The following is a 56958-nucleotide window of genomic DNA, read 5'->3' on the forward strand; positions in this document are numbered from 1 at the left end:
CCACCGCCCCGAACCCGCCCGACCGCGGACGGCCGCCGCCCCTTCACCGCCGAACGCGGACCCCCGCCGTCCCTTGGGTACCGAACGCGGACCCCCACCGCCCCACCGGCATCGATCACCCACGCCGACCGCTACAGCAGCACTGAGCGACTGGACATCCCAGCCCGCAACAACACCCGCACCCGAACACATCGGGAACCACTCCAAGACCGCAGAGCCCCACCGAGATCAAAATAGGCTGAGCGGCATGGGGGCGGTCTCGGCTGGTCCTGGGGGCCGTTAAGACGTGCTCAATACGGCAGCGAGGACCAGCCGGAAGCAACATGTGCGTCCCCGGAGCTTCGCGTGATGTTGTGGCGTGCCGTGTTCCAGCACCGCCCGACCGGACCGAATCGGACCGCTCAACGGGAGGAGCGGCCACCTGCCGGGACCGGGCACCCACCCTCGGGCTGCGACCAGCGCCAATGACAGTGACCGCAGAGCGCCAGGCCTGGGCGCCAGCCCCAACCAGCGACCACCGCGGCCAAGAGGCGAACCCGAGAAGTCACCGCGACCGACCGGGCGGTAGCACCTCGCTGACCACGAAACAGACCACCCACCGGCCCGCCGGCCACCGCTCACCGCCCACCGGTCCCACGGCCCACCGTCCTACCGCCCCCTGGCCCCCCTGGCCCCACCGGCCCACCGGCCCACCGGCCCACCGGCCCAGCAGCCCAGCAGCCCAGCAGCCCACCCTCCCAGGGGGAGCCCCCTCGGACAGTGTGGCGGGATTGGGTGGGCTTGGGTGGGCGGCCTGTGGACAACCCCGGACTGTGGAAGAGTCTCAGGCCGGCGGCAGCAGCAGCGCGACGCTCTCGATGTGCTGGGTCATCGGGAAGCAGTCGAAGGCGCGCAGTTCGGCCAGTTCCCAGCCGAGTGAGCGGAACGTCTTCACGTCCCGGGCCAGGGCGGCCGGGTCGCAGGCCACGTAGACGACCGCGCGGGGGCTCGCCGCCACGATGCCGCGGACCACGGCGGCGCCGGCTCCGGCACGGGGCGGGTCGAGCACGATCAGGTCGACCGGGCCGGTGAGCCGGCGCCGGGCCAGGGCGGTCTCCACCTTGGCCGAGATCACCTCGACCTGCGGCAGGTCGCTCAGGTTCGCCCGGGCCGCGGTGACGCCGAGCGGCGACGATTCGACCACGACGGTACGGGCGCCGGTCCGTTCCGCGACCGCGGCGGCGAACAGGCCCGCGCCGCCGTACAGGTCCCAGGCGGTCTCGCCCTCGGCGGGGCGCAGCATCGACAGCACCGTGGCGGTCAGTGTCGCGGCGGCCTCCGGGTGCACCTGCCAGAACCCTTCCGGCGCGATCTCCCAGGACCGGTCCCCGACGGTCTCGGTGACCCGCTCCGGCCCGCTGATCCGGACCAGCCCGGCGCCGCCCGGCGCCTCGGTCGGATCATCACCCGAGGAGCCCGAGGAGCCCGAAGAACTCGAAGAACTCGAAGAACCGGAAGAACCCGAGGAACCCGAGGAACCGGAGGAACCTGAAGAAACGGAAGAGCTCGAAGAACCGGAAGAGCCCGACGACCCGGCCGGGCGTTCCAGGACGACCACCTGGTCCGGGACCGAGGTGGACGCGATCACGTGCAGGGCGTTGGTCGCCGGCCACGACCGCTCGAGCAGGTCGAGCTGCTGGATCGCCGGGTGCGCGATCAGGCAGCGGTCGACCGGCACCACCTGGTGCGAGCGGTGCTGGAGCAGGCCGGGACGGTCGGCGGCGTCCACCGCGTACCGGACCCGGGTCCGCCAGCCCAGCGGGGAACCGAGCGGCTCCACCCGTACAAAAATCTTGTCCTGGTCCTCGGGCGTCAGCCCGGCCATCCGGCCGAGTTGTTCCCGGACCACCTGCGTCTTCCACCGGAGTTGGGCGTCGGCCGAGACGTGCTGCAGGTCGCAGCCGCCGCAACCACCCGGGTGGGCGAATCGGCAGGGCGCCTCGACCCGGTCCGGCGAGGCCTCGTGGATCTCCACGGCGTCCGCGCGCAGGTAGCCGCGGTGCCGTTCGGTGATCTCCGCGGTGACCCGTTCGCCGGGCAGCGCGTGCCGGACGAAGATCACCCGGCCGCCCGGGCCGCCGAACCGGGCCACGCAGTGCCCGCCGTGCGCGGGCGCGCCGACGGTCAGTTCGATCCGGTCGCCCTCGACCAGGTCTTCATCCGGAGTGGTCACTTCTGGTCAGCACCGATCTGGTCGTGGTCGTCGGGAGGTGTCGGTTCGGGGTGGAAGCGCGGGCCGCGGGCCGGTGCCCGGCTGAGTCCGCGGTCCAGCCGCTCCAGGTCCCGGTCCTGGCTGGAACGCAGCTGCCAGGGCACGCTGGTGACCATCACACCCGGTTCGAAGAGCAGCCGGCCCTTGATCCGCAGCGCGCTCTGGTTGTGCAGCAGATTCTCCCACCAGCGGCCGACCACGTACTCCGGTACGAAGACGGTGACCACGTCGCGCGGCGAGGCGCGGCGCACCCCCTTCACGAAGTCGATGATCGGCTTGGTGATCTCCCGGTACGGCGAGTCCACCACGGTCAGCGAGACCGACAGCTCGCGGCGCTCCCACTCGGCCTGGATGTTGCGGGTGTCCTTGTCGTCGACGTTCACGGTGACCGCGGTGATGGTGTCCGGCCGGGTCGCCTGTGCGTAGGCGACGGCGCGCAGGGTCGGCTGGTGCACCTTGCTGACCAGGATCACCGCGTGGTTCCGGGACGGCAGCACCGGCCGTTCCTCGGTGGGCTGCAGCTCCTCGGCCACCCGCGTGTAGTGCTTGTGGATGGCCAGCATGAGCGCGTAGAAGACGATCATCGCGGCGATGGCGATCCACGCGCCGAGGAGGAACTTCGTTATCAGTACGACGATCAGCACCGCGCCGGTCAGACCCATGCCGAACGTGTTGATCGCCCGGGAGCGGATCATCCGGCGCCGGCGTTCGGGGTCCCGTTGGATCTTCAACAGCCGGTTCCAGTGCCGGATCATGCCGCCCTGGGACAGCGTGAACGACACGAACACGCCCACGATGTAGAGCTGGATCAGCCGGGTGGTCTCCGCCTGGAACGCGATGATCAGCACGATCGCGGCGCCGGCCAGGAAGACGATGCCGTTGCTGAACGCCAGCCGGTCCCCGCGGGTGTGGAACTGCCGGGGCAGGTACCGGTCCTGCGCCAGGATCGAGCCGAGCACCGGGAAACCGTTGAACGCGGTGTTCGCGGCCAGGAACAGGATCAGCGCGGTGATCCCGCCGGTCAGCAGGAACATGAACGACCCGTCGCCGAACACGGTCTGCGCGAGCTGCGCGGTCACCGTCTTCTGCTCGTAGAACCCGGCGTTCGCGACGATCTGGGTGCCGGGGTCCTCGACGTACTGCAGGTGGGTCATCCGGGCCAGCAGCACGATCCCGGCGAGCATCACGATCGCCAGGCCGCCCAGCAGCATCAGCGTGGTCGCGGCGTTCTTGCTCTTCGGCGGCTTGAACGCGGGCACCCCGTTGGAGATCGCCTCCACACCGGTGAGCGCCGCGCAGCCCGACGAGAACGTCCGCAGCAGCAGGAAGACGAAGGCGAAGCTGGTGAGGTGGTGCTCCTCGGCGGTGATGGTCAGTCCGGCGCTGGGCGCGCGCAGGTCCTCGCCGAGGACGAAGATCCGGAACAGCCCGGTCGCGATCATCCCGAGGATGACCAGGATGAAAAGGTACGTCGGTACGGCGAACGCCACCCCCGCCTCGCGCAGCCCGCGCAGGTTGAGCGCGGTGAGCACGGCGACCGCGGCGATCGCGACGCCGACCTTGTTGTCACCCACCCAGGGAACGACCGAACCGAGGTTGTTCACCCCGGAGGAGACCGACACCGCGACGGTCAGGATGTAGTCCACCAGCAGCGCGCTGGCCACGCTGAGCCCGGCACGCGGACCGAGGTTGACCGTGGCCACCTCGTAGTCGCCGCCGCCGGACGGGTAGGCGTGCACGTTCTGCCGATAGCTGGCGACCACGGTCACCATCACCACCGCGACCGCGAGCGTCACCCAAGGAGAGATCGCGAAGGCGGCTGCCCCCGCGATGGAGAGGGTCAACAGGATCTCGTCGGGCGCGTACGCCACGCTGGAGAGTGCGTCGCTGGCGAACACCGGCAGAGCGATCCGCTTGGGCAACAGCGTGTGCTGAAGCTTGTCCGAGCGGAAAGGCCGGCCGAGGAGCAGCCGCTTGGCTAGGGAAGTGGTACTGGCCACGAGTGCCAAGGGTACGGCTGGACCCGATCCGGCGTAGCCCGCCCCGGACACCATGCGCCAGTGGGGCATGGGAGGCTCATTCCGGGACGGTCGGCGAAGCGGAAGGGCACAGCCGTGCACGTGGTGATCATGGGGTGTGGCCGGCTCGGCTCCACCCTGGCGCACAGCCTCGACACGCGCGGCCATCAGGTCGCCGTGATCGACCAGAACGCCGAGGCGTTCCGGCGGCTGAGCACGGACTTCGGCGGCGTCACGGTGACCGGCATCGGTTTCGACCGCGACGTGCTGCGGGCCGCCGGCATCGAACGCGCCGACGCCTTCGCGGCCGTCTCCAGCGGCGACAACTCCAACATCATCTCGGCCCGGCTGGCCCGCGAGACGTTCGGCGTCTCCCGCGTCGTGGCCAGAATCTACGACGCAAAAAGAGCCCAGGTGTACGAACGCCTCGGCATCCCCACCGTGGCGACGATCCGCTGGGCGGCCGACCGGATGTTCCGGCACCTGGTGCCCGAGGACCGCAACGAGGTGTTCCGCGATCCGACGAGCGTGGTCAGCATCGTCGAGGCGCCGGTGCACCGGGACTGGGTCGGCCGGACGGTGAAGAACCTCGAGGACGCGACCGGGGCCCGGGTGGCGTACCTGGTGCGCTTCGGGGTGGGCTCGCTCGCCCAGCCCTCCGGTGTGCTGCAGGACGGCGACCAGGTCTTCATGCTGGTCACCGACGAGACCGTGAACCGGGTTCTGGACATCGCCGGGCGCGCCGGCTATGAGGGGCACTGACATGCGCATCGCGATCGCGGGAGCCGGCAACGTGGGCCGGTCCATCGCTCAGGAACTGATCGGCAACGGTCACGAGGTGATGCTGATCGAGAAGCAGCCGCGTCAGCTCTGCCCGGAGCGGGTGCCGCAGGCGCAGTGGGTGCTCGCCGACGCCTGCGAGGTCAGCAGCCTGGAGGAGGCCGACGTCGCGTCCTGCGACGTGGTGGTCGCGGCGACCGGCGACGACAAGGCCAACCTGGTGATGTCGCTGCTGGCCAAGACCGAGTTCGCGGTCGGCCGGGTGGTGGCCCGGGTGAACCGGGCCGAGAACGAGTGGCTTTTCACCGAGCAGTGGGGCGTCGACGTCGCGGTCAGCAAGCCGCGCCTGATGGCCGCGCTGGTCGAGGAGGCGGTGACGGTCGGCGACCTGGTCCGGCTGATGACCTTCCGGCAGGGTGAGGCCAACCTCGTGGAGATCACCCTGCCGAAGAGCGCGCCCTACGAGGGCAAGCCGATCCGGGCGGTGCCGATGCCGCGGGACGCCGCGCTCGTCGCCATCCTGCGCGGCAAGCGGGTCGTGGTGCCGACGCCGGACGACACGCTGGAAGCCGGCGACGAGCTGATCTTCGTGTGCACCGCCGAGGTGGAGGACCAGATCCGCGCCGTGGTGCTGGGACACACCGCCGCCTAGGCGACCGGCTCCTCGGCCTTCTGCTGCTCCGTGGTGATCCGGTGGATCACCCAGGCGGTGAGCGCGAACGTACCGGCGTAGATCGGCCAGCTGATCAGGATCCGGGCGATGCCCAGCGCGTTCGCGTCGTCGATCGACCAGAGGTAGAACTGGATGCCGGCCCGGACCACCAGCGACGCCACCCAGAGCACGGTGAGCCATTGGAAGGCGCGGAACAGCCGGGAGTTGCCGAACCAGTCCTGCCGGCCCTTGTTGGCCATGATGCCCCAGGCGTACCCGATCAGCGGCTTGCGGACGAACACCGAGATCAGCAGCACCCCGGCCTGCCCGAAGGTGAGCAGGATGCCGGGCAGGAAGAAGTTCTTCGCGTCGCCGCTCTTCCAGGCGAAGTACGCACCGATGGCGATGCCGAACAACCCGTTCACCGCGTGCCGGACCGGCTGGCGGCGCGCCAGCCGGACCCCGCCGATGATCAGCGCCGAGCCGACCGAGCCGATGATCGCCCAGAGCAGCGCGGTGCGCTTCTCCAGGCCCAGCACCGAGTCGCCGAACACCACGTTGAGCACCACGAACGCGAGCACCGGGACGCTCGACTCGATCAGCCCGCGCACGCCGCCGAGCTGCTCGGCGATCTGCTCGCTCAGCGGCGGGAGCGCCTCGTCGTCATCAACCTTGTCGCCCGGCACCGGGTGCAGGTCGAGCTCCTCGACGATGTCCTCGGCGACCCGCTCCCCCACGGTCTCGTGTGCGGCGTGACGCGGCTCGCTGCCGGATGTCACCGGGGCGCCTCCAACTCGTAGTACGGGTTGTAGATGACCTTGCGGTCGTCCCGGATCGCGATCCGGCCGCGCGCGGTGAGCTGCCGGCCGGGCTCGATGCCGGCGATCGACCGGCGGCCCAGGAAGACCAGCGTCACCACGTCGCTGCCGTCCCAGAGGTCGGCCTCCAGGGTGGGCAGGTTGGTGCGAGGAGTGTACGCCACGGTGCGCAGTCGCCCGGACACCGAAACGACCTGACCGCGCTGGCACTCGCCAGCCGGCTTGGCCCCGCACTTCGCCACGTCTCGTTGCAATTCCTGCGCGTCCAGCTCGGAATCGGTCGCGGTCAACCGGTCCAGGAACCGGCGCAGGCCGGTGCGCTCTTCGGTGGTCATGGCACCGATGCCACCTCTCTAGACGACACCCTTGATCCCACCGTACGCCGATCGGCGATCAAACCTGCTGCGCGGGGTTCTGCTCGGCGTTCTGCTCGGCCATCTCGGCGGGCAGGCGCAGCGGCAGCGGCTCACGAACCGGACGCGGCTCCTCGTCGCGGACCACGACCATGCCCTCGAGCGCATCGCCGAGCACACCCTCCTTGGACCGGTCGGCGGCCGCGGCGCCCTGGAACAGCGCCCGGACCATCCAGCGCGGGCCGTCCACCCCGACGAACCGCACGTCGGCCGGGCCGTCCGGGGTGTTGACCCGGGCGATCAGCTCGATGCCGTACCGGCCGTCCACCTCACGGGCGTCGACGCCGTCGGCGGTCATCGCGGTGGCGATCTCCTCGCGCACCTCGCCCCAGATGCCCTCGGTCTTCGGCGCCGCGAACACCCCGATCTGCAGGGCACTCTCGCCGTCCACCAGGACGATCTGCTCGACCGCTCCATCCGGATTGGCCTGCACCCGCACCTCGACGCCCTCGATCGCCGGGATCTGCAGGCTGCCCAGGTCGAGGCGCTGCACGTCGTCGGGGGCGTGCTTGGCGTCCCACGGGCCGAACTCGGGCGCGGGAGCCCCCCCATCGGCCGCCAGACTCTTGGCGAGTGCCTTCGAGGGCGGCGCGTCGGCCGCGCGTACGTGCTTGGCGCCCTCGCGCTTACGGGAGAACATCACTGCCAGCCTTTCGATGCTCAGAGGGCCTGGTGGCCACCGGTCGAACCGTGCCCGCCCGCGCCCCGCGACGTGTCGTCGAGCGTGTCCACCTCGTGGAACACCGCCCGCTCCACCCGCTGGACGAGGAGTTGCGCGATCCGGTCGCCACGGGAGATCTTCACGGACTGTGCCCGATCATGATTGATCAGGTTGACGAGGATCTCGCCACGGTAACCGGCGTCGACCGTACCGGGCGCGTTGAGCACCGTCACCCCGAGGCGCGCGGCCAGTCCGGAACGCGGGTGGACCAGACCGACGAAGCCGTCCGGAATGGCGACCGCGAGACCGGTGCGGACCTTCACCCGGTCGCCCGGGGCGATCTCCACGTCCTCGGCCGCCACCAGGTCCGCGCCGGCGTCACCCGGGTGGGCGTAGGCCGGCAGGGGCAGGTCCTTCTCGATCCGTCGGACCTGGATGACTACGTCGGTCACGGTGCGCGTTCCTTCACGTCGGTACGGCTTCGGGCGGTGCCTACCCTGCCATCCTGCCGCGCCCCGCCACGGAGGCGCGCCGTACCCTTCGAGGGTGACACCCCAGACCCCGGCCCGCATCGCGGAGAGCCATCAGGAGCGCCTCGGTCTGCCGTGGTGGGCGTGGCCCGCCGGCCTGCTGGTCGGCGCCATCATCGCCACCGAGCTGTCCCTCGGCGTCCCCGGCATGTCCGGCTGGCTGCCGTACGCGGTGCTGCTCCCGCTCTCGGTGCTGCTGCTGGTGCCGCTGGGCCGGCTGCGCGTCGAGGTGCGCGACGGCGAGTTCCGGGTCGACGACGCGCGGCTGCCGCTCGGCGTGATCACCGACGTGGTGGCGCTGGACGCGGCCGGCAAGCGGGAGGCGCTGGGCGTCGGCGCACATCCGTACGCGTTCGTGGTCCAGCGCCCGTGGATCGGCACCGCCGTGCAGGTGCTGCTGGACGACCCGGCCGACCCGACGCCGTTCTGGGTGATCAGCACCCGGCGGCCGGTCGAGCTGGCCACCACGCTCGTCGCGCTCAGCCGCCGAGAGCGCGCCGGCCAGGACTCTTGAGGGCGCGCTTGCGCAGGTCGTCGCGGACCTTCTCGCCGACCGCGCGGGTGGCCCGCCGGTTCAGGTAACCGGCGACCGCGGCGCCGGTCAGCATCGGGCCCATCGAGGTGAGGTTGCGCCCGAAGCGGCGCAGCAGGGACTTCTGCAACTCGCCGCGCGCGGCGGTGCCCAGCACCCCGGCCACCCCGGTGCCGGGGATCAGCGGGTTGATGCCACGCTGGCCGGCCCACGCCTGGACCAGGGCGAGCGCGCGTTCGCTGCCGTTGCCGGTGACCGGGTCGCCGTACACCTCGTGCAGCTCGCCGATCAGCTTCATCTCGACCGCGACCACCGCGATGGTCTCCGCGGCGAGCAGCACCGGCGCGGTGAGCAGGGCGGGCGCCGCGACCCATTCGACGGCGGCGACCCCGCCGCCGGCCGCGCCCACGCCGGCCGTCGCCCGGGCGGCGTTGCGGATCAGGCGGTCCGCGAGGGCGTCATCGTCCATGTCCGGGAAATGCCGGAGCAGCGTCTCCCGGCTGCGCACCGGGATGTGCGGCGCCACGTCGGCGACCACGTCGGCCATCCAGCGCAGCGCGGCCCTGGGCTTGAACATCTGGCCCACGCCGCGACGGCGCACGTCACCCACCAGGCGGCCGAGCAGACGCCGACGGCCGGCCGGTTCCAGGTCGTCGGCGGTCAGGGCCGCGACAGTGCGGCCCATCTCCTCGTCGGCACGAGCCTCGGCCGGGGTCTCCAGCGGGTCGGCGCCGATCGCGGACGCGTCGGCGCCGGGGCCGGTGGCCTCGGATTCGGTGGCGCGCTCCGGTTGAGTCATCGTCGTCCTTCCCGTCGTCGTCGCCGGTACAGTGCCCGGTTCCGCCTCGGGGTCAAACCCGTTGTCAATCCTCGTGTGAGGCCCGGCGACCCTCGCCGGGTGTCAGCGCTCTGCGCGCGAGCACGCCGGTCAGGCGCACTCGCGGCAGATCAGTTCCCCGTTCCGCTCGGTCGCCAGCTGGCTGCGGTGGTGCACGAGGAAACAGCGGGAGCAGCGGAACTCGTCGGTCTGCATCGGCAGGACCTTGACGGTCAGCTCCTCGTCGGCGAGGTCGGCGCCGGGCAGCTCGAAGCTCTCCGCCACCTCGACCTCGTCGACGTCCACCGAACCGGACTGCGAGTCAGCACGACGGGACTTCAGCTCCTCGAGGCTGTCCTCGCCGAGGTCGACCTCATCGCGACGCGGGGCGTCGTAGTCGGTGGCCATCGGTTTTCACTCTCCTGTATCGATGTGTCACTTGGCGTTAGTAACGCCGATGACTTGGTTTCGGTTCCCGGTTCCGCCAGACGATTTCTGACACTCGTTCGGGCACCGAGGACGGGGCCCGGCGAGCGCGGAACCTTACCGCTGCTGCGGCAAAGTTGTACGCCCTCTGGCGGCACATTGTTCCCGATGTGACTGAGGCGACATCAAAGTAGGGGTATCAGCCTGAAGGATCACCGTCGGCACGCCGGAAGCATTCCCTGTTTCCGCGCGTCTGGCGGTCAGACGCTAACCTCTCGACAGGCCCGAGGACCTCACCGGGGCCTGTCGTCCGATCCTGGAGCCAACCCCATGAGCTTTGCGCGCGTCCGAGCGCTCGTCGTCGTCGGCGTGCTCGCCGTGGCGGCGATCGTCTTCGTCATCGTGGCGCTCGTCCGCGACAAGCAGGCCGACGTCGGGAACGGCGCGAACTGCCCGGACGGCGCACCGCTCGCGGACATGCAGCTCCCGGACGACCCCGCAGAGGTCACCCTCAAGGTCCTCAACGGCACCAACCGGGCCGGCCTGGCGGACGGTGTCTCCAACGAATTCAAGAACCGTCGCTTCACCATTCAGACCCCCGGTAAGAGCAAGACCAAGTTCAAAGGCGTCGCGGAGATCCGCTTCGGCCCGGACGCCGTCGGCAAGGCGCAGCTGGTGCAGGCGTACTTCCTGGCCCAGGCCGAGATGGAGTACAACGCCAAGCGTAAGGGTGCGGTCGTCGAAATCGTGATCGGCAGCCAATTCCAGCAGCTCGCGACGACCACCGAGGTGAACCAGTCGCTCGTCGAGATCGGCGAACCGGACCTGCCGGCCGGTGCCTGCGTCAAACCGATCACCAAGAAGCCCGAGGACGACTGAGCCGCCCGGCCCTACGGCCCGCCGGACGCGTCCAGCTCGGTCAGCAGCTCGTGCAGCGCCTCGAAGAGCGCCGGCGGGGCCAGTAGCACCATCTCCGGCCCGGCCGGCGCGCCGTTCAGGCCGGTGACGACCATCCCGGCCTCGGACGCGATCAGACCACCGGCTGCGTAATCCCACGGGTTGAGACCCTTCTCGAAGAACGCGTCCAGTCTGCCCTCCGCGGCCAGGCAGAGGTCCAAAGACGCCGCGCCCATCCGCCGGATGTCCCGCACACGGGTGATCATCTGGGCGAAGACCTGACCCTGGTGCGCCCGTCGGCGGGGGTCGTAGCCGAAGCCGGTGCCGATCAGCGCCTGACCCAGCACCGCCTCGGTGGAGCAGGACAGCCGGCGTCCGGCACGCCAGGCGCCGCCGCCGCGGGTCGCGGTCCACTCGTCACCGGTCGCGGCGTTGCGGACCACGCCGGCCACCACCTCGCCGTCCACTTCGGCGGCCAGCGAGACCGCGTACTGCGGCAGGCCGTAGAGGTAGTTGACGGTGCCGTCGATCGGGTCGACGATCCAGCGCACCGCGCCCGGCACCGCGGCCGCGTTGTCGCCGTACTCCTCGCCCAGCACCCCGTCGTCCGGCCGGACTGCCCGCAGCGCGTCGACGACCTGACGCTCCACCGCTTTGTCGGCTGCCGTCACCACGTCGGTGTCGGTACTCTTGGTCTGCACGTCCCCGATCGCCTCGTCGCGCATCCGGCGCGCGGTGGCCGCCGCCTCCCGCGCCACTCGAACGGCGATCTCCAGCAACTCGCCGGGCACCGGGCCCGGAGGAATCTCGCTCACGTATCGGTCCTTTCCGCCGATACGATTCTCGCCCGGAGCGTCTCTGACGAGGTCGTCGGCCCCCGGCGGCGTGCTGCGGGGGGAGGATCTCGGTGGACGGCGCTACAATTCACCCCTGCCCACGCTTCACGGACGCTCGCTGCGGGATGCTCCGTGACCCGGGGGCGCCCAAATCGACTCCGGCGAGACTCGCCCCCGCGTGCTGCGCTGGAACATGGCCGTGCCCAACCTCATCGCCTCCGGAAGGTCATTCGTGACAGAAGCAGCCCACCAGAACGGTGCCGACGTTCGCTCTCTCACCGAGGCGTTGATCACCCATGCTCAGGGTGCGGGCGGGCAGCTCACTTCGGCCCAGGTAGCGCATACGCTCGAGTCCGCCTCGGTGAACCCGGCACAGGCCAAGAAGATCCTGCGCGGCCTGGTGGACGCCGGCATCACCGTCGTCGTCGACGGCTCGGCCAGCACCCGCCGCAAGGTGTCCGCGGCCCGCTCCACCACCCCGGCCTCGCGGGCGACCACCGCCAAGACGGCGCCGGTCAAGAAGACGACGCCGGCGCCGAAGCAGCCCGGCCCGGCCGGCGACGGTTCCGCGCTCGCCAAGAAGGCCGCCGCGCCGGTGCGCAAGGCCGCGGTGCCCGCCAAGAAGGCGGTCGCCGGCAAGGCCGGTCCGGCCAAGGCCGCCAAGCCCGGTGAGGGTCCCGAGGGCGAAGAGATCGACCCCGAGGAACTCGCCGCCGGGATCGAGGACGTCGTCGTCGAGGAGGCACCGGCTCTGGTCGTGGCCGCCGCGACCGACGCCGCGAGCTCCGCCACCGAGGGCGACTTCGAGTGGGACGACGAGGAGTCCGAGGCCCTCAAGCAGGCCCGCCGCGACGCCGAGCTGACCGCATCGGCCGACTCGGTCCGCGCCTACCTCAAGCAGATCGGCAAGGTTCCGCTGCTCAACGCGGAGCAGGAGGTCGAGCTCGCCAAGCGGATCGAGGCCGGCCTCTACTCCGCCGAGCGGCTGCGCGCCGCCGAGGAGGGCGAGGAGGCGCTCGAGCGCAACTTCGAGCGCGACCTCAAGTGGATCAACAGGGACGGCGAGCGGGCGAAGAACCACCTGCTCGAGGCGAACCTGCGGCTGGTGGTCTCGCTGGCGAAGCGGTACACCGGTCGCGGCATGGCCTTCCTCGACCTGATCCAGGAGGGCAACCTCGGCCTGATCCGCGCGGTCGAGAAGTTCGACTACACCAAGGGCTACAAGTTCTCCACGTACGCCACCTGGTGGATCCGCCAGGCCATCACCCGCGCCATGGCCGACCAGGCCCGCACCATCCGCATCCCGGTGCACATGGTCGAGGTCATCAACAAGCTCGGCCGCATCCAGCGCGAGCTGCTCCAGGACCTGGGCCGTGAGCCCACCCCGGAGGAGCTGGCCAAGGAAATGGACATCACGCCGGAGAAGGTGCTGGAGATCCAGCAGTACGCGCGTGAGCCCATCTCGCTGGACCAGACGATCGGCGACGAGGGCGACAGCCAGCTCGGTGACTTCATCGAGGACTCCGAGGCGGTCGTCGCGGTCGACGCGGTCTCCTTCTCGCTGCTGCAGGACCAGCTCCAGCAGGTGCTGCAGACGCTCTCCGAGCGGGAGGCGGGCGTGGTCCGGCTGCGGTTCGGCCTGACCGACGGGCAGCCGCGCACCCTGGACGAGATCGGCCAGGTGTACGGCGTGACCCGCGAGCGGATCCGCCAGATCGAGTCCAAGACGATGTCGAAGCTGCGCCACCCGTCACGGTCGCAGGTTCTGCGCGACTACCTGGACTAAGTCGTTCAGTCAACATTACGTGTCCGTTTGGTCACCACCCGTACATCAACGGGTGGTGATCAGACCGTTGTGCAGAAGTGATCGTTGACGTGGCACCCTGGGATCACGGCACACTAGTCGGAACCGGTGTGACCTCGGTCCCCCCGGGGCACGTTGGGAAGGCTGCAACGGTGCAGGGTGTTGCACGATGTGTGAGCAGTAGCCGAGGAACATGTTCATCGGTGACGAACAGAGGAGGAAGGCGATGACCCCGACCCTCACGCCGCCGGCGGGAAGCCTGGCCGGCCTAGCAGCCGATGAACGGTGCGACCGCTGCAATGCAGCCGGGAAGCTCCGTTTGACTCTGGCAGGCGGTGGCGAGCTGGTGTTCTGTGGCCACCATGCCAACCGTTACGCCGAGGACCTGGTGAAGATCGCGGTGCAGTTCTCCGCCGATCCGGAATTCACCTGGCGCGGCGCCAACCTGATGTCGAACTCCAGCAACTAACAGCTAGCAGCGGTCCCCCACAACTGAAGACGACTGAAAGGGGCGCCTCCCACGAGGCGCCCCTTTTGGGTGACCAGGGGGTGCTGCAGCGTGAATTCAGGCGGCCAGCGCCGTGACACCCGGGTCGTCCCACTCCACGCCGTCGCCGCCACGCCGCTTGACCCGGTACATCGCCGCGTCGGCCCGCAGCACCGCGTCGGACAGGTCCGCGGCCACACCGACCGCGACACCGATGCTGACCGTGGCGATGCAGTCCGGGATGGCGCGGACCGCGAGCACCATCCGGGACGCCACCACGGCCGCGGCGTCCTCGTCCGCGCCGGGCAACAGAGCGGCGAACTCGTCACCGCCCAGCCGGGCCACCAGGTCCTGGGCGCCGCCCTGCGCGGCCAGCGCCGCCGCGATCGCACGCAGCGCCACGTCACCCGCGGCGTGCCCCTGACTGTCGTTGATCATCTTGAACTTGTCGGTGTCGATCACCAGGACGGCGTACCGCTGCCGGTCCGCGCCGGAGGTGTTCCCGGCCAGCTCCACGGCCCGGTCGAGGGCGCGCCGGTTGGCGATGCCGGTCAGCGGGTCCAGCTCGGCGGCCCGCGCCACCTGGTCGTGCTGCACGCGCAGCAGCTCCAGGTCGTAGAGGGCGCGGGCGGCGTGCAGGGTGTTCAGCCGCTGGCGCCACAGAGCGGTGGCCAGGCCGTCCCCGTAGGCGAGGGTGGTCCGGGCGTCGCTGGAGCCCAGGTGGGCCAGCAGGACGGCCTGCGTGCGGTGTGTACCGGCGACCACGAGCCAGTCGGTGTCCGGACGCAGGTCGGCGACCGCCCGCGTCATCACCTCGATGGCCTCGTCCGGCCGGCCGGAGCGCAGCAGCGCCACCCCGTGGAAGATCCGGCTGGTGGCCAGCGCGTCCGGGGCGGCGCCCCGTTCCGCGAGCCGGGCCGCGTAGAACGCGATGTCCACGGCGGCGCCGGCCGGGTCGTGCCGGTCCGCGCGGGCACAGGCCGCGTAGAGCAGCGCGTTGTCCCGCCAGCTGCCCGCGTCGTCGCCGGAGACCTCCCGGGCCGCCTGGGTGGCGTAGCGCTCGGCCTCGGCGGTGTGGCTCTCCGCCTCGGCGACCCGGTTGATCTGGTAGAGCTCGAGGGCCCAGCGCAGGTGCGTCTCGGTGAGGTTCAGCAGCCACATGGCGCGGTTGCCGTTCTGCTCGCCGTCCGCGAAGCTCATCTCGTACGCGCTGCGGAACTGCGGCACGACCAGCTCGTAGAGGCGGAGCTCGTACCAGCCGATGGCGATGGCGACCCGGGAGTTGACCGCGGCGACCGGGTCCGGCTCGCCGGCCGCCAGGATCCCGGCGGCGACCAGGTCGCGCAGTACGCCGGCGACGTCGTGCTCGGCGGTGTCCGTCTCGCCCAGCCGCAGGCGCTGCCAGGCCCGGCTGGCCAGGGCGCAGGCCTGCCAGCCGGCGCTGCCCTCGCGGCGCGCGGCCCGCAGCATCGGCTCGGCGGCGGCGATGGCGGCGAGCGGCTCACCCTGGGCGATGTGTGCCACCACCCGGACGAAGTGCATGCAGGCCGGGCCGTCGGCGAGGTCGCCGGTGACGGACCGGAGCACCGCCTCGGCCTCGGCCAGGGCGGCGATCGCGTCGCCGGTCTGTGCCCGCTCCAGCAGGCGTACCGCGTGCTGTGTGGTCTCCCGCACGAGCATCACCTCCGGGCGACTGATCGGCTGCTGGCGGTGCCATGCGAGGAAAAGGGACCGGGCTGGTCCTCGGGGGTGCCTCCGCGGCGCGGAGGCACCCCCGGGAGCCAGCCGATGACCGGGAGGCGCGCTTGCGGTCCGGGGTGGCCGCGGCCTCGCGTGGTGAGCGGCGCGGGACCGCGACGCGCGGAACGGCCCGGGTGGTCGCGGCCTCGCGGGCCCCACGGGCGGGACGTGGCTCGTAGCCTGCGGACGGGACTCGTTATTCGTACAAAATGGGGTTAAAGGGTTTGGATGGTGGCGATTCGCTCTTCGAGCTGTTCGATGGTGGCCTGGGCGCTCGGCGGACCGCCGCACAGCCGGCGCAGCTCCGCGTGGATCTTGCCGTGCGGCAGGTTGGTGCGGTGGTGGTGCGCCGCGACCAGGGTGTTCAGCTGACGGCGCAAAGTCGCGCGGCGTTCGCCGGCGCTCATCTGCACCACCGCCTCGCGGACCACGGCGACCGGGGTGGCCTTGGCCTGCTCCTGCTCCTGGCGCTTCTGGGTGGCCAGCTGCTCGGACTGCCGCTTGTTGAGCAGCATCGACACCTCGTCCGGGGTGAGCAGCCCGGGCAGGCCCAGGTAGTCGGCCTCCTCCTGGGTGCCGGTCTGCGCGCCGGTGCCGAACGAGGCGCCGTCGTAGATGACCTGGTCGAGCTCGGCGGTGGCGGACAGCGCCTCGAACTGTTTCTCCAGGTCACCGAGGGCGTCCTCGGACTTCTGCGCGCGCTCCAGCAGCGTGTCCTCGAGGCCGTCCTTCTCCTTGGGCGCGCCCAGGACGTGGTTGCGCTGCTCCTCCATCTCGGAGGCCAGCCCGAGCAGGTGCGGCACGCTGGGCAGGAACACCGTGGCGGTCTCGCCGTCGCGGCGGGACCGGACGAACCGGCCGATCGCCTGGGCGAAATAGAGCGGCGTCGAGGCGCTGGTGGCGTAGACCCCGACGCCCAGGCGCGGGATGTCGACGCCCTCGGACACCATCCGGACCGCGACCATCCACTGCTGGTCGGAGTTCGCGAACGTGGCGATCCGGCCGGACGCGCCGTCGTCGTCGGAGAGGACCACGGTCGGTGACTCGCCGGTCAGGTCGTGCAGGAGCTTCGCGTACGCCCGGGCCGCGGTCTGGTCACTCGCGATGACCAGGCCACCGGCGTCCGGCATGCCGTTCTTGCGGACGTGCATCAGCCGGGCGTGCGCGGCCCGCATCACCTGCGGCATCCACTCACCGCGATGGTCCAGGGCGGTACGCCAGGCCTGCGCGATCAAGTCCTTGGTCATCGGCTCGCCCAGCCGGGCGGCCAGCTCGTCACCGGCGTTGGTGCGCCACCGGGTCTCGCCGGAGTACGCCATGAACATCACCGGCCGGACCACCCGGTCGCGCAGCGCCTCGGCGTAGCCGTAGACCGAGTCGGCCTTGGAGCGCTGCAGGCCGTCCTGGCCCCGCTCGTACTGCACGAACGGGATCGGGTTCTCGTCGGAGCGGAACGGCGTCCCGGTGAGCAGCAGTCGGCGGACCGCCGGCTCGAACGCGTCCTTGACCCCGTCGCCCCAGGTCCGCGCGTCACCGGCGTGGTGGATCTCGTCCAGGATGACCATGGTGCGGCGGGTGATGGTGCGCCGTTTGTGCACCGCGGGCGCCATGCCGACCTGCGCGTACGTGACCACCGCGCCGTGGAAGTCCCGCGACGAGTGGACCTCCGAGTTCTTGAACCGCGGGTCGAGCTGGATGCCGATCCGGGCCGCGGCCTGCGACCACTGGGTCTTCAGGTGCTCGGTCGGGCAGACCACGGTGACCGCGTCGATCGTGCCGTCGACGAGCATCTCCGCGGCCAGGCGCAGGGCGAACGTGGTCTTGCCGGCGCCGGGGGTGGCCACGGCCATGAAGTCGTCGGAACGGCGGCGCAGGTACTCCACCATCGCCTTGCGCTGCCATGCCCGCAGGGGCGGGAAGATCTCCAGGTTCGGCAGAGTCGGGCTCAAGCTCCGATGATCCCTTCATCCATGGAAAAACCCCCGCGGCGAGGTCGCGGAGGCGAGTTCCCAGCATAGCCGTGGAGCCGGGCGAATCGTGGCTACGGCACCGCCACGGGGGCCGACCACCGCCGATAAAGAGCGAGCAGGCGCACCCCGGTCATCAGGCCCGCGGCGGTGACCAGCGGAACCAGGCCGGTGACGCCGAGACGATCCAGCACGGTGACGAGAATCGCCCCGCCCAGGGCGACGATCGCGTAGAAGTCACGTTGCAGCACCACCGGGATCTCCCCGGTGAGCAGGTCGCGGGTCAGGCCGCCGCCGATCGCGGTGAGCATGCCGAGCAGGCACGCGCCGACCGCCGGGACACCGGCGTGCAGGGCCTTCAGGGTTCCGGTCGCGGTGAACAGGCCCAGTCCGGCGGCGTCCAGGAGCAGCACCGCACGCCGCACCCGGTTCAGTCGCGGGTGCAGCCAGAAGACCGCGACCGAGGCGAGCACCGCGGTCGTCGCATACCGCCAGTCGGCGAACGCGAGCGGCGGGACGGCACCGATCGTCAGGTCACGCAGGATGCCACCACCCAGGGCCGCCGCGAAGCCGACGAACGCCACCCCGAACAGGTCGAGGCGCTTCGCTACGCCGGCCGAGGCGCCGGAGGCGGCGAACACCGCCACCCCGATCAGATCCGCGACGAGCAGGAGGTATCCGCTCGCCACGCCCGGATCAGGCCTTCATGGCTTCGTAGATCTCCTTGCACTGCGGACAGACCGGGGAGCCCTTCTTCGGCACCTTGGTGACCGGGAAGGTCTCGCCGCAGAGCGCGACCACGTGGGTGCCCATCACGGCACTCTCCGCGATTTTCTCCTTGCGCACGTAATGGAACATCTCCGGACCGGTGTCGGCTTCCTTGGTTTCCGGACGCTCGAGGATCTGGGTGCTCACGGGTATCTGCCCTTCAGGAGATCGCTAAAGACATGGAGGAAAGCTCCAGCCGACAAGTCTGACACCTCACGCCTGGTCGGTCCAACGACAACGCAGCAGCCCAGCGTCGTACCGTAGCCACCGTGACTGACTTCGCACTTAGCTACGGCGACCACGTGACCCGTGCGCGCCGGGACGGCCGGCCCGTCGTGGCCCTGGAAAGCACGATCATCTCGCACGGCCTGCCGCACCCGGACAATCTGCGGGTCGCCCGGGAGATCGAGCAGACCGTCCGGGACAACGGCGCCGTACCGGCCACCATCGGCATGATCGGCGGAAAGATCGTCGTCGGGCTGGACGACGCGCAGATCGAGCACCTGGCGCTCGCCGGCGACGTCGCCAAGCTCTCGGTCCGGGACCTGGCGATCGCCGCGGCCCGGCGCGCCGACGGCGCCACCACGGTCGCCGCCACCAGCGCGATCGCCGCGGCGGCCGGGATCGGCGTGTTCGCCACCGGCGGCCTGGGCGGGGTGCACCGGGAGGCGAACCTCACCTTCGACGAGTCCGCCGACCTGACCGCGCTGGCCCGGACCCCGATCGTGGTGGTCTGCGCCGGCGTCAAGTCGATCCTCGACGTGGGCGCCACCCTGGAGCGCCTGGAGACCCTCGGCGTCTCGGTGGCCGGGTACGCCACCCGCCGCTTCCCCGGGTTCTTCATCACCGACGGCGGTTTCGACGTGGACTGGCAGCTCGACTCGCCGGAGCAGGTCGCCGACTTCATCCGGGCCCGCCGGGACCAGGAGGTCAGCGACGGCGCCCTGGTGCTGGCCAACCCGCTGCCGGCCGACGAGCAGCTGGACCCGGCGCTGCACGACCGGACGCTGGCCTCCGGGCTGGCCAAGCTCGCCGAGGAGGGCGTCACCGGCAAGGCGGTCACCCCGTTCCTGCTGGCGCACTTCCACTCCAGCACCGAGGGGCAGAGCCTCGCGGTGAACGTCCGGATCATCCTGCGCAACGCCGCCCTGGCGGCCCGGATCGCGGCGGCCGAGAACGCCGGGACGGCCGTGCCGGTGGGCTTCGCCGTGCCGGCCTGATCGATGGGCGCCGTGATCGTCGTCGGTGACCTGGTCACCGACGTGCTGGTCGAGCACGACGGGCCGATCCGGCCGGGCACCGACACCGCCGCCGCCATCCGGGTGAGCGGCGGGGGCCAGGCGGCCAACACGGCCGCCTGGCTGGCGCACGCCGGGCAGGCGACCGTCCTGGTGGCCGCGGTCGGCGACGACCAGGCCGGGCGGGACCGGGTGGCCGAGCTGGTAGCGGCCGGGGTGGGTGACGCGATCCAGGTGCGCCCGGGCGCGGTCACCGGCAGCGTGGTGGTGCTCACCGGCGCCGCCGAACGCACCATGATCACCGATCGGGGCGCCTGCCTGCTGCTCGACCCGGAGCACGTGACCGCGGTGATCGCGGCCGCGGCGCCCGGCAGCCACCTGCACCTCTCCGGGTACCCGCTGCTGCACGCCGGGTCGCGGCCGGCGGGCCTGGCGGCCCTGGCAGCCGCCCGGCGGCACGGACTCACGGTGAGCGTCGACGCGGCGTCCGCTGCCCCGTTGCGCGACGCCGGGGCCGGGGAGTTCCTGGCTTGGGTACGGGAGAGCGACGTGCTGCTCTGCAACGCCGACGAGGCCGACGTGCTGGCCGGGCCGGGCACCGCCGCCGAGCAGGCCGGGCGGCTGACCGCGCAGGTCCGGTACGCGGTGGTGAAGCAGGGCGCCGGTGGCGCGGTGTGGGCCGGGCGGGACGGTTCGGCCGGTGCGGCGCCGGCGCTGGACGTACCGGTGAAGGATCCGACCGGCGCCGGTGACGCCTTCGCCGCGGGCCTGCTCACCGCATGGTTGTCCGGCGCGGACCCGGTGGCCGCGCTGCGGTCCGGTGCGGTGCTCGGCGCCGCGGCCGTCCAGTGGATCGGTGCCCGCCCGCGCCCTTCGTGAGACGGGGCGGTGCGGCTCAGGCCGGCCGGTGCCGCTCGGCGCCGGTCGGCTCGACCACCTCGGCGTCGATGACGATCGGCGCGACGGGCTCGGGCGTGGCGGACAGTCCGGCGAGCGTCTCCTGCCGCTGGTGCTCCCGGGCGGCCGCGTCGGCGGCCCGCTCGGCCTTGGTCTTCGGCGCCCGGTCGTTGGCGATCAGCACCGCGGCCCACGGCAGGAAGACCATGCCGGCCGCGCAGAGCGTCAGCCAGAGCGGCAGCCATGGCGGTCTCAGGCTGGCCAGCACGCCACCGAGGATCAGGCAGCCGACCCGGGCGCTCATCATCGTCACGTAGCGGAACTCCCGGCTACGGAGTTGATCGCTGGGGCTGCGCGCGGCGTCGGTGATGACCACCGAGGGCGGCTTCTTCACAGGGCACTCCCGTTCGACTCCGCCATCCTCGCACCGGCCGGGCCGAAGTGCCCACCCGGACTAGGACTTGGTGGCTTTCGCCTCGGCTTTCGCGGCCTTCTTGTACTCACGCACCTTGGTCAGCGAGGCGTCGTCGACGATGTCGGCAACCGATCGGTACGCGCCCTCGCCGCCGTACCCGCCGGCGGCCTCGCGCCAGCCGGTCGGCTGGACACCGCACTGCTTGCCGAGCAGCGCCACGAAGATCTGCGCCTTCTGCTGGCCGAAACCGGGCAGCGCGACGATCCGCTGGTACAGCTCGGCGCCGGTCGGCACGTCCCGCCAGAGCGCGGCGACGTCACCGTCGTACCGGTCGGCGATCACCCGGCAGACCTCCTGGACCCGGGTGGCCATCGCCTTCGGGAACCGGTGCAGGGCCGGCGGGGTGGCGAAGAACTCGAGCAGCGCGGCCGGGTCGAAGTCGGCCAGCTCGGTCGCGGTCGGCTCGTGACCCAGCCGCTGCACCAGCACGAGCGGCGAGGTGAACGCCTTCTCCATGGTGATCTGCTGGTCCAGGACCAGCCCGAGCAGGACCGCCAGCGAGCTCCGGTCCAGCAGCGCGTTGGCCTCGGCGGGAATGGGCAGGGAGAACGTCATGCGGCCATCTTCCACCACGAGGGGAGCCACGAAGAGGGAGTACGTCAAGTACCTGACGTACTTGACGTACTTGTCGCGGCGCGGCACGCTTGCGATGGAGGGGGTGGAGTGATGTCGGCGGTTCACTACGAAAGCTACACAGAAGCCCGGACTCACCTGAAGGCTCTGCTGGATGCGGCCGAGCGTGGCCGCGTGGCGACGGTGCGGCGGGACTCCCGGACGACGGCCTTCGTCGATCAGGAGCGCCTGCGGTACTTCCTCGCGGCCGTGACACCCGCGAAGGCCGAGATCGTGGCCGAGGGTGGCGGGTGGTCGGTCTTCATTCCCGGTCTGCCCGTGGCCGCCGACGGCGCGACTGTCGACGAGGCTCTCGACGAAACGGTCGCCGCCCTCCGCGAGTACGCCGAGGATTGGCAGGACCACCTGCTCGACGCGCCCAACCATGCCGCGAATTGGGGGCTGGTCCAGCTGATCTGCCTCAGTGACGACGCTCAACTGCGGGACTGGCTGGTCGGAGCCGGGCGATGACCTGGCCTCAGCCGACCCGCGAGTTGCACGAGAAGTTCTGCACCGTCGAGGGCTGGGAGAACGTCCGCGATGCCCGCGGACGAACCGGAACCCACCACATCACTTACGAACTACGCCTCCGGGACGGCCGCATCCTGCGCACCAGGATCTCCCACCCCGCCGATCGGACCGCCTACGGGCCGCGGATCTGGGCCCATATCCTGCGCGACCAGCTCGACGTCAAGGCCGCCGAGTTCTGGGACTGCGTTCAGGACGGCGTCAAACCGGATCGCGGCATCCCGGAAACCCCGGAGGAGTCACTCCCCCTCGAACTCGTCCACCTGCTCCTCCACCGCGTCGGCCTCACCGAGGCAGAGCTGGCCGCGATGACGAAGGACGAGGCCGTCAACCGCCTGAACCGTTTCTGGGCCGGCGGCTCTTGAGACCGGCACGCCGGCACGTCATCGGAGATCAGGGGGCCGGGTCGGCGTGTTCTTCGATGCGGCGGACTGTTTCATGGGCCATCCCGGTCAGGTATTCGAGGTCGAGGTCGGTGAACTGGCGGCGGCGCAGGTCCAGGGCGCAGAGGGCGCCGACCACGTGGCCGCCGGAGGAGACCAGCGGGGCCCCGATGTATGACCGCATGCCCTCCAGCGTGACCAGCGGGTTGTCCCGATGCTCCGGATGGATGGTGAAGTCGGCGACGGCGCGGGGGGCCTGCTCGGTCAGGAACGGGGTGCAGAACGCCCACTCGATCGGGGTGCCGTCCGCCTCGGCGATCCAGTCCGGGACCGGGCCGCAGCCGGCCAGGAACACCTGGGCGTCGTCGAGCAGGGCGTCCACCATCGCGAACGGGGTGCCGAGCCGGTTCGAGACCCGCTCGACCACCTCGGTCAGGTACGCCCGCTGCTCGCCCCGGTCCAGGCCGAGCCGGGCCACCTCGCGGAGCCGGTCACGCTCGTAGAGCTGCGGGTAGGCCGGCATTCTCATGACGGGCCGGTCCGGGCCAGGGCCTCGTACGTGATCAGCCGGACCTTCAGCGAGCGCGCGGCCACCCGGCTCAGCTCGCCCACCTCCATCACGTGCTCGGCCACCCGTCGCAGGTCGGCCGAGCTGGTGACCGGCCGCTGCAGGCCGAGCGACCGCACCGCAAGGGTCCACAGCCCGTCGGCCATCTCCGGGCCGACCAGGTCCGCGAAGGACTTCACGGCGTCCTGCTCGGTCGGCAGCTCGTGGCCGTAATCCTCCATGCCAGGCATCGCGGCGCCTCTTCCTGTCCGGACTACCGCTCCGGACAACTCGATAGAACATTTTCGTTCCGGGTCTGCTGGGTCGTCGACCGCCGTCACGGCGGTTCGGTACGCCCCCAGCTCTGTTCGGCACGGTCGAGCACCGTCGTCAGGTTCAGCACCAGGAGCACCGGCCCGTCGCCGGGCAGCGCGGTGCCGGCGAACTCGGCGGCCGGGGTGAGCAGGCCCTCCATCGGCCGCAGCGGCACGTCGCAGGTCCCGTGCAGCCGCTGGACGAGCAGCCCGGCCCGGCGCCCGCCCACCCGGGTCACCAGCACCGTGCGGCACCCGTCCGGCGGGGGCGGGGCGTCGGAGAGCCGCAGGGCCCGGGCCAGGTCGAGCACCGGCAGCACGGTGTCGCCGCTGACCACCACGTCCCGGCCCAGCACCCGGCCCAGCCCGGTGGGCGGCACCCGGATCGTCTCGGTCACCTGGCCGGCCGGGATGCCGAACCGCTGCCCGGCCACGCCGACCATCACCAGCGGGGTGGACTCCACGGGTTCGCCGGGTTCGTCGGCGACGGTGTGGAGGACGCGAGGCGGGGCGGTACGACGTACCGGAGAGATGTCGGCCCGGACCGGCAGGCGGCCGTGCGCGGCGACGTGCGTCAACCAGCCGCGGATCTGATCGAATCCGGTCTGGAGATCGTCGGCCGGGACGGGCCGGTCGGACCGGACCTCGGCCAGGCGGTCCTCGATCGCGTGGGCGAGCCGGGTCAGCTCGGGCAGGTCGAAGAGACCGGACGAGGCCCGGAGGGTGTGCGCGGCCCGGAACATCGTGTCGGCCGCCGTCCGATCATCCGGGTTCCGCCGCAGCCGGAGCAGGCTCTCGCCGACCGGGGCGAGCAGGTCGTCCGCCTCGGCGAGAAACTGGGCCAGCAAGGGTTTCATGCCGTCCTGCCGGTCGTCAGGCTTCGGACCGGGCCGTGGCCGCGGGCCGGTACCGGCCGTCGATCAGCCGGTCCACGTCCAGCACCGCGGTCATCGCCCCGCCGCCCGACCGGATCACGCCGGCCAGCACGTCCGGGTGCACCGCGGCCCGGACCTCCTCGGCCGGATCCACCGCCGACGGGTCCACGCTGATCACGCCGGAGACCCGATCGACCACGAAGCCGAGCGGCACGTCGCCGTCCATCACGATCACCCGGCTGGTCGCGTCCTGCTCGGGCTGCTCCATCGCGCAGCACACCCGCAGGCTGACCACCGGCAGTGCCCGGCCGTGCAGGTCGGCGAGCCCGACCAGGGCCGGCGGCCCGAGCGGGACCCGGACCACCTCCGGCATCCGGATGATCTCCTTGACCCGGTCCGTCGGGAACGCGCACCGCTCCCCCGCCAGCTCGAACGTGACGTAGTCGCTCATCCGGTCAGTCCGCCTTCGGCAGCTCGTCGGTGCGTGCGGCGATCTCCCCGGCCGTCGCGGCCAGATCACCGGCGCCCCGGGCCTGGTCACGGGCGGCGAGCACGGCCTGCGCGGCCAGATGCTCGGCCTGGTTCGCGGCGGACGCCACGTTCTCCAGCCCGCCGCGGACCCCGCTGAGCGCCTTGGCCAGCGCCTCGGCCGACTCGCGGACCTCCTCGCCGCCACCGCGCACCTGCCGCACCGCGTGATCGATCTCGTCCAGCCGGGTGAGGCCGGCGGTGGCCGCCGTCTGCTCGGCCCGCAGCTGCCGGCCGGTCTCGGCGAGGTCGTCACGCACCTCGGCGATCCGGTCCTGCACCGCGACGACCAGGTCGCCGATCCGGCCGGCCCGGTCCGTCGCGTCCCGGGCCAGGTCACGGACACCGGCGCAGACCTTCGCGAACCCCGTGCCGCGCTCGCCGGCCCGGACCGCCTCGGCCGCGCCGTGCACCGCGAGCATGGTGGCCTGCACCGCGACGGTCCCGACGACGCCGGCGATCCGGTCGATCCGGCGGGCGAGCCGCTCCAGCTCGGTGACCGTCCGGAGGTGCCGCAGGGTGTCCCGGCCGGCCTGGGCGTACGCCTCGATCGTCGCACCGGCCGTCGCCCGGCCGGCCTCGAGGACGGCGAGCAGCGCGTCGGCCCGCTCCACCCCGGCGGCGTCCCGGGTGATCGCGAGTTGGACGGCCTGCTCGACCCGGTTGATCGCCTCGGCGGCCCGCCAGCCCTTCTCGGCGGCGGTCCGGGCGCTCGCATCGATCTCGGCGAGGGCCGCGCCGATCCCGGTGGCGGCCCGGGTGAGCTCCTCCGCCGCGCCGGCCAGCTCCTCGACCGGGCCGGTCGTCGCCCCGGTGCCGCCCGAGCCGTCGCGGACGTCCTCGACGATCCCGGCCAGTGCCTCGGCGGCCCGTTCGCTGCGTTCCAGCGCCTCGCTCTGCCGCCGTGCCGCCTGCAGGGACAGGTCGGCGACCACGACCTGTTGCTCGGCCGCCGTGGCGATCTCCGTGGCGCGCTGCCCGGCGGCGCCGGCCGTGGCCCGGGCCCGCTCGGCGAGTTCGGTCATCTCGGCGGCGCCGCTCAGGATCGCGCCCAGGTCGGCCCGGACCGTCGCCGGCGTCGTGGTGACCGCCCGGCCCGTCGTCGAGGCCGGCCCGGCGGCGATCTCGGCGACCCGGTCGCGCACCTCGCCGACCAGGTCACGGATCTGCCGGGTGGCAAGCTCGGCGGTGCCGGCGAGGACACGCACCTCGTCCGCCACGATCGTGAAGCCCCGGCCGTCCGGGCCGGCCCGGGACGCCTCGAGTGCCGCGTTGAGCGCCAGCAGGTCCGCCTGGTCGGCGACGTCGGCGACGCACGCCACGGTCGCGCCCAGCTCGCCGGCCTGTCTCGCCAGTTCGGCACGAGCCAGCGCCGGCCCGCCGGTCGGGGCGGTGGTGGGGCCGGGAGGGGTGTGGTGGAGCAGGTTCTGCAGCGCCTGACCGAACTCGATCACGTGGCGTGCGGCTCGCAGCTGCCGCTCGGCCCGTTCCTCGACCTCGTCCATCGCGATCAGGCCGCGCTGCGCCGCGCCGGCCGTCACCTCGGCGGCAGCGGCGATCTGCCGCATCGACTCGGTGAGCTGCTGGTAGTCCTGGGCTGCCTGGACGTTCTGCGCCGCGATCCCGGCGACCGCACCGGCGATCCGGTCCGCCGTCCGGCGCCGCCCGCCTTTCGACCGGCCGCCTCGCGGCGCCGCGTCCGCCGGCTGCCCGGACCGGGTGACCGCGGGCGTGACCGGTGAGCGAGGCGGTGCTGTGGCGGTGCCGGTGTGCGGCATGGGGCGATCTCCCGTCTGGGTCCGGTCCGCCAGGCGCCCGAGCGCCCGTCGTCAGCAGCGCGCCCGGCTACCGCCTGGAACGGTTTCTCCACCCAGCTGAGATCCTGGCACCGCACTCTGCCCGCGGAGGGAGTATGCGACTAGTTCGATGCCTGCCCCCGGGCGCCGTCGTTTACCGTTCACGATCAGCCGCGGCGGGCGGCGACACGTGGATCGGCGAGGGCGGGAAGACATGCGGGCTTTGGTGCAGACGGTGAGCCGGGCGAGCGTCACGGTCGACGAGACGATCATCGGCGCGATCACCGACGGCCTGCTGGTGCTGGTCGGGGTCACCCACGAGGACACCCCGGCGCTGGCCGCCGAGCTCGCCCGCAAGACCTACGAGCTGCGCATCCTGGACGGCGACCGGTCCGCCTCGGACGAGGGCGCGCCGCTGCTGGTGGTCAGTCAGTTCACCCTGTACGGCGACGCGCGCAAGGGCCGGCGCCCGACCTGGAACGCGGCCGCGCCCGCCGAGGTGGCCGAGCCGCTGATCACCGCGTACGTGGAAGCACTGCGCGCCCGGGGAGCGACCGTCGAAACCGGTCGCTTCCGGGCGCACATGCTGGTGGAGAGCGTCAACGTCGGACCGCGGACGATCCTGCTGGAACTCTGATCAGGACGGCGGGATCTTGCCGCTGCAGGTGTCCCGCACCTTGTAGAAGTTCGACAGGTACTGGGCGTGGATGGCCGCGCTGCGTACCCGCACGATCGTCTCGTCCGCGCCGCGCAGCGACGAGAACGTGTAGTTGGCGCTGCCGGTGAAGACCCGCGGGATCTGGTCGTCGTCGTACGCACCGTCGATCAGCATGTACTTGCTGTGCGGCTTCAGGGTCCGGCCGCTGAACGCCACGCCACAGCTGTGCAGCCCGACGTTGGTGCCGCCGGCCTTCAGCGCGTTGACCACGTTCTCGCTGGTGTACGCGTACGGGTCAGCCGTCGGACCGGCGGCGTAGACGACGTCCACCCAGCAGCCGGCCTTGGCCAGCGCGGCGAGCTTCTTGGCCAGCTCGGTCCGGGAGAAGCCCCAGATCACGACGCGGACGTCGGTCTGGTGGGTCAGCCCGTCCGTCGCACCCTTGTACGAGCACGTCACCGAGTTCAACACGGAGATCATCGTGTCGGTGGTCGCCTGACCCGGGTTGTCGTCGGTCTCGTGACGCGGGAAGAAGTGCGTCTTGTACGTGTCGTTCGTGGAACCGGTCTGGTAATAGTCGTCGTCACCGGTCAGCGACGGCCCGAACTTCTTCTGGTCGTTGAAGTACGTGACGTAGTTCGCGTACGACGCCGCCTCGCTCCAGGTGATCGAGTTGTTGAACGCGGTGTTCGCGTCCCACGTCGTCAGGTTGCCGGACGACTGGAACGTCACGTTGCTCACCGAGGTGCCGTTGTTCAGCACGATCCGCGACGCCAGCAGGAACTTGTTGTGGTTGTACGCCTTGACGGAGTAGACCGTCCGCTTGGCGATGCAACCGGTCTGGTCCCGGCAGAAGAGGATGAACGACGAGGCGGCGGTGTTCGTGCCCAGCTCGCCCTCGAGCGCGAGCCCGGGGTAGATCCGGTTGCCGTCGGCGTCGTCGTACGACCCGTAGTTCAGGATGATCTGCACGTTGACGCCGCGCTGGTGCGCCGCCGTCAACCGTTCGACCAGGTTCGGCGTCTCCGCCGTGTCGGCCTGCCCGGCAGCGCCGGGAGTGCTGAAGTCGAGCCACGACAGGCGCAGCGTCTCACCGGCCGGCACCCGGTCGATGACCCGGGCGATCTGCTGATAGATCGCGTACTGCTGGGTCACCGAGCCGGCCGGGTTGTTGAACACGGCCGAGTTGATCACCGGGTCCGGCTCGGCTGCGCTCGCCGGGGACGGCGCGATGGCGACCACCCCGGCGATCAACGGCAGGACAAGAGCGGCGAAGAACTTCCGCATCAATACATTCCCCCTAGTAAATAAAGATGCGGGAGAATGTTACTTGATCAAAAGAAGAGCCCCCGGCGGGATGCCGCCTGGCGCAGCCAGTTGTCCAGCTGGCCGGTCCAGTCCACCTGGTCGGCGGTCGCGTACTCCACGTCGAAGCTGCCGAACGCGTCGTGGCCCTCGGTGAACAGGCCGCCGCGCTTGTCCAGCTCCAGCACCACCTGCAGCTTGTGCGGGGTGGGCAGGAAGGTCAGCTCGAGCTGGTTGATGCCGCTGGCGTACTGGGCCGGCGGGTAGAACTCGATCTCCTGGTAGAACGGCAGCTCCTGCTCGACGCCGTACACCCGGCCGCGCTCCACGTCGGCCTTGTGGAAGCGGAAACCGAGCCGCAACAGCGCCTCCAGGATCCGCTCCTGCGCCGGAAGCGGGTGCACCTGCACGGCGTCCAGGTCGGACTTGTCCACCGCGCGGGCCACCTCCAGCTCGGTGGCCAGGCCCATCGTCATGCCGTGCAGGTGCTGGCCGTAGACCTCGGTGATCGGGGTCTGCCACGGCACCTCGAACCGGAACGGCACGTCGTGCCGGGCACCGGGCTCCAGCCGGAACGAGCCGGTCAGCCGCTGCCGATGGAACTCCTGGTTGCTCTGGTACTCGTTGTCGCCGCTCTCCACCTCGACCCGGGTCATCAGGCCGATCGCGACGTACTCCACGTCGACCGCGTGGTCGCCGCCGAGCACGTGCACCTGACCCTCCAGGAATCCGCCCGGTCGGCAGTTCGGGTTGGTCAACACGGTGTCGACGGACGGCCCGCCCACTCCGAACGCCTGCAACATTCGCTTGAAAACCACGGTCATCTCCTCCTCGGCCCCAGCACATTATCTCGGCGCGACAACCGCGAAGCGTCCCTTTCACCCGGGCTTGTCGGCTTGCCGACGTCAGGGTTCTCCCTTATTCATGCCACCTGGACGCTGGCCTCACCTCCGCTTAACGCGGATGCGACGAAGCTTCTCGTCACCGGCACGGAAGTGCGGTAAGGCACGACAAACGGGGGAGGACCCAAGTGGCCCTGGAGACGAAAGCGACGGCTGAGAACATCATGACCGACGAAGTCGAGCCGATGGCCGACCTCGACGCGACGGACGAACGTGGCGTCTCCGCTGACCTGGTCCGGGCGTACCTGAACGGGATCGGTCGCACCCGCCTGCTGACCGCCGTCGAAGAGGTGACCCTCTCCAAGCGGATCGAGGCCGGCCTCTACGCCGAGGAGAAGCTCCCGGCCGCCGGCGACGAGCTGGCGCCGCTGCTGCGGGTCATCTCCGCCGAGGGCAAGGCCGCCAAGAACCACCTGCTCGAGGCGAACCTGCGGCTCGTGGTCAGCATCGCGAAGCGGTACACCGGTCGCGGCATGGCCTTCCTCGACCTGATCCAGGAGGGCAACCTCGGCCTGATCCGCGCGGTCGAGAAGTTCGACTACACCAAGGGCTACAAGTTCTCCACGTACGCCACCTGGTGGATCCGCCAGGCCATCACCCGCGCCATGGCCGACCAGGCCCGCACCATCCGCATCCCGGTGCACATGGTCGAGCAGGTCAACCGGATGGTCCGGGCCCGCCGGGACCTGGCCACCCAGCTCGGCCGGGAGCCCAGCATCGCGGAGATCGCGGTGGCGATGGCGGTGCCGGAGTTCCAGGTCATCGAGCTCATCTCGTACGACCGGGAGCCGGTCAGCCTGGACCAGGCGGTCGGCGAGGACGGCGAGAGCGCCCTCGGTGACTTCGTCGCCGCGGTCGACCCGAACCAGCCCGGCGAGGGCGTCGGCCAGGGCGAGCTGCGCAGCGAGGTGGAGATCGTGCTCGGCACGCTCACCGAGCGGGAGTCCGCGGTGATCCGGCTGCGCTTCGGCCTGGACGACGGCCGTCAGCGCACCCTCGACGAGGTGGGCCGCGAGTTCGGCCTGAGCCGCGAGCGGATCCGCCAGATCGAGAAGGTGACGATGCTCAAGCTGCGTGACCCGGAGCGGGCTTCCCGCCTCGAGGCGTACGCGGTCTGATCTTCTTGACGCAACGCCCCGGCTCTTCACGAGCCGGGGCGTTTCTCATGAGCGGAGGCGGCGCGGGCCGGTGTCCGGGCGTACGCCGTGATCGCCGAACTCGACAGCGGCGTGCAGCACCGAGAAGCCGTCCGGGCGCATCAGCACCGGGTTGAGCAGCAGCGACCGGACCCGTGGGTGCTCGTCGGCGAGCCGGCCCACCCGCAGCAGCAGGTCGATCAGCGCGTCCCGGTCGACCGGGGTGGAGCCGCGGTACCCGTGCAGCAGCGGGGCCGCGCGGGGCTCGTCGACGAGCGCCTCGGCGGCCCGGTCGGTCAGCGGGGCGGCTCGCCAGGCCAGGTCGCCCAGCAGCTCGCTGGCCACGCCACCCAGGCCGAACCCGACCACCGGGCCGAACGCCGGATCCTCGACCACCTCGATCACGCACGCCACGCCCGGCGCGACCATGGTCTGCACGAGCACGTCCGGGCCGAAGGTGGCGGCCAGGTCGCGGTAGGCCGTGCGTACCGAATCCTCGTCGGCCTGGGCCAGCCGCACCGCGCCGAGGTCGATCCGGTGCCGCAACCCACCGCCTGCCGCCTTGAGCGCGACCGGATAGCCCAGCTCGGCCGCCGCGGCGACCGCTTCGTCCGCGGAGCGGGCGAGGGTCGAGGGAACCACCGGGATCCCGTAGGCCGCCAGCAGCTCCACCGGGGTCGACGCGGATTCCGCGGCGGCCGCGTCCACCCCGGCCAGCGCCGGCATGACCCCCGGCGGACGACGCAGCCAGTCCGCGTAGTTGACCACCCGGGCCAGCGCGCGGACCGCCTCCTCGACCGACGGATAGGCCGGCACCCGCGGCGGCACCCGGCCGAACACCAGGGTGGCCACCGTCGGCTTCTCGCCGGCCAGGGCGACGCTGGCCAGCGCCACCGCGAAGTCCGCGTCCTCCTCGGTGAGTTGCTGGCCGGGCACGGCCGGGGCGAACACCACCACCAGCGCGTCCACCCGGTCGTCGACGGCGGCGTCGGCGAGCGCGTCGGCCAGGTCGTGCGCGGTGGCGAGCGGGCTCAGGTCGTGCGGATAGCCCTCGGCGATCACCAGCCCGGCCGCCCGGCAGGCGACCTCGGCCAGCGCCGCCAACGCGGACGAATTGCCGACCACTGCCACCCGGCGACCGGCCGGCAGCGGCTGGTGGGCGAGCAGCATCCCGACGTCGAACAGCTCCTGCACGGTGTCCACCCGGATCACCCCGGAGCGGGCGAACAGCGCGGTCACCGCGTGCGCGTCCGGGCCCGGCATGTCACCGGCGAGACCCGGCGGGCGGGTCGCCGAGGCCACCGCGACGACCGGTTTCACCCGGCTCATCCGGCGGGCCAGCCGGGCGAACTTGCGCGGATTGCCGAACGTCTCCAGATAGAGCAGCACCACGTCGGTGCCCGGGTCGTCGCGCCAGTACTGCAGCAGGTCGTTGCCGGAGACGTCGGCCCGGTTGCCGGCCGACACGAAACTGGACAGGCCCAGGCCACGGCGGTCCGCCTCGGCCAGCAGCGCCACACCGAGCGCGCCGCTCTGCGCGAAGAAACCGACCCGCCCGGCGGCCGGCAGCCGGGGCGCCATGGTGGCGTTCAGCCGGACCTCCGGGTCGGTGTTGGCGATCCCGAAACTGCTCGGGCCGACCACCCGCAACCCGGCCGCGTGTGCGGTTTCGATCAGTGCCCGCTGCTGTCGGGCACCCTCCGGGCCGGCGTCCGCGAACCCCGCCGAACCGATCACCACGCCGCCGGCGCCCGCGGCCGCCGCGTCGGCCAAGGCCTCCGCGACCCGCCCGGCCGGGACCGCGATCACGGCCAGGTCGATGGGTGTTCCGGCATCAGACGCTTTCCGGTACGCGGTGAGCCCGGCGACCCGTTCCGCCGTGGGATGCACCGGGACGATCCCGCCGGTGAAGCCGCCGTCCCGCAGATTGCCGAGTATCGCCGCGCCGATCCCGTGCCCGCTCGCACTGGCACCGTAGATCGCGATGCCGCGCGGGGCGATCAGCCGCGCGATCGACCGGGACTCGGTCAGGTGCTCGCGGGACTCCTGCACCTCACGGGACTTCTCGGTGGGCGCGATCGGGAAGCTGAGATGGACCACGCCGTCGGCGTACCGGCGCTGCACCTGATAACCGGAGTCGCCGAAGACCCGCAGCATGCCGCCGTTCTCCGGGAGCACCTCGGCGACGAAGCGGGTCAGGCCGTGGTCGCGGGCCGCGTCGGCGAGGTGCTCGAGCAGCACCGAGCCGATCCCCCGGCCCTGCTGGGCGTCCTCCACCACGAACGCGACCTCGGCCTCCGGGGAGTCCGGGCCGAGCCGTTCGTACCGGCCGACCGAGGTGATCCGGCCGTCGGCGGCGACCGTCACGAACGCCTCCCGGTCGCGGTGGTCGACGTTGACGAACCGCTGCAGGTCGCGTTCCGGAATTCGCGGGTAGGGCGAGAAGTACCGCAGGTACCGGGTGCGGTCGCTCATCCGGGAGTGGAACTCGACGATGGCCGGAGCGTCCTCGGGGCGGATCCGCCGCAAGTGCACGGCGGTGCCGTCGGCCAGTAGGACGTCTGCGCTGCGCTCCATGGCTCAGTCTTCAATCACGAGGGTCGTGGGGATCCAGCCCGTGCAGCGGGAACACCGCCAGGCGGGCCGCGAGGATGGCCCGGTCGACCGGGTCGGTGTCGGTGCCCGGTGACCAGGTCTCCTGCGGCGGCGGGGTGCCGTCACCCATCATCTCCGGCACGGGTGTGCCGGGGCGACGGTCGGCGGCGAGCTTCTGCCAGGACTTCGGGACCCGGGTGACCGGGTCCAACGGCTCACCGGAGGCCACCGCGAGCAGGTGCGTCCACGCCCGGGGCACCACCTCGACCAGCGCGTACCCGCCACCGCCCATCGCCACCCAGCGGCCCTCGCAGAGCTCGTCGGCGAGCGCGCGCATCGCGATGTACGCCGCCCGCTGGCCGTCCACCGACAGCTGGAGATCGGCGAGCGGGTCGAGCCGGTGCGCGTCCGCGCCGCACTGGCTCACGATGATCTCCGGCGCGAACGCCCGGACCACCGACGGCACCACCGCGTGGAACGCCCGCAGCCAGCCGGCGTCGCCGGTGCCCGGTGGCAGCGGCACGTTCACCGCGGTGCCCTCCGCGCCCGGGCCGCCGGTCTCGTCGCAGAACCCGGTGCCCGGGAACAGCGCCAGCGGCGTCTCGTGCAGGCTGACCGTGAGCACCCGCGGATCGTTGTAGAACACCGCCTGCACCCCGTCGCCGTGGTGCACGTCGACGTCCAGGTAGGCCACCCGCTGCGCGCCGTGGTCCAGCAGCCAGGCGATCGCCACCGCGGGGTCGTTGTAGACGCAGAACCCGGCCGCCCGGGCCGGCATCGCGTGGTGCAGGCCGCCGGCCACGTTCACCGCGCGGCGGGCGGCGCCGTGCCAGACCGCCTCGACGGCCGCGATGCTGGCGCCGCAGATCCGCGCCGAGGACTCGTGCATGCCGTCGAAGACCGGGTTGTCCGGGGTGTTCAGGCCCCAGCCCAGGAAGAACGGATCGATCGGGGCCTGGCGTACGGCATCGAGATAGTCCGCCCGGTGCACCCGGGTCAGCTCGGCCTCGGTGGCCGGCCGTGGCGTGATCAACTGCACACCCGGCCGGTTCAGGACACCCAGCTCACGGGCGAGCGCCATGGTCAGCTCTACGCGTACCGGGTTCAGCGGGTGGTCGCCCATGTCGTAGTCGAGCAGGGCCTTGTCCCAGACCACCGCCGTCGTGTCGTCCGCCATGCCGCCATGCTCCCACGGGTTTTCCGGTCCGGCTCGCGTCCCTCTCTCGGGGCACGCCGGCCCCCGGCTCGGGTAGGGTCTCCTGGCACTTGCTCGGGGCGGATGTCAACCCCCCGCCACGCGGTAACATCGCTGCTGGGAGGACCGCATCGTGAACGACCTTGTCGATACCACCGAGATGTATCTCCGGACCATTCTCGAACTCGAAGAAGAAGGCGTGCCTCCGCTGCGCGCGCGCATCGCCGAGCGCCTGCACCAGAGCGGCCCCACGGTCAGTCAGACGGTCGCCCGCATGGAGCGGGACGGTCTGCTCACCGTCGAGGGAGACCGTCACCTGGTGCTGACCGAGGAGGGCCGGGCCACCGCCGTCTCCGTCATGCGCAAGCACCGGCTTGCGGAACTACTACTGGTCAACGTGATCGGCATGCCGTGGGAAGAAGCCCACGAAGAGGCGTGCCGGTGGGAACACGTGATGAGCGACTCGGTCGAGCGCCGGGTCTACGAGCTGCTGAACAAGCCGACCCGCTCGCCGTACGGGAACCCGATCCCCGGGCTGGAACAGCTGGGCCTGTCCGACGACACCGTCGACCCGTTCGCCCACGGCGAGCGCAACCTGGCGTTCCCCGGCCTGACCGGCAGCGTCGTGGTGTCCCGGATCTGCGAGAGCGTCCAGACGAACGCGGACGTGTTGCGGCAGCTGCACGCCGCCGGCATCGACCCGGGTACGACGGTGACGGTCGCGCAGGAGCGGGACGGGGTGACCATCGACAAGTCGGGTGACAAGATCCGGCTGCCGCGTGAGGTCGCGTCGCGGGTGTTCGTCGCGGCTCGCTGATCTTCCACCGGCGGGCTCGGTCAGCCGTCGGTGGTGTCCATCGCCTTGGCAAGGTCGAGCAGCTTGGCGTTCATCTGGGTCACTGTCGCTTTCGACGCGCCCTTGGCGAAGGTGAACTTCAAGGTCTGCAGCTGCTCGGCCTCGCTCAGCCAGCCGATCTCCACGGTCGGGCCGTGCCCGCCGGTCGCCGCGCCGTTCAGCCGGTACGCGGCCTTGCCGAGGCCCTTGAGCTTGACCGCCTTCTTCGGCATCCGCTCGGCCAGGAAGATCTTGGCGTCCGCCTTGGTCTGCTCGACCACCGACACCGACAGGTCGGGCCAGGAACCGCTGACGGTCTGCACCACGCAGGTGGACGTGTCGTCGACCTGGTCGGAGGCGGCGACCCCGAACTGGACGCCGATCTTCTCCTCGATGAAGCCCCAGTCCCACAGGATGCACGCGCCGCCCGCGGAGGCGGCCGGCACCTGGGCGACGGTGACCGGGGGTAGCTTCGTCGGCACGTCTTCCTTCTCGTTGCAGCCGGACACGGCGAGCAACGCGACGACGCCGAGAACGGCGAAACCCGTACGCACTAGTGATTCCCTCCCGGTTCGGGGCACACCTTATTGCCCCGCGGGCGTGAGCGGAAGTGGCAGTCCATCGATGTACGGACAGTGACGCCGAGGTCGCACGGCGGGCTACTTGACATGGCTTGTCAAGTAGCGCACGATCAGGGCATGAGCAGTGGGTCCGGTGCGCTGGCGGAGCAGATCGCCCACCTGCTCGACGTGCGCCTGACCGACCCGCTGGAGATCCTGCTCGAGGGGGACGCGAGCGTGGACACGGTCCGCAGGCGGCTGCACCGGCGCGCGCTCGACTGGGCGGCCGTCATCGAGCACGGTCCCGAGCCGGACGCGGTGCGCACCATCGCCCGGCTGATCGCCACGCTCTATCCGGACGATCACGCGTTCGCGCCGCCGGTCGCGTGGTGGAGCACACCGCTCGGGCAGGCGGTGGCCCGCCGGGTGGGGCACCCGTTCGCGGCGTCGGTCACGTACGCGATGGCCGGCGCGATGCTCGGCATCAGCCGGCAGGGCGTGCACGACCTGATCCGCCGGGGCAAGCTCCCCCGGCATCCGGACGGCGGCGTGCCGGTCGACGCGGTCCGGGAACGCCTGCTGCGGGCCGAGTCCACGACCGGCGATCCCGGGCTTCAGTTCACGGAAGAGGAGGGGCAATGATCCACGACAGTCTTGTCGACGCGGGGAACGTGCAGATCGCCGTTCGCGACTTCGGGGGCGACGCGCCACCGCTGCTGCTCCTGCACGGCGCGGGCGGCAACCTCGCCCAGATGACCGTGCTGGCCCGCGCGCTGCGGCCGCACCACCGGGTGGTCACCGTCGACCTGCGCGGGCACGGCCGGTCCGCGGACGGGCCGTGGAGCTGGGACGCCGCGCTCGGCGACCTGGCCGCGGTCTGCGTGAAACTCGAACTCGACCGGCCCGCCGTGGTCGGGCACTCGCTGGGCGGCATGGTGGCCACGCTCTGGGGCGAGCGCCACCCGGAGTCCCCCGGCGTGGTGAGCCTGGACGGCAACCCGCCACCCACCCGGCCCGACCAGCTCCTCGGCCTGGACCGGGAGAAGGCCGAGGCCGAGCTGGAGCGCCTGGCCGCGGTCTTCGACATGGTGGAGGCCGCCGCCGGGCAGACCGTCGAGGCGGGCGAGCTGGCCGACCTGGTGGAGCGCCAGCAGATGGCGGCCCGGGACATGGGCGCCAACGAGAAGGTGTGGATCGAGGGCTTCCGCCGAAACCTGGTGCACGGCAAGGACGGCCGGACCACGTTCCGGCCCACCTTCGAGGTCGTGACCCAGCTCCGCACGCTGATGAACGAGCTCGACCTGACCCCGGTCCACGCCGCGACCACCTGCCCGTCGCTGCTCGTGCTGGCCACCCGCGACCTGCCGGAGCAGGAGCCGTTCGCCGACCTGTACGCGGCGCACCGCCGGTTCCTGCTGGCCCAGGCCCGGGCTGTGCCGAACCTGCGCCACCTGCAGCTCGCCGACGCCTCCCACGCCATGGTGGTCGAACAGCCCACCCTGCTCGCCTCCGTGATCACCGACTTCCTCACCGAACACCGCTGACCCCGCCCGGCGGCAGCCCGCGTGTGAAGTTTGGGCGCGCTCCGCACCCAAAAACCCCACACAACGCTCGTCACCAGCTTGCGTGTGAAATTTGGGCGCGCAGCGCACCCAAAAACCCCACACAACGCCCGTCGCCAGCTTGCGTGTGAAATTTGGGCGCGCACCGCACCCAAAAACCCCACACCGCTCGGGGTTGGGGTGACCTTGAGGAGCGCGGACGTCGCCCGGAGGGGGTCGCGCTTTGGACGCGTAGCGGCCAGCGGCGCCCGGAGGGTCCCGGCGGGAGCGGCGATCTGTACCCCAGCGGACGCACGACATCGATCTTTTGAATTTGATCTTGATTTTGCCGGCCGTTCGACAGACCGGTCCGCGGGTGGCGGCTGCGGTCAGGGGGCCGGCTTGGCGGCGTGGGAGGTGGCCAGGCCGATGAGGAGGGCGGCCAGGACGCAGAGCAGGCCGTTGCGGGGGCCGAAGTGTTCGGACAGGAAGCCGATCAGCGGGGGCCGGCCAGGAAGGCGCCGTAGCCGATGGAGCCGGCCACCGAGACGCGCATGGCGGCGCGGATCGGGTCGTCGGCGGCGGCGCTCATGCCGATCGGGAAGCCCAGCGAGGCGCCCAGGCCCCAGAGCAGGGCGCCGGCCAGGGCGAACGGGATCGAACCGCCGAAGACGACCAGCAAGAGGCCGGCCAGCGCGGCCAAGGCGGTCACGCGGAGCACCGGGACACGGCCCCAGCGGTCGGTGGCCTGGCCGCCGACCATGCGGCCCGCGGTCATCGCGGTCACGAAGACGCCGAAGCCGATCGCGCCCATGGTGTCGCCGGTGTGATAGCCGTCGACCAGGCTGATCGCCAGCCAGTCGTTGGCGGTGCCCTCGGTGAAGCCGAACCCCAGCATGATCAGGCCGATCAGGACGGTGCGCGGCTCGCGCCAGACCTGACCGGCGGTGATCACGGGACGGGCGCCGGGCTCCGGCTCGACGTGCGGTAGGAAGCGGCGGACCACCACGATCTGGACCGCGACGATGACCGCGGCCGTGAGGTACAGCTGGGCCCAGACCGGCAGGCCGACCGCCGCGGTGAGCGCGCCGACGCCGGCGCCGCCGACCGTGCCCAGGCTGAAACCGGCGTGGAACCGGGGCATGATCGTGCGCTGCAGGCGGCGTTCGACGTCGGCCGCCTCGACGTTCATCGCGACGTCCCAGGTGCTGACCCCGAAACCGCAGAAGAGCAGGGCGGACCCGGCCAGCGCCACCGAGCCGAGCAGCGTGCCGGTGGCCAGCGCGACCAGGCCGAACACCATCGACATGCTGCCCAGCAGCACCGCACGGGCCGGGCCGGCGCGCTGCACCAGCGGGCCGGCCAGCGGGATCGACGCGACCGAGGCGCCGGACATGCAGAGCAGCAACAGGCCGAACCCGGCGGTGGAGAGCTCCAGCCCGTCCCGGATCGCGGGGGCCCGGGCCAGCCAGCCGGCGATGGCGAGACCGTTCAGGGCGAACGTGACCCCTACCGCGATCTTGGCGGTCTGCACCCGGGCCGGGAGGACGTCGATGCTGCTCACCGGCTGAACTTACACGTTAAAGCGGAGGTGCTCCGGTGAGCCCGGCAGCGGGGGCGGAAAGACCGCGTCCCACAATGGGCGCGAAGCGACATCTTCTCGCCCCGGTTCGCCGCGGCGCATCGATGGATCCGCGCCGCCGTGACCGGTGGCGCATCGAGGGATATGGAAGGAGGGCGACATGGGCCGGCCCGAGGAACTGCAGGCGGAGGCGCGATCCGTGCTCGCGCTGCTGGAGCCGCTGGGACCGATCACGCCCACCGGCAGCTATGTGTCCGGACTGCTGGTCTGGCGCGACCTCGACGTGATGATGCTCGGCGGCCCGGAGTTCAGCCCGGCCGACGTCGTCGCGCTGCTCGGCAAGGCTGTCGGGATCCCCGGGCTGACCGGTTTCGCCTACCGGGACGAGCGTGGTGACCAAAGCCCGGATGCACGACACCACGTCACGCTCACCGTCGGCGACTGGCGTGTGGACCTGTCGATCTGGCTGCACGACGACCACGCCGCGGCGAGTGAGTGGCACGCCGGGCTGGCCGAGCGGCTGACCGACGAGGAGCGGCAGGCGATCCTGGCGATCAAGTCGGTGTGGCACAGCCGGCCGGAGTACCCGGGCGGGTTCGAGGTCTGCACGGCGGTGCTGGAGCACGGGGTGCGGACCGCGGTGGACTTCGGCAGCTGGCTCCGGGACACCCCGCAGAAACGCTGAGACGCAGACGGGCCGTGCGCTGACGCGCACGGCCCGTTCCACGCTTACCGCCTAGCTGTTCCTGGGAACTTGGGATGTGTCTCCCGTCGTCGGGTGTCTCCCTAGAAACCAAATTCTCGGCATCTCATCCCAGACTGCAAGACAGGGAGCGCCTCTTCGAGTTCGTCAGTCACCGGGGTACGCGCGACGCCGCCGGATCCTTGAAGACCGTCACGGTACCTGTAGCAATCGCGAGTTCGTTGGCCTTGGCATCCCCGTCGCGCAGTGCCACCACAAGAGTCGGTGTCTCGTTGTCACCAGCGACCGCGAGCACCACGGCGTTCAAGCGATCGATGGTGGCACCACCCTTGTCCACCAACGCAAGTCGCCTTCCGTCGCGAACCAGCAGCATCTGGATAGGATCACCGGCTCGCAAGCCCCCGTTCAACACGGTTGCCCGAGAGACCGCGAAGCCGTGCACGGTCAGCGTTCCAGGAAGCACGCTCGCGATGTTAGGTGCGATCTGTCCCTGGCGTAACGGCTGATCTTTGGTGACGGCTGTGAGAGTTAGCCGACCTTCAACCGGCAGAGTGGCGTAATCGTTCTGACCCTCAGCGGCCCGCGTGCCGAGTATCACGTCGTCGGCGGTGATTACCTGGTAGGCCGCGATGTCCCGAACGGCGATCAATACCGGAACCTGCTGCGGCTCGCGGGTGCTCGCGAAAACCACGCCAGCTAGAGCGAGCAGCGCCACAGCGATTAGGAATCGCGACAGCGGACCTGCCTTCAGCCGTCGAGGGTCGGGGGGAACCTCAGCCGGGCTGGCGTTCGGCACGCGAGTCCTCGTGCCTGGAAGTAGGGGCCTCGGAGACCCCGTCAGCCCGGGCCTTGGCGACTGAGATACCGGCGCATTGGCTGGAACAGCGTCCGTCTCTGCAGGTACGGAGACGTTGGTCGGCACGTCGGGCGGCCCGGGCTGTTGGGAACCGGCGGACGGCTGGTCGGGCTCGGTCGGGCTCATCAGAGCACTGTATTGTCGGTCATGAATCCTCTGGTGCCGCCACGCCATTGCCATACTTCCAGGTCGGCAAGACACGTCGGCCGATCAGTGCCCCCAAAGCCTGCCACTGCCGGCGTTCCTCGGTGATGTCGTGTACGGGCGGCAGGTTGAGTCTCCGCAATAATTCAAGGCGATAGACGTCGAAGATCGACCGCAGTTGCTCACCGTACTCCGCCGCCGCGACGATCGCGGAAAGGTACGCGGCATAAGCACCAGCCGAGCCGACGGCGAAACACACGACGGCGACCAGTGGTGCGCCTTTGACAAGCACTACAGCTACTGGCGCGGTGGCGGTGAATGCGGTGAACCATAGGGACAATACCAACAGGAATTCCATGGAGGACCGGGCACCCTCAACGTCATCGATCGCATCGCGCGGCAGCACCTGATATAGGCGCGGCCAGATGAGAATCATCTCGGCACCATAGCGCTGCTCGGGATAGCGCTCGGCTGCCCGCAGAACGTTGCCTAGACGTGTCGGCAGCACCTCGCGCGGCGGTGGGTAGCGACTGTATTGCAAGTACCAGTGCTGACGGCCCCGTTTACCCAGCTGGTAGCTGAGGGCTTCGTGCCACTGCTTGCCAACCCGATCGATCCAGGGCCACCGCCAAAGCGGGTAACCCTCGAAGAGTCGCACAATGTTGCGCCACTGACTAGCCAAGATAACCGCTCCGAACCAGCAGAGCGTGAAGTAGCCGACGACGATGAACGCCTTCATTCCGATTGAGAATTGAGACCATTCGGCTACCAGCTGATCAATCTTTCTCGACTGGACGAGCGCGGGCAACCCAACGATGGGGAGCAGCAACACAACCGGCAGGAATGCGTTAGTCAGAAATCGCCGCTCGAGAATTGAGGCGGCACGGTCGACCATACTGTCGATCACAGGAAGCTCGATCGCTCGGGATCAATGAAGACCTGATGGGGCTCAGATTCGGAGCTGTCCGAACAGACGTAATACTCGGTGTACGGCCCTTTCCAACAGTCGTGGTCGCAGAACAGCCACGCGCGGAGCATGACGGGACTGGCATGACGGAAATTTCGTTCGCAAGACTGCGGAACCTCCGGCAGCACGGCCAGCCAGCCACAACCCGCCTCGGGGCACGCGACGATAACCTGCCTGCCATCCGGCGGCTCGGCGGGTTCTCCTGCGTCTCCTGGTAGCAGGACGCTGCCTGGGGCCATCAGGACCCCTCTACGACTCACGGGGCCGCGGTCCGACCCTCGCCATGAGGGTGAGACAGTTATAGGTGCAGCGTCAAGCCGTGGAGCCCATCGACCGAAGTCGATCACATTGTCGGCCGTGCGTGTCGGCGCCCAGGTTGGACTCTCTCTTATCGGTTCACTCGGCCCGAAATCAGTCAACCATCATGCTCGATTCCATCCCGAATCGGCCGTAGGTGGCGAACTTTCTCCTGCTTCTCGCGGGCGATCGCGTCGAACTCCGGGCGGAGCCGTTCGTGCAGGTCACGGGCGTAGGCGAGTGCGGTGTTGCGTTCACGGCGGGCGTTCTTAAGGTCGGCGCGGAGCTCGCGGATGGTCTCATCACGCTCGCGAACCTGGTCGAACAGCTCCGCCGCCCTCGGCGTCTCGCCGAGGGCGGCAAGCTGTGCCCTGACGAGGACCGGGATGTTCTCGCGGATGCTCGTCATCGCTTCTTTGTGGTGGTTATAGGTGGATCCGCGGGATACGCCGGCGACCTGGCAAAGGCTGACGATAGAGACGGGCTTGTCGGCGGCCGCGAGGATCGCTGCTGCTAGTAGGAGCCGCGTCGGAACTGGAATGTTGCCGAGATGCTCGCTCAAGGCGGCGGAGTCGGCGTCGTGGCGTACTGTCGCCGCGTAGGCAGCCGCCGCCAGGTGCAGAGTCTCCAGGCTGTCGACGTCACTCATTCCGCCAGCCCCAACGCCTCGGCCACGTACTCGTCGAGTTCCGTGGCGATGAGTCGGGCGAGTTCGTCGTCGCTGACCTCGGCGAACTCGGCGACAATCTCGGGCATCGCTTCACCGATCTTGCGAGCGCTGCGATGCAACGCGGGATGCATCCGGAGTTCGAGGCGGCGGCGCAGCTCGACGCGGGCGCGTTGGCCGGGCGTCATGGCGGAGTTGCGGCACTCGAAGGGTCTACAGAGCCGGAAGTCGGCGGCCCCCTCGCCACCACAAAGTGCCCCTTCAGCAGCGTGAACGCAGATCGTGTACGGCCCGACCGCAATGTTGGGATTGCGCTTGCCGACCGCCTTGAGCCGGGCGGAGCTGAGCGGAGCGGGGTTGGACAGCGCAGGACCTTGCCTTTCCACTGCCAGCTGCAAGCGGGTGACGCCCTTGCCGCGGAGGGCATCGGGATTTTGGGCAGCGCGGCGCATGATTCGCCCGATGTGTTCGTGCTGCAGCTCCAGCGCGTCCATGGGTTCCGCGAGATGGATGATCTTGTAAACGTCGGCGTGGTATCCCATGGCGACCGATTGGTGGTTCCACTGTCCGAACTGAGCGGCGAGAGCGTTGCCGAGGTCACGGGAGGCGTAGGCCTGGATCGCGGTGATCCGGATTTGCGAGATGTTCACCTTGGTGACGTCGGCAAGGTCGCCGGGTGTGACGCCGCGGTCGTGGAGACGCTTGGCTCCCTTGATCAGCCAGTCCATGAAGCTGAGGTCCAGGTGAACCGTATCCCGCGCGGGATGGACGTTCGACGTGATGAGTTGGGCGTCGAACAGCAGTGGCTCGCCGGTGATGGTGCTGGCCGTCGGCGTGATCTTGTGGATGCGGTGAAGTTCCTCGATCACCTCAATGATGCGCGCGATCCGATGGTTGACCTTCCAGGTTGTGCGGTGAGGAGCCATCCGGTTCTTGGTCTTGTACCCGCGCATGGTGACCACTTCGTAGGTCTCACCGTTGGGCCGGGTCTTGGTCTCGCGCTTGATGCAGCCCGGAGTGAGGCAGGCGAGGTCCTTGTCCCGCAGTCCGCAGGTGGCCGCAAGGTAGTACATCGCGTAGTAGACTAGCGCGCTTTGCCAGAAACGCAGTTCGTCGCGAACGGGTAGGAGCCGTCGGGTCCAGGCCGTTTTGCCGGTGCCGCCTCTCTGCGGAACCTCGGCTATTGGCAGTTCACAGGGGTTACCGCCGCCCTCGTCAAGGTCCTCTTCTCGAAAGCGGCGCATGGCGTAGCGGCCCCAGAGGAATGCCTCGTCAGCGTCGGGGGCGCCGCAGAGCAGTCCAAGCGCGATGTGGGCCAGGGTGAGACCGCCGGTGCTGTTGCGGCGGCCGGGAAGCTTCCCGACGCGGCTATGTACCTCTCGGGCCACGTCGAACATGGCGTCATAGCCCTCCTGCTGGCTGCCCGGGCCATCTTCGGGGGCGACCGTGTGCTCAGCCCACCAGCGGGAATGCGCGAGGATGTCATCGGCGATGTGGTCGAACGTCCAGGCCACGAAGCCAAGGCAGCGTCCGACATCCTCGTGCGGGCGTCGCAGGTTCCGCTTCGGTCGGTGACCGCTGCCGAACAGGCTTGTGGTCTCCTCCCCGTCGAACGGTTCGGAGCCGAGCAGGTTCGGCCGCCCGACAATGGTTCGGATGGACCAGAGCGACTGCAGCTGCTGGGCGCGACCGCGCAAGGTGCCAGCGGCGAGTTGCGCTCCGGCGAGTTTCTCCTGTCGGCTCTGCGGCTGTTGCATCAGGACACGGACGCGGGCCCAGTCTTCGGACGTCGGCGTGATGATGTGGTGGGTATCGAGCACAGTGAGCGCCAGCCGCAGCTGCTTGAGATTGCTTTGGGCTGTGACCAGCTTGGTGGGCTCTTGGATGGTCGGCCAGGACACGGCGATCGGGTCCTCGGGTGACCAGCGCGGGGCAAGATCGGGGTCCAGTTGCAGCAGGATCCATTCCTTGGCGGCGGTGCGCCAGTGCACTGGAACGCCGCTGAAGTCCAAGGCGGTCTGCGAGCCGTGTTTGCTGGTCCAGCCGGGGTGGCCGGCGGTGTCCCAGCGGTCGTGTATGAAGTAGATAGGTCGGTCGATGTCGTAGCCGAGCGGGATGAGGGCGCGCACGTCGGTGTCATCGGCGACGACCTTGCTGGTCTCGTCTTCGGATGGCGGGCGCAATCGTAGGACGTTGGCGTAGCCGGCGGCTGAGGTCATCGACGTAGCTCCGTGTAGAGGCCGTTGACGTTGAGGATGTGCGGGGTCAGATCGGTAGCTGACCTGACGGTTTCCACCAGTGCGGCGGGGAACTGGGCGAGAGACTCGCCGGCGTAGAAGTGCAGCAGGCCCGCGTCGCCGTTCTCCCATTCGTCGGGGTCGTTATCACGGATGATCTCGGTGAACGCGACGGTGGCGAGTAGCCCGGGGACGTGGTCGGCGGTGCGGTAGCCCCTTGGGCAGACGAAGCATGCCGCAAGACCCAGAGAGCACGGCGTGTCGGTGTCGTCGGGGTCGTTGCCGCCGGTGGTGCAGACGCCGACGACCACGTCGAGCATCTTCTTCTCGTCGACGTCGGCCAGTTCTCTGGCGGTGCCGTCCGTCGCGGCGCTGACAGGTGTCGCGAAGCGAGCGAGCGCCTGCTCAACGATGTCGTCCTGGGCGGCGGTAGCGTGCGCGACGAGCGTGTGCTCTGGAAGCACGTGGGCGAGGTAGTGCAGGCGGGTGCGGCGGCCGTGGCCGTGCACATCGGCGTCGGGGTTCTTCTTGATGCCACGTTCCAGCGACTTGTTGCGCAACGCCCGGAAGCGCAGTCCGTGGTCCAGACGGGTGATGTCGGGGTTCTTCCAGTGCTGGTCGAAGGCGGCGTAGCGCCATCCGTGATGGATCCGGTTGTTGGTAAGGATCTCGGCGCGCTGGCAGTCGCGCCAGTGCTCGACATAGATCTTGTTGACCACGTCGGGAACTTCGTTCGCGTCAACATCGGTGAGGTGGACCGCCCTGTAGTGCCGGTTGAACCGGGTGAGGGCGGTGAGCGTGGCGACCATACCTCCTGCCGAGAACATGGACTCGGTGGTGACCGGCAGGTTGTCCTCGCTGTGATTGCGGGCCTTGGCGGTTAGCAGCAGGCCATGCTCTTCACCGGTGTAGATCAGGTCGGTGGGCTCGGTGCGCAGCATGGTGGCCTGGTTGAGCCCGGTGTCGTCCGCGAGGCACTGCAGGATCAGCCCAGCGACGAGGACATCGTTACGTGGGTGGAGCGCGATCCCGACGTTGGTGATGGCGGCGCTGAGCGGATTGAGCTGCTGACGGCCGGCAGTGTGTCCGAAAACTTCGGGATGCAGCAAACACCAAGCGATGAGCTCGGCACGGGACGCGCCGTAGCGGGGCGGCCTTTCGGTGCGTGCGTCTGGGAACCGGCGAAGGGCGTCATCGATGATTTCCGCGGCGGGAACGGTCATCCATCCCCGCCCGGTGACGTCGAGCCCGAAGTCGGCCAGCACTTGGCGCTGTGCGATGTACGCCTCGGTGAACCGGCCACGTGCCGCCTGTTCGATCGCGTTGGCGACGTCGTCATCGTAGGGTTCGGTCGCGGAGTCCTTCACCATGTAGGCGGTGTTGGCGAGGGCGTAGGCCAGCGGGCCGCCTTTGGGGTGGTGCTTGCGTAGCACTCGGCCGAGCAGCTTGTTCAGCGTCCGCTTCATGCTGTCGTCGAAGTCGGCGAGTACCTCGCGCAGGACGTCGAGGGTGAGGGTCTCGTCAGCGAAGTCACTGATGCCTCGCCTCGACAGCGAGGTGAGCAGGCGCGTGCAGCTGCGGGAGCACCCGTAAAGCACCTTCGACGACTCCCAGTCGCCGTCGCCGAAAACGCGCAGGCTGTTGACCATGCCATCGAGTAGTTGCCGGCCCGCCTGTGTGACAGGGCGAGAATCGAGCTTTGCGGTCTGGGGCGCCGCGTGGGCGGCGTCGGTGTAGACGATAGTCAAGGCGTCTACGTCGACGCTGAGGACCTTCTTGATGTCGAAGGTGTGGCTGGTGAAGCCACGGGTGCGGTGAGCCATCAGCGCCGCCCCAGGAACTCGTCGAGCGGGATGTTGAGGAACTTGTGCGCGTTCCTGGTGTAGAGCTGGGTGGAGTCCTCGCTCGCGTGCCCCAGACTCATCTTGGCCACCTCGACTGCGTCGCCGACCCGGTGCGGGGTGTACGCGTCGACCAGCGACGGAGCGACGAACTCGGCGAGAGCCTGTTTGAAGACGCAGACGGTCAAGTGAGTGGCGTAGGTGTGCCGGAGGTCGTGGGTCCGGAACGAAGCTGGGAACTTCGGGTTCAGATGTTCCCGCGTCCAGTCGCGGGCCCGCGCAGTGATGCGTCCGCAGGTGTCGTAGCCGACGGGATCGCCGGTGCGCGGGTCGAGCCAGGCCAGTGGGCTGGACCGGCCGTCGAGGTCAACCAGGCGTAGCCGGGTGGCTGCATCAGTCTCCACCCATCGGCGGCGGACCGCCTTGCCTTCGATGATCGTGGTCCAGGTGTCGTCATCTGCGCCGGTCAGCTGCAAGGCGTCGGCAGGCCGGTAGGGACGACCGCCTTCGACGAGCTCGGCGCGATGTCCGGTGAGGTAGTGGTGCACCGGGACGAGGCGATGAGAGAAGACGAACGCGTCGCCGCCGGCGTCGTTCTTGGTGATGAAGTCCGGCACCCGGATGGTGGTGAAGTCGTTGCTGCTCAGCGGCGGAATCTCGTACCGGGAAATGTAGGTCAGGGTTTCCCGGCGCAGACCAGCGGCGAGGCCGAGGCTGACGAGAGCGGCATCGCGGTCGACGGTTCGCACGTCGTGCTGCAGTCCGTCCCGGTCGATCCGCAGGGCGCCTTGGACGAGCAGATCGGCGAAGCCCGGGGTGATTGGAGTGCCTCGGCTGCCGGTACGGCGGCGCGGCTTCAGGCCCGCGATTGCTTGAACGCTGCGGCCGTCGGGGAGGTTGATGCGTTCGAGGTCGAACGGCATCGGCACGTTGTAGGTGCGGTGCAGGAACTCGTGGAACTGCTTGATGGTGGAGCGCTGGGCCTGCCAGGTCGCGGAGGAAACCTGCGTGTCCTGGTCGTACTGCCGGGCACGGTAGTACGCGAGTAGGTCGTCTTCGTCGGCAACGAAGACGTCACTGCGGTGCTCGGCGGGGTCGATGCGGTGCCGCACGACGCGTAGGTACTCGATCCAGGCGGCGAGTCGGCGGGCGTGGGCGACGGTGGTGTCCATGACCGGCCGTCGCTGGTGTTTGCGGCGCAGCCAGTGCGACGCGGCCGTGTGGTAGCGACCGTCGACGAGGATGGACGGGCTGTCGACGTGCTCGACACGTAGTGGTGGTTCGCCGAGAATCTGCACGAGCAGTTCGTGATCGACGGGACGCGGCGTGACGACGTTCACCGACATGTCCACCCTCTCCCCGTAAGCCCAAAGCAGATGCCTCCCACCCGGATTCGGATGGGAGGCATCTGTTGCAGAGCTTCACCAGGGGCGATGTCAACCAGTGATTCCTCTTAGGAGTCAGTCACGGGAGACATGCCTAAACTTCCCGGTTTTAGCTGCAGCCGGACGTGGAGCCGCAGCCCTCACACACATAGCAGCTGCCCGCGCGGCGCATCTTGGTGCCGCAGGTGAAGCAGAGCGGCGCATCCGCGGCGTGCCCGGTGACCAGCTCCAGCAGCTCGGTCGAGGAACCCACGCTGACCGGGGCGGCCGTGGCCGCCGGGGTGGTCGACGCCTTCGCCTCGGCCACCGTGACGGTGGACGAGCCGGTCGGGATCGCGACCGGGGCGGACGCGGCCATCCCGGGCAGGTCGAGCCCGGCGGCTTCGGCGGCGGCCTCGGCCTGCGCCTGGGCCGTGCGCTCCTTGGCGGTGAAGATGCCCAGCTCGGAGCGGGTCTCGTAGGGCAGGAAGTCCAGCGCCAGGCGACGGAAGATGTAGTCCATCACCGACGACGCCATCCGCACGTCCGGGTCGTCGGTCATGCCGGCCGGCTCGAAGCGCATGTTGGTGAACTTGCTGACGAACGTCTCCAGCGGAACGCCGTACTGGAGCCCTATCGAGATGGCCACCGAGAAGGCGTCCATCACACCGGCCAGGGTGGAGCCCTGCTTCGACATCTTCAGGAAGACCTCGCCGAGGCCGTCGTCCGGGTAGGACGACGCGGTGAGGTAACCCTCGGCGCCGGCGACCGAGAAGGAGACCGTCTCGGACGAGCGCTTCTTCGGCAGGCGCTTGCGGATCGGGCGGTACTCGATGACCTTCTCGACGATCTTCTCGACCGCCTGGGACACCTCGGCCGGGACCGGCGTGGCCGCGGTGGCCTTGCTGCCCTTGCCGGCCGACAGCGGCTGGCCGACCTTGCAGTTGTCGCGGTAGATCGCGAGCGCCTTGAGGCCGAGCTTCCAGCCCTGGTAGTGGATCTCCTCGATCTCCTCGACGGTCGCCGTCTCGGGCATGTTGACCGTCTTGGAGATGGCGCCGGAGATGAACGGCTGCACCGAGGCCATCATCCGGACGTGGCCGATCGGGGCGATCGACCGCTCGCCCATGGCGCAGTCGAAGACCGCGTAGTGCTCGGTCTTCAGGCCGGGCGCGTCCACCACGTTGCCGTGCTCGGAGATGTGCTCGACGATCGCCTCGACCTGCTCCTCGGGGTACCCGAGGCTGCGCAGCGCGCGCGGCACGGTCTGGTTGACGATCTGCATCGAGCCGCCGCCGACCAGCTTCTTGAACTTGACCAGCGCCAGGTCGGGCTCGATGCCGGTGGTGTCGCAGTCCATCATCAGGCCGATGGTGCCGGTCGGCGCGAGCACCGACGCCTGCGCGTTGCGCCAGCCCTGCTTCGCGCCGAGCTTGTTGCCGGACTGCCACTGCTTGGTCGCCTCGCGGACGATCTCGGTGGCGACCGGGCCCTGCGGGCGGATCTCGTCGTTCGCGGCGGCGTGCTTGCGCATGACGCGCTGGTGCGCCTCGGCGTTGCGGGCGTAGCCCTCGTACGCGCCGACGACACCGGCGAGCTCGGCCGAGCGGCGGTACGCCGTGCCGTTCATCAGCGAGGTGATCGCCGCGGCGACGTTGCGGCCGCCGTCCGAGTCGTACGGCAGGCCGGACGCCATCAGCAGCGCGCCGAGGTTCGCGTACCCGATGCCGAGCTGGCGGTACGCCCGGGTGGTGACGCCGATCTTCTCGGTCGGGAAGTCGGCGAAGCAGATCGAGATGTCCATCGCGGTGATGATGAACTCGACGCTCTTGACGAACTTCTCGGTCTCGAAGCCACCGTCGGCCTTGAGGAACTTCATCAGGTTCAGCGAGGCCAGGTTGCAGGACGAGTCGTCCAGCGACATGTACTCCGAGCACGGGTTGGACGCGGTGATCCGGCCGGTCTCGGGGTTGGTGTGCCAGTCGTTGATGGTGTCGTCGTACTGCAGGCCCGGGTCGGCGCACTCCCAGGCGGCCTTCGCGATGCCGCGGAAGAGCTTGCGGGCGTCGATGGTCTCGATGACCTCGCCGTTGAGCCGGCCGCGCAGGCCGAACTCGGTGCCGGCCTCGTAGGCCCGCATGAACTCGTCGCTGACCCGCACCGAGTTGTTGGCGTTCTGGTACTGCACGCTGACGATGTCGGCGCCGCCCAGGTCCATGTCGAAGCCGGCGTCCCGGAGCGCGCGGATCTTGTCTTCCTCGCGCGCCTTGGTCGAGACGAACTCCTCGATGTCCGGGTGGTCCACGTCGAGGATGACCATCTTGGCCGCACGACGGGTGGCGCCACCGGACTTGATGGTGCCCGCGCTGGCGTCCGCGCCGCGCATGAAGCTGACCGGGCCGCTCGCCGTCCCCCCGGACGACAGCAGCTCCTTGGACGACCGGATCCGGGACAGGTTGACACCGGAGCCGGAGCCGCCCTTGAAGATCAGCCCCTCCTCCTTGTACCAGTCGAGGATCGAGTCCATCGAGTCGTCGACGGAGAGGATGAAGCACGCGCTGACCTGCTGCGGCGACTTCGTGCCGACGTTGAACCAGACCGGCGAGTTGAAGCTGAAGACCTGGTGCAGCAGCATCCAGGTGAGCTCGTGGTCGAACGTCTCGGCGTCAGCGGGGGTGGCGAAGTAGCCGTACTCCTCGCCGGCCTTGCGGTAGGTCTGCACGACCCGGTCGATCAGCTGCTTCAGCGACCACTCGCGCTCCGGGGTGCCCACCGCGCCACGGAAGTACTTGGTCGTCACGATGTTCGCGGCGTTGACGCTCCAGGACGTCGGGTACTCGACGCCGCGCTGCTCGAAGTTGATCGAGCCGTCACGCCAGTTGGTCATGACGACGTCGCGGCGTTCCCACTCCACCTCGTCGTACGGGTGGACGCCCGCCGTCGTCCACACCCGCTCCACACGCAGCCCCCCGGCCGCCACGCCGTTTCCGCCGTTGGCCCGGCTGCGCTGGCGACCTGCTGTGATGCCGTCTCCGGCCATATGAACGTGCTCCCCCTCTTAGAAACCGCTGAAGGTCTAGCTCTGGTGTGTCGTTCAGCCGTTGATCTTGGGTGCGCGGGACCCGCCGGATCGCGGCGCGATCGGGTGACGCGTGCCGGCTTCCCGGACGGACGGCGCCTCGCGAAGTGCGGCGATCTCCTTCTCGAACTCGTCGAGCGAGTCGAAGGACTTGTAGACGCTGGCGAACCGGAGATAGGCGACCTGGTCGAGTTCACGCAAGGGCGTGAGAATCGCCAGACCGACCTCGTGGCTCGGCAGCTCGGCAGCGCCACGGGCCCGGACGGCTTCCTCCACCCGCTGCGCGAGCAGCGCGATGGAGTCCTCGTCGACGGGCCGGCCCTGGCAGGCCTTGCGCACCCCACTCATGATCTTCGTGCGGCTGAAGGGTTCGGTCACGCCACTACGCTTGACCACCGCGAGCACCGCTTCCTCGACCGTGGTGAATCGCTTGCCGCACTCCGGGCACGAGCGGCGGCGACGAATCAGCTGACCGTCGTCGGCCTCACGCGAGTCCACGACACGCGAATCCGCGTGCCGACAGTACGGGCAACGCACCGCGATCTCCCCCTTCACCGCTCACCCGGGGCTTTCCGGACACGCCGAAACACAGCCTCGCCTGGTATGAGCATCGGCGCGGCTGTGCGGGAACGTATGGAAAACCGGGGAGTGAAAACCCAACCTGTGGACGACTTGCATCTGTGCAACCACTACATGTTGGGGAAGACGCTATGCCGGTGCGGACACCGATGCAAGTCAAACGACGTGCCGACGCGCCGTATTCTGCACCTCATCACCCCAGGTGAACGCGTGATCACCCGGCGGGTCGGGAAACCGGTTGCCGCTACCGGGTGAACCGGGCACGACCATGACGTGGCGCCCCATCGGGCACGCGGCGTCAGGCCTGCGAGGCGGCCGTGAACAACACGACACTCGCGAGAGTGGCCATCGCGAAGAAGAGGCCGAGCAGCACCAACCGGCCACGCCGGGTCAGCCGCAGAGCGGGTTCGGCGTGTCGCGCACCACTGGTGAGCATGACTGTTCCCTTTCTCTCGGACACCCGTTCGATAGAACGCCCGTACGACGGTTTATCAGAACGGGAGTACGAAAATCCAGTCCTGACGGGCGACACGCCGGGAGAATCTCGTACAGATGTTTGAATATGTCGCACCCGCCTACTACGGTTTCCTGTCAAGAGGGGTCAGCCGGACCAAACGCCATCCCCACGGCGACGTCCGGCTCCGCGACGCACCACGTGCCGACAGGCACTGGCCGACAGGGAGGGCGGACGTGTCGACCGACGACCGCACGAGCCGAGAGCAGCAACCGACCAGGCAGCAACCGACCGCCGCGCCCGAGGCCGGCGGCGCCGCGGCCGCGATGCGACGCCGCACCCCGAGCCGGGCCCGCTCCGCCGACGCCCCGCAGCTGCGCTCGGTGACCGCGGTCGGCAGCATGACCGAGCCGGTCGCCAGCGACCTCACCGCCCGCCAGCGCCGGATCCTCGAGTTCATCCGCGAGTGGGGCGAGAAATACGGCTACCCGCCCAGCGTCCGGGAGATCGGCGAGGCCGTCGGCCTAGTCTCCCCGTCGAGCGTGGCCTATCAGCTGAAGGCCCTGGAGACCAAGGGCTACCTGCGCCGCGACCCGAACCGGCCTCGCGCCGTCGACGTCCGCTCCCCCGGTGAGCTGGTCGACGACGAGGGCCTGCGGGCCGCCCGGCCGCAGCCGGCCTACGTGCCGCTGATCGGCCGGATCGCGGCCGGCGGCCCGATCCTCGCGGAGCAGGCGGTGGAGGACTTCTTCCCGCTGCCGCGCGAGCTGGTCGGCGAGGGCGAGGTCTTCATGCTCGAGGTCAAGGGCGACTCGATGATCGACGCGGCGATCTGCAACCGTGACTGGGTGGTGGTCCGCCAGCAGCCCACCGCCGAGGTCGGCGACATCGTGGCCGCGATGATCGACGGCGAGGCCACCGTCAAGAGCTACCGCCAGCGCGACGGCCACGTCTGGCTGATGCCGGCCAACCCGGCCTTCGACCCGATCCCGGGCGACGATGCGACGATCATGGGGCGCGTGGTCGCTGTCCTGCGCCGGGTCTAACCCTTTTCCGGTACGACCAATCGGGTCCCGTCCGTAGGCGACGCGCCGCGTCCCGCCCGTGAGGCGACGCGAGGCGGCGGCCGGTCCCGGCCGTCAGGCGGGGCACGGACAACAAAAAGGCCGGCACCCCCACGGGGGCGCCGGCCTTTCACGTCTGATCAGCGACGGTCGTCGTCGCGGCCCTGCGGCGGGCGCTGGCCACCCTGCGGGGGACGCGGCTGGCCACCCTGCGGCGGACGCTGACCGCCCTGCGGGGGACGCTGCTGGCCGCCCTGGGGCGGACGCTGGCCACCCTGCGGCGGGCGCGGCTGGCCACCCTGCGGCGGACGCTGACCGCCACCCTGCTGACCGCCGTAGACGCCACCACCGGCGCCACCGCCACGGCTGGGCGGCTGCTGCGGGCCGCGAGCCGGTGGCTGCGGCGACCGCGGCTGCTGCGGGCCACGCGGCGGCTGTCCCTGCGGGCCGCGGGCCGGCTGGCCCTGCGGCGGACGCGGCGGCTGACCCTGCTGGGGACGCTGCTGCGGGTTCTGCTGCGGGCCGCGCGGGGGCTGGCCCTGCGGCGGACGCGGCGGTTGCTGCTGCGGCTGGCCACCGGACGGGCGGGCGTACTGGGGAGCGCCGCCGCCGTACGTGCCGGGGCGTGGCTGCCCGCCGCCGGCCGGCGGACCGGACTTGGCGCCGTACACCGGGCCGTTGCCGCCGTAAGCGGCACCGGGACGCTGCGGCGGACCGCCCACCCCGATCAGCTCGGTCGCCGGATCGACCGGGTCGAGCGCGCCGCTCGGCGCCTTGTCGACGTCCATCCCGGCCGGGTGCTGCTTGCGGAACCGGACGATGCCGAAGACCCCGGAGGCGACCAGGATCAGGCCGACCAGGCCGATCCCGCCGACCATGTACGTGATGTCGTCCACGCTCAGGTCCGAATACCACGCCGCCTCGGCGCCGGCACCGGACTGCTTCTTGGAGACCGTCGCGACCGTGGTGGCCGGCTCGTACTGCCGGATCCAGTTCGCGGTCTCCTTGTCGCCGTTCATGTCGGAGACCGTGAAGAACGACTTGTCGTCGGCGCTGTACGAGATCGCCTCACCGAACGGCTCGTTCGGCAGCCCGGTGGTACGCGGCTTGTTCTTCAGCGCGGCCAGGATGTCACCGTTCTTGACATCCCACTCGAGCGCGTCGGTGTACGTCCGCAGCACGACCTTCGACCCGTCGTGCGAGACCGACCCGCCGGTGATCACCCGGTTGAAGACCTTGGCGAACGAGTTGCCCGCGGTCTCGGTGGCCTGCACCGACAGCTCGCCGACCTTGGTCAGCGGCACACCGGTCTTGTTGTCGGTCTTGAGCGCGGCCGACGGCTTGTAGATGAACGCCGTGCCGAGTTCCTTGGTCACGATGTACGGCGTGCCGTCCTTGCCCATCAGGAGAGCCTCGGCGTCGTGCGCGTCGCCGTCCGGGTAGCTGAGCCGGTGGATCACCGGCTTCTTCTTGCCGTTGGCCGGCATGCTCCACAGCGCGACCGTCGGCCGGGGGTTCTCACCGGTGCGGATCCCGCCGTCGCCGGTGTCGGCGATCCAGATCGAGCCGTCCTTGGGCGAGACGATCATGTCCTCGGAGTCGAGGGGTGCACCGTCGAAGAGCACCGGGGTGCCCTTGACCTTGCACTCGGCGTCGAGGAAGAAGACCTTCCGCCGGTCCTCGCTCGTGCTGTCGTTGATCGCGATGAAGCCACTCTTCGTCGCGACCAGGCCGGAGACCTCGTCGAGCAGTGGGGATTGGATCTTGCAAATCTTCTTACCGGGCGTCGCCTTGGCACTGACCGTCGCCGTTGGCGTCGGGTCAGCGGCGAACGCGCCGGTGCCACCGATCCCCACCAGGCCCACACCTAGCACGATCGAGAACACGAGACGCCGCATCCGCACAGTGTCGCATGCGGCGTCCCCCATCGGTATGACGCGTGGATCAAGCCTGGTCAAAGGTCACCAGGTGTCTGTTTTCGCACGTCGCACCGATCACTGTCAGCAACGGTATGATTCCAGCTCCGCTGCCAGCCGCTCATCCACCCGGACCTGCAGCTCGGTGCCGTCGTCCAGGTGCCGCGACTGCAGCACCTGCCCGGTCCGGTGCACCCGGGCGACCAGATCACCCCGGTCGTAGGGCAGCAGGATCCGCAGATCCACCGCCGGCCGCGGCAGCCGCTCGGCGATCGCCGCCTGCAGCTCCGGGATGCCGGCGCCGCTGCGCGCCGAGACGAACACCGCGTCCGGCCAGGCCCGCTTGAGCCGCAGCACGGTCTCCTCGTCGGCGGCGTCCATCTTGTTGATCACCAGCAGCTCGGAGATCTTGTCGGCACCGACCTCGCCGAGCACCTCGCGGACCGCGCTGACCTGACCCTCCGGGTCCGGGTGGGCGCCGTCGACGACGTGCACCACCAGGTCGGCCATCGCCACCTCCTCCAGCGTCGAGCGGAACGCCTCGACGATGTGGTGCGGCAGGTGCCGGACGAACCCGACCGTGTCGGAGAGCGTGTAGACCCGCCCGTCCTCCGCGGCGGCCCGCCGGGTGGTCGGGTCGAGCGTGGCGAAGAGCGCGTCCTCGACCAGCACGCCGGCCTGGGTCAGCCGGTTCAGCAGGCTGGACTTGCCGGCGTTGGTGTAACCGGCGATGGCCACGCCCGGCACCCCGCTCGCCGAACGGCGGGACCGCTTGGTGTCGCGCATCGTCCGCATGGCCTTGATCTCACGACGGAGCCGCGAGATGCGGGTGTTGATCCGCCGGCGGTCGGTCTCCAGCTTGGTCTCACCGGGACCACGCGTGCCCACGCCGCCACCGGAACCACCGGAGCCGCCACCCTGACGGGAGAGCGAGTCACCCCAGCCGCGCAGTCGCGGCAGGAGGTACTGCAGCTGGGCCAGCTCGACCTGCGCCTTGCCCTCTTTGCTCTTCGCGTGCTGGGCGAAGATGTCGAGGATCAGCGCGGTCCGGTCGACCACCTTGACCTTGATCTGCTGCTCGAGCTTGCGCAGCTGGGACGGCGAGAGCTCGCCGTCGCAGATGACCGTGTCGGCGCCGGTGGCGACGACCACGTCGCGCAGCTCGTCGACCTTGCCGCGGCCGATGAAGGTGGCCGCGTCGGGCTGACTGCGCCGCTGGATGAGGCCCTCGAGGACCTGGGATCCGGCGGTCTCGGCGAGGGCGGCCAGCTCGGCGAGCGAGTTGTCCGCGTCCTCGACGCTGCCTCCGGTCCAGACGCCGACCAGCACGACGCGTTCGAGTCGCAGCTGGCGGTACTCGACCTCGGTGACATCGGTCAGCTCGGTGGAGAGACCCGCCACCCGCCGGAGCGAGTGCCGCTCCGCAAGCTCGAGGTCGCCGCTCGTCAGGTCCGGCTCGTCAAGGACGGGTGCCTGGTACGTGTTTCGCAAAAGTGCCTCCTCCGCCCGATCGTGGCACGTCACGGAGGCGAGCGCATCCACATAACCGGGGCTGACTCATGAGTAACCACCGCAAACGAATCGAACATTCCACGCGAGCGACAATTCCTTTGCTCACCCCACCAACGTCGGAGGGACAACCGTGGTGACCACCCGCCTGCCGAGCGCAGGATTCTCGATCACGATCCGTATTGCCGTAACCGCGGACGCCTCGTCCATCGGCCGGCTCACCACCTGTGTCGGCGAGGCCGGCGCGATCGTGACGGCGCTGGACGTGGTGGACTCCGACCCCACCCGGGTCCTGGTCGACCTGACCTGCGACACCGCCGATTCCGGGCACGCCGACCAGGTCGTCAAGCAGCTCGAGGACCAGGACGGCGTGGACGTCCGG

At 70.2% G+C, this 56958-nt stretch carries 54 protein-coding genes and 1 pseudogene (1 of these 55 only partly in view); 18 read left to right on the plus strand and 37 right to left on the minus strand.

Features of this window, described 5'->3' with window-relative positions; all coding sequences use genetic code 11:
• Positions 1–823: 823 nt before the first annotated feature.
• Both Apa02nite_RS08845 and Apa02nite_RS08850 read right to left on the minus strand, forming a co-directional pair.
• Positions 824–2212: a class I SAM-dependent RNA methyltransferase gene (locus Apa02nite_RS08845; protein WP_203824624.1), complete on the minus strand. Its 1389-nt coding sequence runs from the start codon at positions 2210–2212 to the stop codon at positions 824–826.
• The gene (locus Apa02nite_RS08850; protein ID WP_203824693.1) at positions 2209–4305 is read right to left on the minus strand and encodes an APC family permease; all 2097 of its coding nucleotides are present in this window, start codon (positions 4303–4305) and stop codon (positions 2209–2211) included. Before Apa02nite_RS08850 ends, Apa02nite_RS08845 begins: the two co-directional genes overlap by 4 nt.
• Before the next feature lie 60 nt (positions 4306–4365).
• On the opposite strand from Apa02nite_RS08850, the gene Apa02nite_RS08855 reads away from it, so the two are divergent.
• Positions 4366–5031 carry a potassium channel family protein gene (locus Apa02nite_RS08855; RefSeq protein WP_203824625.1) on the plus strand — a complete coding sequence of 222 codons (666 nt, stop codon included), beginning with the start codon at positions 4366–4368 and terminating at the stop codon, positions 5029–5031.
• 1 nt (position 5032) lies between these two features.
• Positions 5033–5701 (plus strand): potassium channel family protein, encoded by a 669-nt coding sequence (locus Apa02nite_RS08860; RefSeq protein ID WP_203824626.1) that lies wholly within the window; start codon positions 5033–5035, stop codon positions 5699–5701.
• Here Apa02nite_RS08860 and Apa02nite_RS08865 read toward each other — a convergent pair.
• Genes Apa02nite_RS08865 through dut form a run of 4 tightly spaced genes read right to left on the minus strand, consistent with a single transcriptional unit; the run spans position 5698 to position 8045 of the window.
• A complete protein-coding gene (locus tag Apa02nite_RS08865; RefSeq protein WP_203824627.1) occupies positions 5698–6480 on the minus strand; it encodes a DUF3159 domain-containing protein in 783 nt (260 codons plus the stop codon). The two genes, Apa02nite_RS08860 and Apa02nite_RS08865, sit on opposite strands and share 4 nt — an antisense overlap.
• On the minus strand, positions 6477–6854 hold the full coding sequence (locus Apa02nite_RS08870) for an OB-fold nucleic acid binding domain-containing protein (RefSeq protein ID WP_067689479.1): 378 nt from the start codon (positions 6852–6854) through the stop codon (positions 6477–6479). The genes Apa02nite_RS08865 and Apa02nite_RS08870 overlap by 4 nt, the downstream gene beginning before the upstream one ends.
• A 58-nt stretch (positions 6855–6912) precedes the next feature.
• Positions 6913–7572: a DUF3710 domain-containing protein gene (locus Apa02nite_RS08875; RefSeq protein WP_203824628.1), complete on the minus strand. Its 660-nt coding sequence runs from the start codon at positions 7570–7572 to the stop codon at positions 6913–6915.
• Positions 7573–7592: 20 nt separating this feature from the next.
• On the minus strand, positions 7593–8045 hold the full coding sequence (gene dut, locus Apa02nite_RS08880; RefSeq protein WP_067689473.1) for a dUTP diphosphatase: 453 nt from the start codon (positions 8043–8045) through the stop codon (positions 7593–7595).
• Between the two features lie 94 nt (positions 8046–8139).
• Between dut and Apa02nite_RS08885 the strand changes: the two genes are divergently transcribed.
• Positions 8140–8637: a DUF3093 domain-containing protein gene (locus Apa02nite_RS08885; protein ID WP_239164203.1), complete on the plus strand. Its 498-nt coding sequence runs from the start codon at positions 8140–8142 to the stop codon at positions 8635–8637.
• On the opposite strand, the gene Apa02nite_RS08890 is transcribed toward Apa02nite_RS08885, so the two are convergent.
• Positions 8603–9454, minus strand: a complete 852-nt coding sequence (locus Apa02nite_RS08890; RefSeq protein ID WP_373872875.1) for a hypothetical protein — start codon at positions 9452–9454, stop codon at positions 8603–8605. The genes Apa02nite_RS08885 and Apa02nite_RS08890 overlap by 35 nt on opposite strands.
• A 129-nt stretch (positions 9455–9583) precedes the next feature.
• Positions 9584–9880, minus strand: coding sequence for a DUF4193 domain-containing protein (locus Apa02nite_RS08895; RefSeq protein WP_067689470.1), 297 nt, complete (start codon positions 9878–9880; stop codon positions 9584–9586).
• Between the two features lie 348 nt (positions 9881–10228).
• Between Apa02nite_RS08895 and Apa02nite_RS08900 the strand changes: the two genes are divergently transcribed.
• Positions 10229–10777 carry a LytR C-terminal domain-containing protein gene (locus Apa02nite_RS08900; RefSeq protein ID WP_067689468.1) on the plus strand — a complete coding sequence of 183 codons (549 nt, stop codon included), beginning with the start codon at positions 10229–10231 and terminating at the stop codon, positions 10775–10777.
• An 11-nt stretch (positions 10778–10788) separates the two neighbouring features.
• Here Apa02nite_RS08900 and Apa02nite_RS08905 read toward each other — a convergent pair whose 3' ends face one another.
• Positions 10789–11610: an inositol monophosphatase family protein gene (locus Apa02nite_RS08905; protein WP_203824630.1), complete on the minus strand. Its 822-nt coding sequence runs from the start codon at positions 11608–11610 to the stop codon at positions 10789–10791.
• A gap of 253 nt (positions 11611–11863) precedes the next feature.
• Between Apa02nite_RS08905 and Apa02nite_RS08910 the strand changes: the two genes are divergently transcribed.
• Positions 11864–13417: an RNA polymerase sigma factor gene (locus Apa02nite_RS08910; protein ID WP_203824631.1), complete on the plus strand. Its 1554-nt coding sequence runs from the start codon at positions 11864–11866 to the stop codon at positions 13415–13417.
• A 244-nt stretch (positions 13418–13661) separates the two neighbouring features.
• Positions 13662–13904 carry a DUF7455 domain-containing protein gene (locus tag Apa02nite_RS08915; protein ID WP_067689806.1) on the plus strand — a complete coding sequence of 81 codons (243 nt, stop codon included), beginning with the start codon at positions 13662–13664 and terminating at the stop codon, positions 13902–13904.
• A gap of 96 nt (positions 13905–14000) precedes the next feature.
• Here the strand turns inward: Apa02nite_RS08915 and Apa02nite_RS08920 are convergent, their stop codons facing one another.
• The 4 genes from Apa02nite_RS08920 to Apa02nite_RS08935 form a co-directional block, all read right to left on the minus strand.
• Entirely contained in the window at positions 14001–15596 is a 1596-nt protein-coding gene (locus Apa02nite_RS08920; protein ID WP_239164204.1) for a GGDEF domain-containing protein, read from the minus strand.
• Between the two features lie 281 nt (positions 15597–15877).
• Positions 15878–17611 (minus strand): DEAD/DEAH box helicase, encoded by a 1734-nt coding sequence (locus tag Apa02nite_RS08925; protein WP_067689466.1) that lies wholly within the window; start codon positions 17609–17611, stop codon positions 15878–15880.
• Positions 17612–17703: 92 nt separating this feature from the next.
• Entirely contained in the window at positions 17704–18318 is a 615-nt protein-coding gene (locus tag Apa02nite_RS08930; protein ID WP_203824633.1) for a trimeric intracellular cation channel family protein, read from the minus strand.
• A gap of 7 nt (positions 18319–18325) precedes the next feature.
• Complete coding sequence (locus tag Apa02nite_RS08935) at positions 18326–18550, minus strand: DUF3039 domain-containing protein (RefSeq protein WP_198170770.1); 225 nt, start codon at positions 18548–18550, stop codon at positions 18326–18328.
• A gap of 116 nt (positions 18551–18666) precedes the next feature.
• Between Apa02nite_RS08935 and Apa02nite_RS08940 the strand changes: the two genes are divergently transcribed.
• Together Apa02nite_RS08940 and Apa02nite_RS08945 are read left to right on the plus strand one after the other, a co-directional pair.
• Positions 18667–19617, plus strand: a complete 951-nt coding sequence (locus Apa02nite_RS08940; RefSeq protein WP_067689459.1) for a pseudouridine-5'-phosphate glycosidase — start codon at positions 18667–18669, stop codon at positions 19615–19617.
• 3 nt (positions 19618–19620) lie between these two features.
• A complete protein-coding gene (locus tag Apa02nite_RS08945) occupies positions 19621–20514 on the plus strand; it encodes a carbohydrate kinase family protein (RefSeq protein WP_203824634.1) in 894 nt (297 codons plus the stop codon).
• Between the two features lie 16 nt (positions 20515–20530).
• Here Apa02nite_RS08945 and Apa02nite_RS08950 read toward each other — a convergent pair whose 3' ends face one another.
• Together Apa02nite_RS08950 and Apa02nite_RS08955 are read right to left on the minus strand one after the other, a co-directional pair.
• Positions 20531–20926, minus strand: coding sequence for a DUF3099 domain-containing protein (locus tag Apa02nite_RS08950; RefSeq protein WP_067689453.1), 396 nt, complete (start codon positions 20924–20926; stop codon positions 20531–20533).
• Between the two features lie 60 nt (positions 20927–20986).
• Positions 20987–21562, minus strand: coding sequence for an HhH-GPD-type base excision DNA repair protein (locus tag Apa02nite_RS08955; RefSeq protein ID WP_067689450.1), 576 nt, complete (start codon positions 21560–21562; stop codon positions 20987–20989).
• 192 nt (positions 21563–21754) lie between these two features.
• Between Apa02nite_RS08955 and Apa02nite_RS08960 the strand changes: the two genes are divergently transcribed.
• Positions 21755–22090 (plus strand): type II toxin-antitoxin system HicB family antitoxin, encoded by a 336-nt coding sequence (locus Apa02nite_RS08960; RefSeq protein ID WP_203824635.1) that lies wholly within the window; start codon positions 21755–21757, stop codon positions 22088–22090.
• Positions 22087–22512: a hypothetical protein gene (locus Apa02nite_RS08965; protein ID WP_203824636.1), complete on the plus strand. Its 426-nt coding sequence runs from the start codon at positions 22087–22089 to the stop codon at positions 22510–22512. Before Apa02nite_RS08960 ends, Apa02nite_RS08965 begins: the two co-directional genes overlap by 4 nt.
• A 28-nt stretch (positions 22513–22540) precedes the next feature.
• Here the strand turns inward: Apa02nite_RS08965 and Apa02nite_RS08970 are convergent, their stop codons facing one another.
• From Apa02nite_RS08970 to Apa02nite_RS08990, 5 genes are all read right to left on the minus strand, one after another.
• Positions 22541–23059 (minus strand): GAF domain-containing protein, encoded by a 519-nt coding sequence (locus tag Apa02nite_RS08970; RefSeq protein ID WP_239164205.1) that lies wholly within the window; start codon positions 23057–23059, stop codon positions 22541–22543.
• Positions 23056–23328: a hypothetical protein gene (locus tag Apa02nite_RS08975; RefSeq protein ID WP_203824637.1), complete on the minus strand. Its 273-nt coding sequence runs from the start codon at positions 23326–23328 to the stop codon at positions 23056–23058. Before Apa02nite_RS08975 ends, Apa02nite_RS08970 begins: the two co-directional genes overlap by 4 nt.
• Before the next feature lie 86 nt (positions 23329–23414).
• Entirely contained in the window at positions 23415–24248 is an 834-nt protein-coding gene (locus tag Apa02nite_RS08980) for a chemotaxis protein CheW (RefSeq protein WP_203824638.1), read from the minus strand.
• Between the two features lie 16 nt (positions 24249–24264).
• Positions 24265–24717 (minus strand): chemotaxis protein CheW, encoded by a 453-nt coding sequence (locus Apa02nite_RS08985; protein ID WP_203824639.1) that lies wholly within the window; start codon positions 24715–24717, stop codon positions 24265–24267.
• A gap of 4 nt (positions 24718–24721) precedes the next feature.
• Entirely contained in the window at positions 24722–26572 is a 1851-nt protein-coding gene (locus Apa02nite_RS08990) for a methyl-accepting chemotaxis protein (RefSeq protein ID WP_203824640.1), read from the minus strand.
• Between the two features lie 232 nt (positions 26573–26804).
• Between Apa02nite_RS08990 and dtd the strand changes: the two genes are divergently transcribed.
• Complete coding sequence (gene dtd, locus Apa02nite_RS08995) at positions 26805–27227, plus strand: D-aminoacyl-tRNA deacylase (RefSeq protein WP_203824641.1); 423 nt, start codon at positions 26805–26807, stop codon at positions 27225–27227.
• On the opposite strand, the gene Apa02nite_RS09000 is transcribed toward dtd, so the two are convergent.
• Both Apa02nite_RS09000 and Apa02nite_RS09005 read right to left on the minus strand, forming a co-directional pair.
• Positions 27228–28535 (minus strand): phospholipase D-like domain-containing protein, encoded by a 1308-nt coding sequence (locus Apa02nite_RS09000; protein ID WP_203824642.1) that lies wholly within the window; start codon positions 28533–28535, stop codon positions 27228–27230.
• Positions 28536–28582: 47 nt separating this feature from the next.
• Positions 28583–29371: a sporulation protein gene (locus Apa02nite_RS09005; protein ID WP_203824643.1), complete on the minus strand. Its 789-nt coding sequence runs from the start codon at positions 29369–29371 to the stop codon at positions 28583–28585.
• Positions 29372–29619: 248 nt separating this feature from the next.
• Here Apa02nite_RS09005 and sigB point away from each other — a divergent pair, with 248 nt between their 5' ends.
• Entirely contained in the window at positions 29620–30573 is a 954-nt protein-coding gene (gene sigB / locus Apa02nite_RS09010) for an RNA polymerase sigma factor SigB (RefSeq protein ID WP_203824644.1), read from the plus strand.
• A gap of 45 nt (positions 30574–30618) precedes the next feature.
• Here sigB and Apa02nite_RS09015 read toward each other — a convergent pair whose 3' ends face one another.
• Both Apa02nite_RS09015 and Apa02nite_RS09020 read right to left on the minus strand, forming a co-directional pair.
• The gene (locus Apa02nite_RS09015; protein WP_203824645.1) at positions 30619–33168 is read right to left on the minus strand and encodes a bifunctional acetate--CoA ligase family protein/GNAT family N-acetyltransferase; all 2550 of its coding nucleotides are present in this window, start codon (positions 33166–33168) and stop codon (positions 30619–30621) included.
• Between the two features lie 10 nt (positions 33169–33178).
• Positions 33179–34363 (minus strand): acetoin utilization protein AcuC, encoded by a 1185-nt coding sequence (locus tag Apa02nite_RS09020; RefSeq protein ID WP_203824646.1) that lies wholly within the window; start codon positions 34361–34363, stop codon positions 33179–33181.
• Positions 34364–34511: 148 nt separating this feature from the next.
• Between Apa02nite_RS09020 and Apa02nite_RS09025 the strand changes: the two genes are divergently transcribed.
• On the plus strand, positions 34512–35198 hold the full coding sequence (locus tag Apa02nite_RS09025) for an iron-dependent transcriptional repressor DtxR (RefSeq protein WP_083971222.1): 687 nt from the start codon (positions 34512–34514) through the stop codon (positions 35196–35198).
• 20 nt (positions 35199–35218) lie between these two features.
• Here Apa02nite_RS09025 and Apa02nite_RS09030 read toward each other — a convergent pair whose 3' ends face one another.
• On the minus strand, positions 35219–35770 hold the full coding sequence (locus Apa02nite_RS09030; RefSeq protein WP_067689409.1) for a hypothetical protein: 552 nt from the start codon (positions 35768–35770) through the stop codon (positions 35219–35221).
• 144 nt (positions 35771–35914) lie between these two features.
• Between Apa02nite_RS09030 and Apa02nite_RS09035 the strand changes: the two genes are divergently transcribed.
• Together Apa02nite_RS09035 and Apa02nite_RS09040 are read left to right on the plus strand one after the other, a co-directional pair.
• Entirely contained in the window at positions 35915–36418 is a 504-nt protein-coding gene (locus Apa02nite_RS09035; protein WP_203824647.1) for a helix-turn-helix domain-containing protein, read from the plus strand.
• Positions 36415–37320, plus strand: coding sequence for an alpha/beta fold hydrolase (locus tag Apa02nite_RS09040; protein WP_203824648.1), 906 nt, complete (start codon positions 36415–36417; stop codon positions 37318–37320). The genes Apa02nite_RS09035 and Apa02nite_RS09040 overlap by 4 nt, the downstream gene beginning before the upstream one ends.
• A gap of 386 nt (positions 37321–37706) precedes the next feature.
• Here Apa02nite_RS09040 and Apa02nite_RS09045 read toward each other — a convergent pair.
• Positions 37707–38881 (minus strand): annotated as a pseudogene (locus Apa02nite_RS09045) (MFS transporter).
• Positions 38882–39059: 178 nt separating this feature from the next.
• Here Apa02nite_RS09045 and Apa02nite_RS09050 point away from each other — a divergent pair.
• A complete protein-coding gene (locus Apa02nite_RS09050; RefSeq protein ID WP_203824649.1) occupies positions 39060–39584 on the plus strand; it encodes a hypothetical protein in 525 nt (174 codons plus the stop codon).
• Positions 39585–39753: 169 nt separating this feature from the next.
• Here Apa02nite_RS09050 and Apa02nite_RS09055 read toward each other — a convergent pair whose 3' ends face one another.
• The 9 genes from Apa02nite_RS09055 to Apa02nite_RS09095 form a co-directional block, all read right to left on the minus strand.
• Positions 39754–40317, minus strand: coding sequence for an SAF domain-containing protein (locus Apa02nite_RS09055; RefSeq protein WP_203824650.1), 564 nt, complete (start codon positions 40315–40317; stop codon positions 39754–39756).
• A gap of 286 nt (positions 40318–40603) precedes the next feature.
• Positions 40604–41509: a hypothetical protein gene (locus tag Apa02nite_RS09060; RefSeq protein ID WP_203824651.1), complete on the minus strand. Its 906-nt coding sequence runs from the start codon at positions 41507–41509 to the stop codon at positions 40604–40606.
• 475 nt (positions 41510–41984) lie between these two features.
• A complete protein-coding gene (locus tag Apa02nite_RS09065; protein ID WP_203824652.1) occupies positions 41985–42515 on the minus strand; it encodes a hypothetical protein in 531 nt (176 codons plus the stop codon).
• On the minus strand, positions 42512–44752 hold the full coding sequence (locus Apa02nite_RS09070) for a hypothetical protein (RefSeq protein ID WP_203824653.1): 2241 nt from the start codon (positions 44750–44752) through the stop codon (positions 42512–42514). Before Apa02nite_RS09070 ends, Apa02nite_RS09065 begins: the two co-directional genes overlap by 4 nt.
• Positions 44749–46593: a hypothetical protein gene (locus tag Apa02nite_RS09075; RefSeq protein ID WP_203824654.1), complete on the minus strand. Its 1845-nt coding sequence runs from the start codon at positions 46591–46593 to the stop codon at positions 44749–44751. The genes Apa02nite_RS09070 and Apa02nite_RS09075 overlap by 4 nt, the downstream gene beginning before the upstream one ends.
• On the minus strand, positions 46593–47957 hold the full coding sequence (locus Apa02nite_RS09080; protein ID WP_203824655.1) for a site-specific integrase: 1365 nt from the start codon (positions 47955–47957) through the stop codon (positions 46593–46595). Before Apa02nite_RS09080 ends, Apa02nite_RS09075 begins: the two co-directional genes overlap by 1 nt.
• Positions 47958–48105: 148 nt before the next feature.
• On the minus strand, positions 48106–51015 hold the full coding sequence (locus tag Apa02nite_RS09085; RefSeq protein WP_203824656.1) for a vitamin B12-dependent ribonucleotide reductase: 2910 nt from the start codon (positions 51013–51015) through the stop codon (positions 48106–48108).
• A gap of 54 nt (positions 51016–51069) precedes the next feature.
• A complete protein-coding gene (nrdR, locus tag Apa02nite_RS09090) occupies positions 51070–51591 on the minus strand; it encodes a transcriptional regulator NrdR (protein ID WP_067689778.1) in 522 nt (173 codons plus the stop codon).
• Between the two features lie 340 nt (positions 51592–51931).
• Positions 51932–52069, minus strand: a complete 138-nt coding sequence (locus Apa02nite_RS09095) for a hypothetical protein (RefSeq protein WP_157441349.1) — start codon at positions 52067–52069, stop codon at positions 51932–51934.
• Positions 52070–52323: 254 nt separating this feature from the next.
• On the opposite strand from Apa02nite_RS09095, the gene lexA reads away from it, so the two are divergent.
• Positions 52324–53133 carry a transcriptional repressor LexA gene (gene lexA, locus Apa02nite_RS09100; RefSeq protein WP_067689390.1) on the plus strand — a complete coding sequence of 270 codons (810 nt, stop codon included), beginning with the start codon at positions 52324–52326 and terminating at the stop codon, positions 53131–53133.
• A gap of 158 nt (positions 53134–53291) precedes the next feature.
• On the opposite strand, the gene Apa02nite_RS09105 is transcribed toward lexA, so the two are convergent.
• Complete coding sequence (locus Apa02nite_RS09105; protein WP_203824657.1) at positions 53292–55049, minus strand: hypothetical protein; 1758 nt, start codon at positions 55047–55049, stop codon at positions 53292–53294.
• A 102-nt stretch (positions 55050–55151) separates the two neighbouring features.
• Entirely contained in the window at positions 55152–56558 is a 1407-nt protein-coding gene (hflX, locus tag Apa02nite_RS09110; protein ID WP_067689384.1) for a GTPase HflX, read from the minus strand.
• Between the two features lie 151 nt (positions 56559–56709).
• Here hflX and Apa02nite_RS09115 point away from each other — a divergent pair, with 151 nt between their 5' ends.
• On the plus strand, positions 56710–56958 hold the start of the coding sequence (locus Apa02nite_RS09115; RefSeq protein ID WP_203824658.1) for an NAD-dependent malic enzyme. It continues 1212 nt past the right edge of the window; 249 of the gene's 1461 nt are visible here — the first part of the coding sequence; its start codon is at positions 56710–56712; its stop codon lies off the right edge, out of view.

This window comes from Actinoplanes palleronii, assembly GCF_016862315.1.
Lineage (GTDB): Bacteria > Actinomycetota > Actinomycetes > Mycobacteriales > Micromonosporaceae > Actinoplanes > Actinoplanes palleronii.

Bases quoted from the DNA above. Each gene is read 5' to 3' on its own strand.
- Apa02nite_RS08850 (WP_203824693.1), bottom strand. From the start codon at position 4,305: ATGGTGTCCGGGGCGGGCTACGCCGGATCGGGTCCAGCCGTACCCTTG.
- Apa02nite_RS08860 (WP_203824626.1), top strand. From the start codon at position 5,033: ATGCGCATCGCGATCGCGGGAGCCGGCAACGTGGGCCGGTCCATCGCT.
- Apa02nite_RS08870 (WP_067689479.1), bottom strand. From the start codon at position 6,854: ATGACCACCGAAGAGCGCACCGGCCTGCGCCGGTTCCTGGACCGGTTG.
- Apa02nite_RS08875 (WP_203824628.1), bottom strand. From the start codon at position 7,572: ATGTTCTCCCGTAAGCGCGAGGGCGCCAAGCACGTACGCGCGGCCGAC.
- Apa02nite_RS08890 (WP_373872875.1), bottom strand. From the start codon at position 9,454: ATGACTCAACCGGAGCGCGCCACCGAATCCGAGGCCACCGGCCCCGGC.
- Apa02nite_RS08895 (WP_067689470.1), bottom strand. From the start codon at position 9,880: ATGGCCACCGACTACGACGCCCCGCGTCGCGATGAGGTCGACCTCGGC.
- Apa02nite_RS08900 (WP_067689468.1), top strand. From the start codon at position 10,229: ATGAGCTTTGCGCGCGTCCGAGCGCTCGTCGTCGTCGGCGTGCTCGCC.
- Apa02nite_RS08915 (WP_067689806.1), top strand. From the start codon at position 13,662: ATGACCCCGACCCTCACGCCGCCGGCGGGAAGCCTGGCCGGCCTAGCA.
- Apa02nite_RS08945 (WP_203824634.1), top strand. From the start codon at position 19,621: ATGGGCGCCGTGATCGTCGTCGGTGACCTGGTCACCGACGTGCTGGTC.
- Apa02nite_RS08955 (WP_067689450.1), bottom strand. From the start codon at position 21,562: ATGACGTTCTCCCTGCCCATTCCCGCCGAGGCCAACGCGCTGCTGGAC.
- Apa02nite_RS08965 (WP_203824636.1), top strand. From the start codon at position 22,087: ATGACCTGGCCTCAGCCGACCCGCGAGTTGCACGAGAAGTTCTGCACC.
- Apa02nite_RS08970 (WP_239164205.1), bottom strand. From the start codon at position 23,059: ATGAGAATGCCGGCCTACCCGCAGCTCTACGAGCGTGACCGGCTCCGC.
- Apa02nite_RS08975 (WP_203824637.1), bottom strand. From the start codon at position 23,328: ATGCCTGGCATGGAGGATTACGGCCACGAGCTGCCGACCGAGCAGGAC.
- Apa02nite_RS08980 (WP_203824638.1), bottom strand. From the start codon at position 24,248: ATGAAACCCTTGCTGGCCCAGTTTCTCGCCGAGGCGGACGACCTGCTC.
- Apa02nite_RS08985 (WP_203824639.1), bottom strand. From the start codon at position 24,717: ATGAGCGACTACGTCACGTTCGAGCTGGCGGGGGAGCGGTGCGCGTTC.
- Apa02nite_RS08990 (WP_203824640.1), bottom strand. From the start codon at position 26,572: ATGCCGCACACCGGCACCGCCACAGCACCGCCTCGCTCACCGGTCACG.
- dtd (WP_203824641.1), top strand. From the start codon at position 26,805: ATGCGGGCTTTGGTGCAGACGGTGAGCCGGGCGAGCGTCACGGTCGAC.
- Apa02nite_RS09000 (WP_203824642.1), bottom strand. From the start codon at position 28,535: ATGCGGAAGTTCTTCGCCGCTCTTGTCCTGCCGTTGATCGCCGGGGTG.
- sigB (WP_203824644.1), top strand. From the start codon at position 29,620: ATGACCGACGAAGTCGAGCCGATGGCCGACCTCGACGCGACGGACGAA.
- Apa02nite_RS09015 (WP_203824645.1), bottom strand. From the start codon at position 33,168: ATGGAGCGCAGCGCAGACGTCCTACTGGCCGACGGCACCGCCGTGCAC.
- Apa02nite_RS09020 (WP_203824646.1), bottom strand. From the start codon at position 34,363: ATGGCGGACGACACGACGGCGGTGGTCTGGGACAAGGCCCTGCTCGAC.
- Apa02nite_RS09035 (WP_203824647.1), top strand. From the start codon at position 35,915: ATGAGCAGTGGGTCCGGTGCGCTGGCGGAGCAGATCGCCCACCTGCTC.
- Apa02nite_RS09040 (WP_203824648.1), top strand. From the start codon at position 36,415: ATGATCCACGACAGTCTTGTCGACGCGGGGAACGTGCAGATCGCCGTT.
- Apa02nite_RS09050 (WP_203824649.1), top strand. From the start codon at position 39,060: ATGGGCCGGCCCGAGGAACTGCAGGCGGAGGCGCGATCCGTGCTCGCG.
- Apa02nite_RS09065 (WP_203824652.1), bottom strand. From the start codon at position 42,515: ATGAGTGACGTCGACAGCCTGGAGACTCTGCACCTGGCGGCGGCTGCC.
- Apa02nite_RS09070 (WP_203824653.1), bottom strand. From the start codon at position 44,752: ATGACCTCAGCCGCCGGCTACGCCAACGTCCTACGATTGCGCCCGCCA.
- Apa02nite_RS09075 (WP_203824654.1), bottom strand. From the start codon at position 46,593: ATGGCTCACCGCACCCGTGGCTTCACCAGCCACACCTTCGACATCAAG.
- Apa02nite_RS09080 (WP_203824655.1), bottom strand. From the start codon at position 47,957: ATGTCGGTGAACGTCGTCACGCCGCGTCCCGTCGATCACGAACTGCTC.
- Apa02nite_RS09085 (WP_203824656.1), bottom strand. From the start codon at position 51,015: ATGGCCGGAGACGGCATCACAGCAGGTCGCCAGCGCAGCCGGGCCAAC.
- Apa02nite_RS09095 (WP_157441349.1), bottom strand. From the start codon at position 52,069: ATGCTCACCAGTGGTGCGCGACACGCCGAACCCGCTCTGCGGCTGACC.
- Apa02nite_RS09105 (WP_203824657.1), bottom strand. From the start codon at position 55,049: ATGCGGCGTCTCGTGTTCTCGATCGTGCTAGGTGTGGGCCTGGTGGGG.